The organism is Nocardia shimofusensis NBRC 100134 (assembly GCF_001613125.1).
GTDB classification, from domain to species: domain Bacteria; phylum Actinomycetota; class Actinomycetes; order Mycobacteriales; family Mycobacteriaceae; genus Nocardia; species Nocardia shimofusensis.
Window position 1 is genome coordinate 1 of sequence record NZ_BDBT01000022.1, and the last position, 57,671, is coordinate 57,671.

Consider the following 57,671-nt stretch of genomic DNA (forward strand, 5'->3'; position numbering starts at 1 on the left):
TGTCCGAGGTGCCCCCACCAGGGCTCGAACCTGGGACCTGCGGATTAAAAGTCCGTAGCTCTACCAACTGAGCTATAGGGGCGCGTGCGGCCAGTGTAGTGGGCAGGGTCCTCGTTCGGGAAACCGGGAGCGAGGGACCTCCGGGGGCGCGTGGGGCGAAGTGGCGGGCGCGGGTCTGCGTGCGGCCGCTCGGGTGAGAGGGAAAGCGTTGAGCCTCAGCTTTGTTCATTCAGGCATCGGCTGGATACTATCGAATCATGTTGCCTACCAATCAGTTTGGTTCTGCTTCGGTAGGCCGCCCGGAGGGAGTGTGAGCGTGGCGCTGGGGACCGACCGCCCCGGGTGGCCCGCGCGGCCGATGCGGTCCCGGAATCAGGCTTCGCGCCGTGGTGGCGCGGGGGCTGTGGCGAATTGTAAATACCCGCTGCGCAGACCTTTTGGATTGCGAAACATTAGCTGTATGCGAGTTGTGTCGAGTGGGCTATCGGACTCCCCGGTTTGCCGCGTGTCGCAACGCGATTGCAGGTACCGTGGCGCATTGATGAATTGCGGGCGAATCGCCGATTTCGGTGATACGTCTTCCGGTGGCGCGGTTCTCGGCGATGCGGTGCCGGTGAATCGCCGTCGCGAGGGGGTCGTCATCGCGTCCGGTGATCGGATTTCGACACGTCATTGCAGTGTCCGCACGCAGCAACGATTGCCGCAGGAGGCTGATCGGAGGCAGGTCCGGGACGTAGGTGGGCCCGGGTGCGCACCCCCTGCGGTGCACCCGGGCACGAAGAATTATACCAGCCGGTGTGTTATTCGTAATTCGTTCATTTTCATACCGAAAGTATGAATTGGACCGGAAAAACCGGCTCGAAGTATTCAATTATTCAACTAGTGCGCCAGGGGTCCGTTCCTACGGGGGGCTTCGAATGGCGGTGAGTAGCTTCGGAGGCGTTTCGAGCATGGCACGGCAGCAAGAGCGGGCCCGCCGGACACGGGCGGCGATAATCAGGTCCGCGGCCGTCGAATTCGGCAAGAGCGGCTATGCCGCGGCATCGCTGAACAGAATCCTGGAAGGGTCGCGCGCGACCAAGGGGGCGATGTACTTCCACTTCGACTCCAAGGAAGAACTGGCCAGGGCGGTACTGGAGACGGCGGTGGAGCGCTACCGCGCCACCGCCGAACGCTGGCTGGCCCGAACCGATCTGGGTCCGCTCGACGTGCTGCACGGCATGATCGACGAGCTGGCCCTGCGACTCGAGCACGACATCATCGTGCAGGCGGAGTACCGGCTGATCATCGAGCCCGACTTCTATCGTGACGTCCAGGCGGGCGGCGGGCGCATCCTCATCCGGGCGACGCACTCGCTGGCGCAGCGGGCCGTCGAGCACGGACAGCTGCGTGAGGACGCCGATCCGGATCGCTTCACCCGCACGCTGAGCGCGGCGCTGGCCGGCCAGCGCTATCTGATCGATCTGCCCGGCGCCGCGGCCGATCTGCGCGGCCGGTTCCAGGAGGCGCTGGAGGTCGTCGTCGAGTCGATGTCGACGCCGGAGTGGCGGGAGAAGTTCGCCGTCGACGGGTGGGCGGCGTCGGCTCGGCTGGAAGAGCTCGGTTTGGGCGTCTGACCAGCCGATTTGGAACTCTCGGCGATGCTGTCATAAGCTATGCGAGCTCCCAACGGAACACCGTTGAAAGCCGGTCCGGAGAAATCCGGGGCGAGCCCCCTTCGTCTAGCGGCCTAGGACGCCGCCCTTTCAAGGCGGTAGCGCGGGTTCGAATCCCGTAGGGGGTACGGTCTTCGGACTGTTGGTAGCACAGCAAGGCCCTGTGGCGCAGTTGGTTAGCGCGCCGCCCTGTCACGGCGGAGGTCGCGGGTTCGAGTCCCGTCAGGGTCGCAAGTAAGCGCCGGAGAAATCCGGCGCTTCGCGTATGGCATTCGGAACGGGTGCCTGCGGCCAGGTAGCTCAGTTGGTACGAGCGTCCGCCTGAAAAGCGGAAGGTCGCCGGTTCGATCCCGGCCCTGGCCACGTCCATCCCCCTGGCGCAAGTACTCGCCAGGGGGATTTTTCGTCTGCACAACCGGCCGGGGCCCGGAGATGGAATGCTGGAGGCATGGCTGAACGGTGGTACTACTGCTTGAAGCACCAGCGGGCCGAGCGGGGCAGGCAATGCTGGTTCCAGGATCGGATGGGTCCGTATCCGGATCAGGCCACGGCCGAGCGGGCTCTGGAGATCGCGCAGGCGCGCAACGAGCGCGAGGACGCTCGCGACCGGTCCTGGCGCGAGGGCGACTGACAAGCGCCGCTGCGCGACAACCGTTTTCGCCGGCCCGAGTCGCTGCCACCCGGTGTGCGGGCACGTTGCCGCAGGTCGGTGACTCGATCTCGGTCCGGCGTCCGCACGCGTCCCGGCCGCGGCCGCTCAGCTGCTCATCAGGCGGATCGAGTACGGTTTCTCGGTAATCGACTATCGCTCGTCCCGGTCCGGCCTGGGCCGGCGAGCTGGACAGGTGAGCAGGGAGGGCGACCCTTGAGGGTTACCGTTGTTGTGCCGACCTACAACGAGCGGGAGAATCTGCCGGTGGCGGTGGACCGGCTGACCGCGCTGGCGGTACCCGACCTGCATGTCCTCGTCGTGGACGACAACTCCCCGGACGGCACGGGGGAGGTCGCCGACAAGCTCGCCGTCGAACTGCCCGACGTGGTGGGCGTGCTGCACCGCACCGAGAAGGACGGCCTCGGCCGCGCCTACGTCGCGGGCATCACCCGGGCGCTGGAAGAAGGCGCCGACGTGGTCATCCAGATGGACGCCGATCTGTCGCATCCCGCCGAGGTCATTCCGGCGATGCTGGCGAAGCTGAGCGAATCCGATGCGGGCGTGGTGCTCGGATCCCGCTACGTGCCCGGCGGTTCCACCGCCGAGGAGTGGAAGTGGTACCGCAAGGCGCTCTCGGCCTGGGCCAACTTCTACGTCAACCTCATCCTGCGCCTGGGGGTGAAGGACGCCACCGCCGGTTTCAAGGCGTGGAAGGCCGACACCCTGCGCGCCATCGACGTCGCCTCCATCCGCAGCAACGGCTACTCGTTCCAGGTGGAGATGAACTACCGAACCGTCCGCAAGGGCATCGCCATCGCCGAGGTGCCGATCCGTTTCGAGGAGCGGACCCTGGGCGCCTCCAAGATGAGTCTGAAGGTGCAGCTGGAATCGGCGCTCATGCCGTGGAAGCTGCTGTTCGGCCGCTCGGTCTGACCGGCGCCGCCGCTGCGGACTAGCGCGGCGCGGCCTCGTCGGGTTCGGGCCAGTCGAGCAGGGTGTCGACGAACAGTCGCCGCACCCGTTCGGCCTGCGCGTCCAGCTCGGCGAGATCCCATTCGCGCACATCGATGGGTTCCAGGATCGCCACGTCCACCGTGCCCGCACGCGCGACCATCGAATTGCGCCTCGCGATCTCACCGGCGTTGCGGATCACCACCGGGATGATCGGCACGCCCGCCTGATGGGCGATGTGGAAGGCCCCTTTCTTGAACGGGCCGACCGCGGGGGAATAGGACCGGGTGCCCTCCGGTGACACGGCGATGGACAGCCCCTCGCGCAGGGTATGGACCACCGGCGCCAGCGCGGCCCTGGCCTTCTCGGTGCTGGACCGGTCGATGAAGGTCACCCCCACGAAGCGCATGAGTGGTCCGAAGACCGGATTCCGGGTGAGTTCCTTCTTGCCGATTCCGGTCACGCCGCCGTGCAGGACATGCGGGACGATGATCACGTCGAACTGGCTCTGGTGATTGAACAGGAACACCGCCGGTCGCGGTGAACGGGCGTTGCGGGCCCCGCTCACCCTGACCCGCACTCCGAGCGTGGCCAGTGTCGCCGCCGTGCCGAAGGCCATCAGCCCGTCGGCCATCGCCCGTCGCTTGCGGGTGTAGGACTTGGCCAGCACACCGGACAAGGCGCCGAGCAGCAGCGCGGCGAATCCGGCGACGGTCCGGACGTAGTCGACCAGCTGTGGATCACGCCTGCGCCGGAACGACACCACCGGCCAGTCGTGATCGCCGGCGGCCGCGCGCAGGATCCGATCGGGATTGATCACCACCGGGTGCGCGCTCTGCGCCAGCAGCGGCTGATCGGTGGTCGCGCCGCTGTAGGCGTAGCCGGCCTTCGGGTCGAGGCCGCGTTCGATCGCGAAGGCCCGCACAGCCTGGGCTTTGCCGTTGCGCCACAGCGTCTTGCCCGCGACATAGCCGGTGAGCGCGCCGTCGGCGTCGGTGTCCATGGCCGTGCACAGCACGTGTTCGATGTCGAGTTCGGCGGCGACCGGCGCGACTTGGCACTCGGTCAGCGCGCTCACCAGCACCACGGTGTGCCCCCGCGCCAGGTGCGCGTGGACGAGTTGCCATGCCTCGGGGAACAGGTGGCCGTAGACATCGCGCCGGAACAGCCGCACGCCCAGCTCGGCGAGCTCGTCCCGGCGGCGCCCGGCCAGTCGCGCCGAGGCCTGGTGCAGGAAGCGGCTGTAGCCGCCGTCGGTCAGTGTGGGCTGGAACCCGTCGAGCAGGATACGGGCGGCGGGGTCGCGGACGCCGCCGGGCCGGGTGCGGCGCAGCGCCGAGGGGGCGGCGAACCCGTCCAGTACAGCGGACAGGTCGAACACCGCGAGCACCTCGGGTCCGGCCGGTCCGGAGCGGATGCGCGCGAGCAGCCCGGTGAGGTCCTGGGGCGCCGCTGTGTCGCTCATCGTGTCACCGGGCCGAGCGTGTTGGACGGATCGAGGTTGGCTGCCAGTGAGATGCGGGAGCTGATCGCGCGCAGCTGGGTGGCGAACTCGGCGCGCCGCCGGGTCAGGTCGGTGCGGTCGGCGGCTGCTGTCGCCTCGGCGGGCTCGATCAGGTGGTAGTTGTCGGCGAGTTTGATCGCGCTGGAGAACAGCTCGGTGGACACCGACTCCGGGCTGTGCAGGCGCCGCTGCAGCAGCATCTGCTTGCCCACCGACACGCATTCGGCGATCAGTTCCTTGCGATCGATCGGCGCGGCGGCGTCCTTGTCCGCCAGGCGTTCGGCCACCACCAGCTGGGCGTCGAAGAACGAGCGCAGCACGCGGTGAGCCATCATGAAGCCCGATCCGCGCAGTCGCGCGACGATCTCGCTGCCCTGGGTCTCCCTGCCCCTGGCGTTCCATTCCGGGTCCACCAGCAGCATCTCCGCGGTGATCCGCTCGGAGAACTCGGCGCGGTCGGGGAAGAAGAACTCGAACTTGAGCAGATCGCGCAGCCGGAACGCCTCTTCCCAGCCCGCGCGCAGATTGTCGTCGGCGGCTTCGATCGCGGCCAGCACCGACAGCTCCATGATGGCGCGGTCGACGAACCAGTGCACCGCGCTGTTGCGATAGAACGCGGCTTCCAGATGCGCGCCACTCTCGATCGAATACACCGGCTCGATACCGCCGCGATAGACCGTCACCACCCTGGCCAGCGAGAGCTGCTCGAGCACGACGGCCAGCGAGGGTTCCTCGGTCAGTGCGGTGAGTTCGCCGGAGGGCAGTTCGCGGCGGCCGATGTAGGCGATGACCGGGGCGAGCAGCGCGCGGACCTCACCGAGGGTGAGTGCGCGCTGTTCGACGCCGAGCAGGGCCAGGGTGGCCAGCGCGTTCACCGTGATCGGGGTGACGTTGTTGATGCCGACGGCCACCTCGAAGGCCAGCAATTGCACGGCGCGGCGTTCCTTCTCGGCGATCTCCTCCTCGGCGGGCGCCGGGACAGGCGCCGCGCCGTCGGGGCCGTGCAGCGGAATGGTGACCGTCGCCTTGTGCATCGGGTCGCCGAGCGCGGCCAGGCGAGCGCGCGCCGAGAGCGGTTCGCCGAAGCGGACGTAGACGTGCCCGGCCGAGTGTTGTTGCGAGCGGATGTAGCGGGCCAGCCAGGTCAGGCCCTCGGGCTTCTTGCGCCCGCCCAGTTGTTCGGTGGCGATGGCGCCGAGCTCGTTGAGACGTTCGTAGGTGATCGAGACCGGCACCAGCATCACGTCGTCGACGCGGTCGGCCCGCACCGCGGCGGCCAGGTAGTTCAGCAGGCCGTAGCGCGGCGGGCGCAGCTTGCCGGTCCTGGTGCGCCCGCCCTCGAAGTACCACTCCAGGTTGAAGCGCTTGCTCAGCAGATAGGCGAAATACTCCTCGACGACCGCTTTGTAGACCTCGTCGTCGCCGAAGCTGCGGCGGATGAACACCGTGCCGGTGCGCCGGGCGATCGGCCCCATGGGCCAGAACCCCAGGTTGGCCCCGCCGATGACGTGATTGGGCGGGAAGTCGTTGCGCGCGAGCACGTCACCGAGCACGAACGCGTCGACGTAGGAGCGGTGCGAGGGGAGGAAGACCAGCGGATAGCTGCGGTTGAGCGTGCGCAGCCGGGCGAGGCCGGTGGCATCGGTGTCGACCTTCCAGGTGGAGGCGTGCACCGGGCGCATGGCCTGGGTGAACAGGTCCGACACCAGCCGCGACTGGGCGGCCACCAGTTCGTTGAGCCCCTTCTCCGCGCGGCGGTAGACATCCTGCGGGTCGGCGTCGATCCGATCGGCGATGAGTTCCAGGCGGCGCAGGAACTCCGGCGAGTCCAGGATCTCCTCCGCCACCAGCCGGGGCACCTTGTACCGGTCGCCGATCACGGTGCGTTCGGCGCGTTCCAGCGCCACCACCGCGGCGCGCACGATGGCGCGCGCGAAGGGCTCGGCGCTACCCGTGGTGTACAGGGCGGCCGCTTCGGGGTGGTTGGCGCGCAACTCGCTGAGCAGGGCGGGCGCACCGGTGAGGATGACGTGCCGATCGGGGGCCTTGCGTGAAAGCCTGCGCTGTACGAGCCGATTGGGCTTGCGCGGATTGGTCAGCATGGCCAGATCGCCGAAGCTCATGCGCCGCACGCCGTCGCGTTCCGGCGGCAGCCACAGCACCCGCACCGGGACCACCAGCGGATCGTCGCGGCGACCGACCAGCCGGGCGGCGACCGCGGCGGCGTCCAGATCGAGCTGGGTGATAGGGGCGTCGGTGCGGAATTCCTCCGCGATGCCGCCCTCGGCCAGCCAGGTGCCGATCAGTTCGCGCTCGACGCCGGAGGACGCGTCCACCAAGGCGACCACCGACCGTGGCGCCGGGCGTGGTGGCTGCGAAGCGGCGGGCTCGATCATGGGGCCTCCGTCTGGCTGTCGGCCCCGCCGCCCGGTGCGGCGGGGTCGCCGAAGTCACGGCACCCCATTGTCTCGCGTGCGGTGATCTTGCGCCCTGACTTCGCGACCCCGAGTTCGTCGAGGCGACGCCGGGCTCTCGAGCAGACCCACCACGCGAGACAGGTAATGCTAACCTTACTTCGCATCAAGTTAGGTCATCTTAATTCTGGAGGATCGTTGTCGACGACGGATGAGCGCTCTCGCGTTGAGTATGTAACCGATCCGGCGGCAGCGATGTCCCGATTGGCGAGTGCGGATCGTTTCGGCGAATACGTGATGTACGAGCGTCCCGGGCAGTGGGTTTTCGCCGCCGACCCGATCGGCAGCATCGAGCTCGACGCCACCGAGCTGCGGGTCGGCTGGGCGGGCGAGACCACGGTGACAGCCTGGGAGGGCTCGCCCGCCCGCGCCGTCGATCGCGCACTGGCCATGCTGCCCGCGCACTCCGCCCGTGCCTACGGCTGGATCGGATTCGAGTTCTGCGCCTGGGCGCTGCGGGCGACCGCGCACGTCGACGAGCGGACGTCGCTGGCGCATCTGATGATTCCGCGCGTCGAGGTGACCGTCGACGAGTCCGGCGTGCGGATCGTGGGCGCGACCCCCCAAGAGGCCGCCGACATCCACGATCTCATCGCGTCCGCGCAGGACACCGAACTGCCGCGCGCCCAGCCGGTCGACGTGCGCATCGACCCGACCGGATATCGGGACCGGGTCGCCGCGGCCGTCGCCGAGATCGGCGCGGGCAAGTACCAGAAGGTGATCCTGTCGCGAAAGGTGGATCTGCCCTTCACCGTCGACGTGCCGGCCACCTACCGCCTCGGCCGCGCCAACAACACCCCGGCACGCTCCTACCTGCTGCGCCTGGGCGGCCTGGAATCGGCCGGGTTCAGCCCGGAGCTGGTCGTCTCCGTCGACGACGACCGGGTGGTCACCACCGAGCCGCTGGCGGGCACCCGCGCCTTCGGCCGCGGCCACGCCGAGGACATGGCCGCGCGCGCCGATCTGGTCAGCGATCCGAAAGAGATCGTGGAGCACGCCATCTCGGTGCAGCTGTCCTTCGCCGAGATCAGCTCGGTCGCCGATCCGGGCACCCCGGCGGTGTCGGACTTCATGGCGGTGCGCGAGCGCGGTAGCGTGCAGCACCTGGCCTCCACGGTGCGCGGCACGCTTGCCGCCGATCGCTCCGGCTGGGACGCGCTCGAGGTGCTGTTCCCGTCGGTCACCGCGTCGGGCATCCCGAAGCGCGAAGGCGTGGATTCGGTCTTCCGGCTCGACGGCGCGCCGCGTGGGTTGTATTCCGGTGCGGTGGTGACGGTTTCGCCGACCGGTGCGCTGGAGGCGACCCTGGTGCTGCGCGCGGTCTACCAGACCGCCGAGGGCGCGTGGCTGCGCGCGGGCGCGGGCGTGGTGGGGCAGTCCACGCCGGAGCGGGAGTTCGAGGAGACCTGCGAGAAGCTCGGCAGTATCGCTCCCTACGTGGTCAAGGCCTGACCGACCGCCGGCGCAAACGCGCACGGGCGGCGCAGTTTCCGGTGCGCCGCCCGTCTCGCGTGGTGGCCGGCTCGCGGAGCGGCGGCCCTTCCCGGGAGGCCGGGCCGACGGGCGGAGCGGGGCCGGGGCGGAGCGGGGCCGGGCCGATCAGCTGTAGGTGGCCCGCAGAGCCTTCTTGTCGATCTTGCCGACCGCGGTGATCGGCAGGACATCGGTCTGCCGCAGCACATCGGGCAGCTTGTAGGTGGCCAGCCCGCGCTCGGTGAGGAAGGTCTTGATCTGCGGCAGGCTCGGCATCTCGCCGTCGACCACCAGCACCGCGCACACCTTCTCGCCCAGGGCCGCGTCGGGCAGGCCGACCGCGGCGGCGTGCCGGACCGCCGGATACGCCAGCAGGTGCTCCTCGAGCTCGTCACAGGAGATGTTCTCGCCGCCGCGATTGATGACGTCCTTGATCCGGCCGGAGACGATCAGGTGCCCGGATGCCAGGCGGCGCACCAGATCACCGCTGCGGTAGTAACCGTCGGGGGTGAAGGCGCGGGCATTGTGCTCGGGGGCCCGGTAGTAGCCGCGCAGGGTGTAGGGGCCGCGGGTCAGCAGTTCGCCCTCCTCGCCGGGGGCGACGTCGTTGCCCTCGCCGTCGACCACGCGCAGCTCGTCGGCGGGCGACATCGGCCTGCCCTGGGTGGTGCAGATCAGCTCGTCGGGGTCGTCGAGCCGGGTGTAGTTGAGCAGGCCCTCGGCCATGCCGAACACCTGCTGGAGCCGCGCGCCCAGCGCGGGCGTGACCTCCCTGGCGTTCACATCGGCCAGCCGCGCGCCGCCGACCTGCAGCAGGCGCAGCGAACTCAGGTCGGCGGATTCCCATTCCACCGCCGCGCAGTACAACTGGGCCAGCGGCGGCACCACGGCCGTCACCGTCACGCCGTGGCGCTCGATGGCGGCGAAGACGTTCTCCGGGCTCGGATCGCCGACGAAGCTCACCGAGGCGCCGACGCTCACACTGCCGAGGATGCCGGGGCAGGCGAGCGGGAAGTTGTGCGCCGCGGGCAGGGCCGCCAGATATACGTCGTCGGCGGTGAGTGCGCAGATCTCGGCGCTGGCGGTGGCGTTGTAGACGTAGTCGTCGTGGGTGCGCGCGATCAGCTTGGGCAGGCCGGTGGTGCCGCCGGAGACCAGCATCAACGCGATGCCGGAAGGATCGATCTCGGGCAGCGGATCGCCTTCGCGGGCAATGCTGTTCAGATCGGTGAACGGTCCGGGGTCGCCGAGCACCAGGACATGGCGCAGGCTCGGAACCCGCTCCCGCACGGTCTCGGCCAGCTCGCGGTAGTCGAAATCGCCGAAGGTGTCGGCGATGACATAACCCACCGCCTCCGACAGCGCGGTCAGGTGCTCGATCTCGGCCCTGCGGTGCGCGGGGAGGGTCAGCACCGGGATGGCGCCCGCGCGCAGCAGGCCGAACAGGATCGTCAGGAATTCCGGCACGTTCGGCAGCTGGACGACCACTCGGTCACCGGGCGTGATGCCCAGGGCGATCAGGCCGTGCGCGATCCGGTCGGCTTCGGCGTCCACCCAGGCGTAGTCGCGGGTGCCCTCGTCGGTGCGCAGAGCGATGCGCTCGGGGTGCTGCTTCGCGGTGGTACGCAGCAGGTCGCCGAGCGGAGTGCCGGTCCAGTAGCCCGCGGCCCGGTAGGCCTCGGCCGTCTCGGCGGGAAAGGGCACATAGCCGTCCCGATGGTCGGTGGTTGTCGTCACGATTCCTCGCTGGGTTCCGGTGGTGTCGGATGAGGTTAGGCAACCCTATCTCAACTCCGGGTGGCGACTGATCATCCGGGCTAGACTCTTCGCATGAGTCGCTGGGAAGCCGCGGATATCGCTGATCAGACCGGTCGGACCTTCGTCGTCACCGGTGCCAACGGCGGACTCGGCGCCGTCACCGCCCGGGTCTTGGCGGCCAAGGGCGCCCAGGTGATCATGGCCTGCCGTGATCTGGCCAAGGCCGAACGTGTCGCCGCCGATCTCGGGCCGCGCGCGGACGTCCGTTCGCTCGATCTGGCCGACCTGTCCTCGGTGCGCGCCTTCGCCGCCGGCGTCGAGCGGGTCGACGTGCTGATCAACAACGCCGGGGTGATGGCGGTGCCGAAGCGCCGCACCGCCGACGGCTTCGAAATGCAGGTCGGCACCAACCATCTCGGTCACTTCGCGCTCACCGGACTGCTGCTGGACAAGATCGCCGATCGGGTGGTCACCGTCTCCAGCGGCGCGCACGCTGTCGGCAAGATCGACCTGAACGACCTGAACTGGGAACGCAGGCGGTATCAGCGCTGGCTCGCCTACGGCCAGGCCAAGTTGGCGAACCTGATGTTCGCCTACGAGTTGCAGCGCAGGCTCACCGCGGCCGGGTCACCGATCCTCTCGGTGGCCGCCCACCCCGGCTACGCGGCGACGGATCTGCAGTCGCACACCGAATCGTTCATGGACTCGATCATGGCCGTGGGCAACCGGATGCTGGCCCAGAGTGCCGAGAGCGGCGCGCTGCCGCAGCTTTTCGCCGCCACCGAGCCCGTCGAGCCGGGTGCTTTCTACGGTCCCGACAAGTTCGGCGGTATGCGCGGCCATCCCGCTCGCTGCGGGTCGTCGAAGGCCTCCCGCGACGAGACGGTGGCGCGTGAACTGTTCGCACTGTCCGAGCGCCTCACCGGGGTCACCTACTCGATCTGAGTCCGAGCCCGCGTCGTTCCGAGTCGCGCCGGAACATTGTGAGGACCGTCACTTCTCGGGGTGTCACACTCCGGTGGTCTGCGACGTCGTCTGTGTGTGAGCCCCTCGGCGGGAGGCCGGGGCGAGACATCGAGGAGCAGATCATGGAACAGCGGTTCGACTATGCGGGACAGGCTCTCGGCGCGAAGTTCGTCAAGCGGATCAACAACGCGGGCATGGTCGTGGGCGAATCCACGCTGGCCCCGGCCACCCGCGAACTGGTGCTGCTGCGGGTCAGCCAGATCAACGGCTGCGGGTTCTGCGTCGACATGCATTACAAGGACGCCGTCCACGCCGGTGAGGATCCGCTGCGGCTGAACCTCGTCTCGGCCTGGCGCGAGGCCACCGCGTTCACCGAACCCGAGCGGGCCGCACTCGCGCTGGCCGAGGAGGGCACCCGGCTGGCCGACACACACCAGGGCGTGTCCGACGAGACCTGGGCGCAGGTGGAGAAGCACTACGACGCCGAGCAGATCGCGGCGCTGATCTCGCTGATCGCCCTGATCAACGCCTACAACCGGATGAACGTCATCAGCCGCACGCCCGCGGGCGGCTACGTCCCCGGCCAGTTCCACTGACCGTCCACGCGGGGGCGCGGCGGTGACCTCCGTCGCCCCCGCGTCACCGCGGCGTGGACCGCTGGTATGGTTTCTGTCGTGCAGCGCGCGTATTTCTGGTTTAGCAAGCCGGCCCCGGGTGGGTCGGTCTGCGGCAACCACCTGCGCTGACTATCCCACCCCGAGCCGGATGATGGACCGGCTCTACGGTGTTCATGATTTCCGTGGGTCGGCCTGGAGAAAAGGAAACGACCACGATGACCACAGCGGTAGACGTCGACGCACGCCATGCCGACCTCGATCACCAGCGCACCCTCGCGGTGAGCCCGTTGCGCTCGCCCGCCGAGGTGCGCATGGTCCACCGGATCACCGATGCCCACGCCGATACCGTGCGCGCGGGCCGCAAGGCCACCGTCGAGGTGCTCGATGGTGGTGACGATCGCCTGATGGTGATCGTCGGGCCGTGCTCGGTGCACGATCCCGCCGCCGCCCTGGACTACGCGCGCCGCCTGGCCGCCAAGGCCGACGAACTGGGCGAGGATCTGCACATCGTGATGCGGGTCTACTTCGAGAAGCCGCGCACCAGCCTGGGCTGGAAGGGGCTGATCAACGATCCGCACCTGGACGGCTCCTTCGACGTCAACACCGGCCTGGGCATCGGCCGCAAGCTGCTGGTCGACATCACCGCGCTCGGGCTGCCGGTGGCGTGCGAGTTCCTCGACCCGATCACCCCGCAGTACATCGCCGATCTGGTCTCCTACGGCGCGATCGGCGCGCGTACCGCGGCCAGCCAGGTGCACAGGCAGCTCAGCAGCGCGCTGTCCATGCCGGTCGGCATCAAGAACGGCACCGACGGTGATGTGCAGGTCGCGGTCGACGGTGTGCGCGCGGCCGCGGCCAGCCATGTGTTCCCCGGCACCGACCTCGACGGGCGCGCCGCGCTGATCCGCACCTCCGGCAACCCGGACTGCCACGTGATCCTGCGCGGCGGCAGCAACGGCACCAACTACGACTCGGCCTCCGTCGCCGACGCATGCCTGCGACTGGAGAAGGCGTCGCTGCCGCGGCGGGTCGTGGTGGACGCCAGCCACGGCAACAGCAACAAGGACCACAACAAGCAGGTCGACGTCGTCGCCGACCTCGCGGGCCGCATCGCCGCCGGCGAGCGCGAGGTTGTCGGTCTGATGTTGGAGAGCTTCCTGGTGGCGGGTCGTCAGGACCTCACCCTCGGGCATTCCGGCGAGCTCGCCTACGGCCAGTCGATCACCGATGCCTGCATCGACTGGGACACCACGGCACGGCAGCTGGACCTGCTGGCGGACGCGGTCCGGCGTCGGCGCGGGCTCTGATTCCGCCCGAAGTTTCGCGCATCCCCTGATACCGCCCTGTCCCGTCACCCGCGCGTGGGTTGTCGCGCGGGAAACGGGGCCAGGCGTTGTCTCGCCTGCCCCACTCTGAAACGCCTGTGGTACTTGACCTGGCCTTTTGTTTCGATACGGTTGTGCGGCATTCGCAAGAGATCGCTCCACTCGGCGCGCGATCCCGGGGGCCCCGACGGCTTGTTCGGTATTGGGTCCTGGTCGTGCGCTGCTCCTGAAATTCCGTCATTTCGAGAATTCCTTCGGAGAGTGAGGACAAGCGTGAATCTGCATGTCGTATCGGTTCGCTCAGCGAGCCACCGTGGTCGCCGAGGCGGCACCCGTCGTGGGTTCGGCGGCGTGGTCACCCTGGCGGCTTCGGCGCTGCTGCTGTTCGTGACGGCCCTCGCCGCCGCGATGGTCGGGCCGGGCGCGGGTCCGGCGGCCGCCATCGGCGAGAAGACCCTGTTCGTCGCCGAGAGCACCGCGGGCACGGTGGTGGCCGTCTCCGAGGACGGTGCTGTCGACCCCCTGGTCACCGGCCTGAGCTCCCCCTTCGACGTCGTGGTCGACGGCGATACTCTCTACATCTCCGAGTCCGGCGCGGGCCGGATCGTCACGGCGCCGACCAGCGGTGGAACGGCCACACCGCTGGTCATTCCCGGTCTGTCCGCGCCGAGCTACATCGCGATCTCCGGGGACACCCTGTTCATCGTCGACTCCGGCACCGTGTACGCGGTGCCGAAGGTCGGGGGCACGCCGGAGGTGCTGCTGGAAGACCTGGGCAACGCCGGCGGCATCGCGGTGTACAACGGCCAGGTGTACGTCACCATCAATTCCATGACGGGCAGTGTCGTCTCGGTGCCGGTCACCGGCGGCACGCCGACCACCGTCGTGAGCGGCTTGACCAACCCGCTGGCCATCGCGGCCGACAACGGCACCCTGTACATCACCAGCTCCGTCGGTCCGGTCTGGTCCGTGCCGGTCACGGGCGGCACGCCGACCGAGCTGGCCGAGCTGAACGTGGGTCTGGGCATCGCGGTCGACGGCGACACGCTCTACCTCACCGAGGACCAGAGCGGCACCGTGTACTCGCTGCCGGTCACCGGTGGAACGCTCACCGAGATCGCCACCGGCCTGAGCTCGCCCGCCGGTATCGACGTGGGTGTGGGTGGCTGCACGGGGTCGGTCTGCCTCGGCGGCAGCGCCTTCTGATCGAGTCGGGGAGCGCGCCACTCGAGCGGTGAGTGACGCTGTCCGAAGTGCATGAACGAGCCGGGCCCCGAATGTCACCGGTCGGGGTCCGGCTCGATGCGTGGCCGCTGCCCGGCCGAGGATCGCGACGACATCCGGCACGCTCGCCCGGCGTTCAGGCGCGGACGGCGCGGACCGCGAGCAGATCGCCGTGCGTCGTCACGGTGGTCGCGAAGCCGCTCTCGGCGAGCCGCCGGGTGAGCTCGCTCGCCTCGGGCTTCGGCCCGGATGACGCGGCGTCGTAGCCGTAGCAGAGGAAGAGTGCGCCGTCGGGGGCGAGCAGTTCGCGCACCACCGTCAGTTCGGCGGTCGGTCGCTTCTTCGTCCAGAAGGCGTTGACGTTGACCGCGAGGATCTTGTCGAACCCGGCCGGAGCGTCGAAATCGGCGCGTACGCGGTCGGGGTCGAGCCGCCCGAAGTCCTTCTGCCACAGGGTGATGCGCCCGGAATCGAGGTGCCGGGCATTGCGTCGCGCCGCGCGGTCGATCGCGGTGGCCGAGCGGTCGACGGCGAGTACGCGTCCGCGGGGGAGTTCTCGCGCGAGGTATTCGAGCGATGTGCCCGAGCCGGGCCCGATCTCGAGGACGAGGTCGGCGGGTCGCATGTCCATGACCTCGACGATCCACCGGAATCGTGCATCGCCCACCATCGCCTCCCACGAGTCGTGCTGTTCGGATGAGCACAGCATCTCAAATGAGCACAGCATCGCTGCCGCATCGCGAGCGGGGAAGAGAAACACCGGATCGGGCCGTGATCGACCCGATCCGGTGCGCGCGTCACGGGTAGGTCGAGCCGGTGAAGAAATCGCCGGTCGAGGAACCGAGGCCGGCGTCGGGGGTGGACGAACCCAGCCCCGCGTCGCCGGTGGAGGATCCGGTGAAGAAGTCGCCGGTACCCGCGATCAGATCGTGGGCCACGTCGCGGATCGCGCCCAGTACCGTTCCGGCCACCTCCGACGCGGCCGGATGCAGCAACAGGTCGAGATAGGCGCCCATGTGCGCCCCCTTTCATGCACCGCCGCCGGAACGGCGGTAGTGGTGTGAGGTGGAACACGAGGAGGCTAGCCGTCGCTCGGATAACACACAAGCATGCAGGTAGAGGCGCGAAAACAAATGTGAAATATAGCCTTTCGCTATCTGTTCGCAACTTTGGCGATCGCTCGGCTACTCTGCGAGCTATGCCTGCACGTCCTGCCACCGTCGAACGCCTGCGCCCGTTCGGCGCCACGATCTTCGCCGAGATGACCGAGCTCGCCATCGCGCACGACGCGGTGAATCTCGGGCAGGGCTTTCCCGATTCCGACGGTCCCGCGGGCATGTTGGAGGTCGCGCGCCGGGCCATCGCCGAGGGACTCAACCAGTACCCGCCGGGGCGAGGAATGCCGGTGTTGCGCCAGGCGATCGCCGACGATCGGCTGCGTCGTTACGGCACCGGGTACGACCCCGACACCGAGATCCTGGTGACCGTCGGCGCGACCGAGGCGATCAGCGCGACTCTGCTCGGTCTGGTCGAACCGGGTCAGGAGGTCGTGCTCATCGAGCCCTACTACGACTCCTATGCCGCCGCCGTGGCCTTGGCGGGCGCGCACCGCCGCACGGCCCGGCTCGTCGCCGACGGCGACCGGTTCGTTCTCGACCGGGACAGCCTGCGCGCCGCCGTCACCCCGGCCACCCGGGTGATCATGGTGAACTCGCCGCACAATCCGACCGGCGCGGTCCTGTCTCGCGAGGATCTGACCGCGATCGCCGAGATCGCCTGCGAGCGCGATCTTCTCGTGGTCGCCGACGAGGTGTACGAGCACCTGGTCTACGACGGCGCCGAGCACATCAGCGTGTCGACGCTGCCCGGCATGGCCGAGCGGACCGTGGTGATCTCGAGTGCCGCCAAGACCTTCAGCGTGACCGGCTGGAAGATCGGCTGGGTGTGCGCGCCCGCCTACCTCCTCGACGCGGTGCTCGCGGCCAAGCAGTTCCTGACCTTCGTCGGCGGCGGCCCGTTCCAGCCCGCCGTCGCCCATGCGCTGAACGAGGAACTCGACTGGGTGGCACGGCTGCGGGATTCGCTGTCGGACCGGCGTATCCGGCTCTCCGCCGCGCTGACCGAGAGCGGGTTCGGCGTGCAGGCCAGTGACGGCGGTTACTTCGTCTGCGCCGACGTCGCCCCGCTCGGGGAAACCGACGGGCAGGCCTTCTGCCGCGCGCTGCCCGCCACCCTCGGGGTCGCGGCGGTACCGGTCAGCGTGTTCGCCGACAACAAGGCACCCTGGAACAGCCTCGTTCGCTTCACCTTCTGCAAGCGTGACGAGACCCTGGACGAGGGCGTCCGGCGGCTACGCGGGAATCGCCCATGAACCCTGACACACCCTGTCACGTCTGCCTGCGACGATCGCCTCATGACGACGACGCAGTACTACACCGCCACCACTCTCGACGGCTTCCTCGCCGACGAGGACAACTCGCTGAGCTGGCTCTTCGCCGTGGACGACGGCGGTCGCGCGGCCCAGGAGATCGACGCTTTCACCGCGAACGTGGGCGCCATGTGTATGGGCGCGACCACCTACGAATGGCTCCTGGCCAACGAGCCCCCGCAGACCTGGTCCGACAACTACGGCGACCTGCCCTGCTGGATCTTCACCCACCGCGATCTGCCCGTCATTCCCGGCGCGAACCTGCGTTTCGTCTCCGGTGACGTCACCGCCGTGCACAAAGAGATGGCCGAGGCCGCGGGTGAGGGCACTATCTGGGTGATGGGCGGGGGAGATCTCGCCGGACAGTTCGCCGACGCGGGCCTGCTCGACGAGGTGATCGTGTCCGTCGCCCCGGTCACCCTCGGCTCGGGCGCGCCCCTGCTGCCCCGCCGCATCCTCTCCGACCGCCTGCACCTGACCGCCGCGTCCACCATGGGCCAATTCGCCGTGCTCACCTACCGATTGAGCGCCCCGGCCTGAGCGCGGCGGATCGAGGAGCTATCCCGGGGTGCGGCTCGCGGCCGGTTCGCGCGTCGAGGTGATCGCGGCGCGCAACAGTTCCAGGGTGCGGTCGGCGATCGTGGTGGCACGTTCGGCCGAGACGATCCCGTCGATGTAGGTGAAGTTCCAGAACAGCTTGCCGTGGCTGGTGTTGACGGTGCCGACGTAGTAGCCGCTCATCGAGATGCCGGCGATGAACTGCGCGCCCGAGAGCGTCCACTCCCCGGCCCGGGTGGGGAAGTCGTAGCGGCCGATATTGGACAGGCAGATGTTGCCGGGCCCGCGTCGTTCGGCGGTCTTCATCGCGCCCGCGCTGTCGGCCGGCGTTTTCGGGGTGATCGCGGCGAGCATGGCGACGAGGGCGAAGTGTTGCCCGGCCGACGTCCGTTCGCGCAGATCACGATTGGTCTGCGCGGCGGCCGACCAGATGTCGGGTTCGGGGGCGTAGCGCACGACGGTGGGCAGGGTGCAGACGTAGGCGCCTGCTTCGTCGGGGCGCACGGGCGGTTCGAGCTCGCCACGGAAGTCGACGGGGGAGCCGATGGTGAGCTTGCCTGCCCCGCCCTCGCCGATCTCCTCGCCGATGGCCTGCGCGAGCGCCCCGCACAGTGCGCCGTGCACGGAGACGCCCGCGGCGCGGCAAGTTTCGACCAGGCGCTCGACCTCGGGTGTGTCGAGTTCCCTGCGCAGCAGGCGGGTTCGGCGTTGCGTCGGCTCCACCTGGGCCTGTGCGGGCAGTCGGCGGGGGCGGGCGGCGAGCATGCGTACTTGCCCGGCCAGCGCGGTGCACACCGCTCGCGCCACGCCGAGCGTGCCCTGGTAGCGGCTGGGGAACCGGGTCTCGGGCGCGTCGACGGTGTGCAGCGGCTCCACGACCACGGGCGCGCCCTGCTGGGCGGTGGCGGCGTACTCGACCAGATCCCGCAGCATCGACAGGGCGGAGGTGCCGTCGGCGACGATATGGGATACCACGAGGACGACATCGTGGGAATTGCCGTGCGCTACACGCAGAACGCGCGCCAGGGGCGCGCCGGGCGCCGACGAGCGGGCCAGTTCGACGGTGTCGACCTCCTCGGCCCAGGTCTCGGCGGCGCCGGTGATCGAGCGCACCGGCAGCGCCGCGTCGGTGGGCTCGAAACCCGGTCCGGACTTCCCGTTCTCCACCACCGTGACCCGAAGCAGCGGATGGCGTTTCGCCAGCGCGTCCGCCCCGGCGCGCAGTGACGATTCGTCCAGCGCACCGTCGACCCGGACCCGGGCGATCACATCGAGCGGCGAGATCTGGTCCAGGATCCAGTACCACCGCTCCATCGGGCTCAGCGCCCGCCGCACGGCGGTCACCGATTCGATCCGGTCGTGGCGCCGGGCAGCGGGGTGATGGCGAAGCGCATGGGATCGGCGTTGATCTTCCTGACCATCGGCATCGGCAGATGACGCAGCACGGCGTCGCGCGCCAGGCAGGCCAGGGGGTTCGACCACTGCTCGGTCCGGCTCAGCCGCCGCGACCCCGACACCAGCTCCTTCGTCCTCGGTATCCGTGCCCGTTCGTAATCGCGCAGACCGGCCACCAGGTCCCCGTCGCCGAGCAGTCGCTCGCCCAGGTGCTGCGCCAGCACATAGGCGTCCTCGACGGAGGCTCCCGCGCCCTGGCTGAGGCTGGTCAGCATCGGGTGCGCGGCGTCGCCGAGCAGGGTCACCGGTCCTTCGCCCCAGTGCGCGGAGAACGGGCGATCCTGCGCGGGCACGGAGACGATCGTCTCTTCCGGCGTGGCCTCGACGGCCGCGCGCAGTTCCGGAGCCCAGCCGTCGAAAGCGGTCAGGATCGCCGCCTTTCCGCCGTTCCAGTTCCTGGCGTGCTCGGCGGGCATGTTCTTGGTCCCCCACCAGTAGGCGCGGCCGCCGCCGATGTCGATGAGGCCGAAACGCTGTCCGCGACCCCAGTAGTGGCCGCACCAACCGGGCGTCATGCGTTCGTGCGCGAAATCGACCACCGCCAGCCAGCACACGTAACCGTGCTCGGTGACCGGCTGCTCGCCGTGCAGGGCGGCGCGGATCGTGGAACGGATGCCGTCGGCGCCGATCAGCACATCGGCTTCGGCGGTGCGGCCGTCGGCGAAAGCGACCTCGACCCCGCCGCCGGGCAGCACGCGGTATCCGGTGGCGCGCGCGCCGTACTGCACGGCGGCGGCCGAGGCCCCGCGCAGGGTGTCGATCAGCTCGTTGCGGTGGATGCTGACGATCGGCGCGCCGAGTTCCTCGGTGATCTGCGCGAACGGCAGCGCCCGCAGCGGACCGCCGCTCGGCGTGAGCAGTTCGAATGCGCGCACCGGCTGCCCCACGGCGGTGATGTCCACGCCGAGCGCGGTCAGCACGGCGGTGGCATTGGCGGCGATGCCCAGCCCGGTGCCGGTGCGTCGCTGCTCAGGTGAGGCTTCGTAGACCGTCACGTCGATGCCGACGCGCTCGAGCGCGACCGCGGTGGTGAGTCCGCCGATGCCCGCGCCGAGCACCATCGCCTTGGTTCTGCTCATGTCGGTCGCTACCGCCTTCCGGTCGTCGCGGATTCCGCAGTGTGGAGAGTGGCGGCCAGGGTGGCCGCCACCGTCTCGACATTGGGTTCGATCATCATGCTGAGGTGGTCACCGGGGATGGTGACGATGGACAGTTCGCCGCGGACGTGGTCGGCCCACCCGTTGGATTCGCTGTCGAACATCGTTCCGGCGATCTGGTGGGCCATGTCCACGCCGGGCGGCAGCCCGTCGGTCGCGCGCATCAGGGTGACGTCGGCGTCGATCGGCTCGAGGCGGTAGTCCTGCACCGCGGCCACATTCGCGGCGAAGATGTCGTAGAGCCGCCGGATCGCCCGCGAGGAACCGCCCGCGGGCAGGATTCCCGCCGCGACGGATTCGGTCAGCATGGCATCGAAGAGTTCGTCGGTGCCGGTGATCGACTCGTCGAATTCGAACTCCGCCGCCTGCGCGTCCCGCGCGTACCAGAGCAGTTCCAGGAAGAACCACTTCATCAGCGCCGGTTCGGGCAGTCGCGGGCGGTGCCCCTCGCGCAGGGCGATGGTGTCGAGCAGGGTGACGCTCGCGAGGTCGGTCCTGGGCAGTTGCCCGGCCAGTTCCAGTGCGACGTACCCGCCGAACGACCAGCCGGCCACATGGCACGGCCCTTCCGGATGCACCCGGCGGATCGCCGCGAGATAGGACTGCGCGAGCTCCCGCATCGAGCGCAACGGCACGCTGCCGACATCGGCGCCCGCGGCCTGCAGTCCGTAGACCGGGCGGTCGCCGGGCAGGTGCCGGATCAGCGGGATGTAGCAGAGCACATTGCCGCCGATCGGGTGGATCAGGAACAGCGGGGTGCCGGAGCCGCCGGTGCGCAGCGGCACGATCGGGTCGAATCCGCGTCTGCTGCTGTCGTTTCGGACGATGGCGGCCAGCGCGGCCGCGGTGGGTGCCCGCAGGAAGGTGTCCAGGGCGATGTCGGCGTCCCAGCGCTTGTTCAGCGCCAGCACGACGCGCATCGCGCCGACCGAGGTACCGCCCAGGTCGAAGAAGCTCTGGTCGACGCCGATGTGCCGCACGCCCGCGTATTCGGCCATGACCTCGGCGATGGCCGCCTCGATCTCGTCGCGCGGCGCGAGCGATTCCTCCGGTTCGGGTGCGGTGTCGAGAGGCAGTTCGCGCAGGCGCGCGTCGTCGCGTTTGCCGCTGGGGGTGCGCGGCAGGTCGTCGAGCCAGACGAACCGGGCCGGAACCATGTGCGCGGGCAGCAGGATGCGCAAGTGCTCGGCCAGAGCCGTCGTCTCGGTGGCGAGTTCGTCGCCGACCAGGAACGCGGTCAGCGCGGCGTCGGTGCCGCCGAAGCGGCGGGCCACCACGGCGACCTCCTTGATACCGCCGTGCCGGGCGGCCCAGTCGCCGATGCGCAGCTCCACTTCCGCGGGCTCCACCCGGAATCCGCGGATCTTGACCTGGGTGTCGGCGCGGCCCCGGCAGATCAGTTCGCCCGACGGCAGCCGCACCCCGAGATCGCCGGTGCGGTAGACGATCCGGCCGCCGGGCCCGGCGGGGACGAAGCGCTGCGCGGTGAGCCCGCCGCGCCCCTCGTAGCCGTGGGCCGGCGTGTCGCCGCCTAGGTAGATCTCGCCCTCCACACCAGCGGGTACCGGACGCAGCCGGTGGTCGAGGACGTGGGCCTGCGCGCCGTCGATCGGGTGGCCGATCGGCGGCAGGTCCGGCCAGGTCCGCGGGTCGCCGGTCATCGTGTGGGCCACGGCCACATGGGTTTCGGTGGGCCCGTATTGGTTCTCCAGCACGATGCCGGGAACAGCCGCGAGGAACTGGCGGATCTCCGGCGTCAGCCGCAACTGCTCGCCCGAGGAGACCAGCACTTTCAGACCGACCGGGTAGCGCCCGGTCGTGACCGCCGTCTCGGAGAACGCCTGCAAGGCCACGAACGGCAGGTACATGCGCTCGATGCGCTCGTCGACGACGGTGTCGAGCAGGGCGCGCATATCGGCGCGGTGCTCGGCGTCGGCCGGCCGCAGCGTCGCCCCGGCCGTCAGCGTCGCGAAGATCTCCTGGAACGACACGTCGAAGCTCAGCGGCGCGTACTGCAGGGTGCTGCCGATGCCACGGCCGGTGACGGCGCGGTTCTGCCAGCCGACCAGGTTGGCCAGGCTGCGATGGGGCATGACCACGCCCTTCGGCTCCCCGGTGGACCCCGAGGTGAACAGCACATAGGCGGCGGCGGATTCGGCGACCACCGGCGCGATCCCCAGCGGTTCGATCCCGGGATCGGTGAGTTCGGCGGCGTCGAGCACCAGGTCCGGATCGGTCACGATGCCCGCGTAGCGGGCGTCGGCGAGCACCCGGGCCGGCGCGGCTCGTTCGATCATCATGCGCAACCGCTGTTCGGGGTAGCCGACGTCGAGCGGGACGCAGACCGCGCCGACCTTGGCGAGGGCGACCACGGTGGCGATGAGTTCGGGGCGGCGGTCCATGAGCACCGCGACCCGCGCCTGATACGGCAGCCCGAGAGCGAGCAGTGCCGCGGCGATGCGGTCGACCCGCTCGCCGAACTCGTCGTAGGTCCACACGCCCGAGGCGTCACGCACCGCGATCTGCTCCGGCTTGCGCGCGGCCTGTTCGGCGATCAGCTGCGCGAGGCCGCCGGTGCGAATCCGGTCCGCGCCCAGATCGATCGGCGCCTCCTCGTCCTCGATCAGACAGGTCAGCACGCGTACACAGGTGGTGACGAGGGCATCGCACTGGTCGACGGTGAGCGTGTGATCGCCGTCGGCGCGGACCAGGATGCGGCCGGTGCGCGGGTCGGTGGCGACGGTGAGCAGGGCCGCGAAATCGGTCTCCTCGAAGACCTCGACATCGCGCAACCGCACGCCGTCGACCGCCGCGAGGACGTCGAAGGTGTGGTAGTTGACGAAATTGAACGCGGTGTCGAAGATCGTCGTCCCACGGGCGCGTCCGTTGCCCGCGGCGGCGAGATCGCCGAGCATCGAGCGCAGCGGGTAGCGGCGGTGCGGGTGGCTCTCGCGTTCGCGGCGCGCGATCTGCTCGATCGCCCCTGACCAGGTCCGCGCCCGGTCGTCCAGACGCATGGGGACGGTGTTGAGGAAAAGTCCGGCGACCGCCTCGGCGTCGGCGCGACCGGGCCTGCCGTGGCCGATGACGCCGGTGGTGATGTCGTCTGCGCCGGTCAGCGCGCGCAGGGCCAGGCAGTGCGCGGTCAGGAACAGCGTCTTGAGGCCGATCTCGCGCTTCGCGGCGAAGCGCTCCACGGCGGTCTGCAATCCGCGCGGCAGCAGGTGCGTGACACGCGACCGGACCGGTGCGGTGTCACCGGGCATGTGCGGGCGCAGCGCGGGCAGGGCGGTCGGGGTCGCCCCGGCCAGGAACTCCTGCCAGTAGCGGGAGTGCGCCGGGTCGGCGTCGGCACGCTGCTCGGCCCTGGCGTACTCGGCCAGGATGTGCGCGGCGTCGGCGGGGCGGATCGGGGCGGGTAACGGCGATCCGCAGCGGCGCAGGTAGTCCTGGACGAGGCTGCGGATGACGGTGGCCACGCTCCAGCCGTCGAGGATCGCGTGGTGGAAGCTGAACACCAGGTCGATGCCCTCGGCGTCGGCGAACACCCGGATCTCGTAGAGCGGCTCGGCGGTCCGGCCGAGGGGGTAGGCGGCGTGCCTGCGCTGCTCGATGTAGTCGCCGATCTCGGCGGGTGCGGCACCGGTGACCACCGACCACCGGGCGGGCAGATCGCGGTGCACGATCTGCAGCGGCACCGAGAACCCGGTCAGGTCGAACGAGGAGCGCAACGCCGGTTGCGTGGCGACCACGGCATCCACCGCCGCGCCGAATTCCTCGGCACGCCAGCTCAAATCGAGCCGGTAGCGGAAGACGTCCTTGTAGAGGGTGGACTCGGCGCTCTCCGCGGCGTGGAACAGCATGCCCAGCTGTAGCGCGGTCACCGGGAAGGCGTCCTCGGCGGTGTGCAGGGCGGCGCGGTCGACCAGCGGGACGAGTTCGAACGCGCTCCGCACGCCGGGTTCGTGATCCGGCGTGGCGGTCACGTGGGTGGCGAGCTCGGCGATCGTGGGGCGGGTGAACAGCACGTCCACGTCCAGATACAGCCCGCGCCGCTCGACGGCGGTGCGCAGGGCCAGCGCGAGGATGGAATCGCCGCCGTGGGTGAAGAAGTTGTCGTGGACACCCAGCCGTGTGCCCAGCACCTGCTCGACGGCCTCGACCAGGGTCCGCTCCACCTCGGTTCGTGGTGCGTCGTCGCGGTCGGCGGTGCTCGTCTCGGCGGCGAGAGCGGCCAGGGCGCGGCGGTCGGCTTTGCCGTTGGAGGTCAACGGTATCGACGCGACCTCGACGAACCGGCTCGGCACCATGTAGGCCGGCAGCCGGTCGGCCAGGCGCGCGGCCACCGTGTCGGTGTCCGCCCCACCCGTCTCGTCGGCGGCGAAGAAGCCGACCAGAGTGGTGCCGTGGCGCGGTGCGGGCAGGTCGATCACCGCGGCGGCGCCGACACCGGGGAGGCCGAGCAGGGTGTTCTCGACCTCGCCGAGGGTGACCCGGTTGCCGCGGATCTTCACCTGGTCGTCGCGGCGGCCCAGATATTCCAGGGAGCCGTCGGCCAGCCTGCGCACGATGTCGCCGGTCCGGTAGCGGCGTCCGCCCGGCATGCGGTCGTCGGCGACGAAGGCCGCCTCGGTGAGCTCGGGGCGGCCGAGATAGCCGCGGGCCAGGCCGATTCCGGCGATGCCGAGCTCACCGGGCATGCCGGGCGGCACCCGGCGGCCGTGCTCGTCCAGGACGCTGAGCGCGATGTTCTGGATCGGCCACCCGATCGGCACCCGGGACACCTCCGCTTCGCCGACGGGCAGGTCGAAGGAGGACACATCGACGGTGGCCTCGGTGGGGCCGTAGAGATTCACCAGCTGCGGCGGGTTCTCGGTGCGGGCGAACGCGCGGGCGAAGCGGTTCACCAGCTCGGCGGGCAGCGCCTCGCCGCTGCAGAAGACCCGGCGCAACGAGCCGATCCGCCGCAGCGTTTCCGGGGCCGCCTCCAGTTCGGTGAGGAACGGGCCGAGCATGGAGGGCACGAAATGCATGACGGTGACGCCGTGGCGCTCGATCGCCTCGACGATCGTGCGCGGATCACGTTCGCCGCCCGGGGCGAGCAGGGCCACCCGTGCCCCGGTGATCGCCCACCACATCAGTTCCCACACCGAGACGTCGAAGGTGGCGGGCGTCTTCTGCAGGATCACGTCGGTGCGGTCCAGGGGATAGGCGCGCTGCATCCAGTCGAGCCGGTTGACGACCGCGCGGTGCTCCACCATCACGCCCTTGGGGCGGCCGGTCGACCCGGAGGTGAAGATGACGTAGGCCAGTCCGTCGGCGGCAGGCGCTGTGCCGGAGGTCGATTCGGCCTCGGCCGGTGGTGCCGCGAGTGCAGCGATCGGAATGCGGATCATGTCCGGCCCGAGCGCTTCGGCGGGCAGGTCGAGATCGGTGACGACGAAGCGCGCGCCGCTCTCGGCGAGAATGGTGGCGATGCGCTCGGCGGGGTGCTTCGGGTCGATCGGAACGTAGGCCCCGGCGGCGGACAGCACGCCGTAGATCGCGGCGAGCAGTTCGTGCGAGCGGGGCGCGATCACCGGGACCGGCTCCTCGGCGCGCACACCGGCGCGACGCAGGGCCGAGGCGACGGAATCGGCGGCGGCGGACAGCTCGGCGTAGGTGAGCGAGCCCTGCTCGCCGACGACGGCCACCGCGCCCGGATCCGAATCCACCTGTCCGGCGAAGAGATCCGCGATCGTCGTCTCGGGAATCGACACGACGGGACCGCATTCCACCTCGGCCAGCGCGGCGCTCTCGGCGTCGGACAGCCACGGCAGTTCGGAGATCCTGAGGTGTGGTTCGGCCAGTGCGGCACGCACCAACCGCCCGACCCGGCGCAGCGCGTCCGGCAACGGGAAGTCGGCGTCGAAGACGTCCTGGGATTCGAAGACGTGCAGGTCGACGGTGCCGTCGCGCTCGCTCTCGACCGCGACGATATTGATCGCGTCGGCCACCGTGCCCGCGCCGAAGACCTTCGAGCGCTCCATCAGCCGTTCGAGGTGGTCCGAGGACGGCATCCGGTTGTAGGAATAGGTCACGTCGAACAGGGTGGGCAGCGCGGCGTGACGTTCGGCCAGGCCGCGGGCGATGTCGCCATAGGCGAAGCGCTGGCGCTTCTTGAGGTGCCGGACCGAATCGGCCACCCGCGCGCCGAGTTCGCCCAGGGTCGGGTTCCCGGCGAGGGAGACCCGCAGCGGAATCATGTTGGCGAAGTGGCCCGCGGTGAACATCTCGGCCGGTTCCCGGTTGAGCATCGGCACGCCGAGCACGACCTCGTCGGTGCGGTGCACGCCCGCCAGGAACACGCTGATCGCGGCCGCGGTGAAGGAGAAGATGGAGACGCCGGTCTCGCGCAGCCCGGCCACGAGGCCGGGATCCAGTCGCAGCGTGGTCGATCCGCGGCGCACGGTGTCGAGAGTGGCCGTGCGGGGGCACAGTGCCGGTTCGACGCCGTCGAGGTAGTCGAGGAACCAGTCGCGGTCGGCGACCCATGCCTCGGAGTCGCGATAGGCGCTCGCGCGCTCGATGAACGCGCGATAGGACGGCATCGCGTACTCGGCCGACACGCCGGTGGGAGTGGCGCTTTCGTACTCGGCGATGATCTGGCCGAGCATCAGGTTCACCGCCCAGGCGTCACCGGCGACGTGATGCTTGTTGGCGTAGAGATAGAACGAGTCCGGACTGTCGACGAGGACGGCCATGCGCACCAGGGGCCCGTCGGCAGGCATCGCTCTCCGGTTGGCCTCGGCCATCCAGTCCTGGCACGCGCGATGCGGATCCGGCTCGCCGAGGAAGTCGAACACCTCCAGTGGCGGAACGATATTGCTGAAGAATTGCCGCAGCTCGCCGTCGGCGGTGATGATGCGGGTGCGCAGCGCGTCGTTGCGGCGCACCGCCAGCTCGGCGCAGCGCCGGATCCGGTCGGCGTCGAGTGCCCCGTCGATGTGCGACCAGCCCGACATCTGGGTCAGGGGAAGCGACGGATTGCGCGCCGCGACGGCCATGATGTCGCGCTGGTAAGCGGTGAGCGGCCAGTGTTCGCCGGGTAGCGGTCCATCGATTTCGACACGGTCGCTCATCAGCAGTCCCCCTTCGGTCCGGCGCCGCGCGCGCCGACCCCGGCATTGATCGAATTGCTTGTCGTGGAATGAGTTCGATGAATTGCCGACGGCGGGTCCGCCGGACGGGCGGACTGCGCGGCCGGGTTGCGGCAGGCCGTCGTTGTACATACCTTGGCAGCACTACTTGTAGGTAGCAACATCCAGGCGTGCCACCAGTGACCAGGGTCACGCCCCCCGGAGGCGCCATTCGGAAACGAGGTGGGCAGTGGCAACGACCGAGCGATCCTCGCGCGGCGTCGTACTGGTGACAGGAGCGTCGACAGGACTGGGCCGGGCGGCCGCGATCCGGTTGGCCGAGCAAGGTTTCCAGGTGATTGCCGGTGTCCGCAAGGATGCCGACGGTGCGGAATTGGCGGCCGCGTCGCCGCAGGCGCCGGTGACGCCCGTACGCCTGGATGTCACCTCCGAGGCCGAGATCGAGCGTGCGGTAGGCGTTGTCGCGCAGCGGTGCGGCGACGCCGGTCTGCGCGGTCTGGTCAACAATGCCGGTATCTGCGTCTGCGCGCCACTGGAGACGGTGACCTCGGCGCAGCTGCGGGAACAATTGGAGGTCAACGTGATCGGCGCGCTCGCGGTCACCCGTGCCTTCCTGCCGCTGTTGCGTACCGGGCCGAGCGGCGCGGGCCCGGTCGGGCGGATCGTCAATGTGAGTTCCGGTGTCGGCAGGCTGGCCTCGCCGTTCCTCGGCGCCTACGCCGCGGCGCAATTCGCGAAGGAAGGCATGTCGGATGCGTTGCGCCGGGAACTGGCCGCGCAGTCGATCAGCGTGTCGGTGATCGAGCCCGGCGCGATCATGACGCCCATCTGGGGAAAGATCTCCGAGGCCGCCGATCGGGTGCTGCCAGGTGTCGATCCGGCCGTCGCGGAGTTCTACCGGGAGCCGTTCGCCGCGTTCGTCCGGATGAACGACGGCCTGGCGCGGGACAGCCGGACCACGCCCGAGCAGTTCGCCCGCACCGTCGAGCGCGCACTCACCGACCGCAAGCCCAAGACCCGTTATCGCGTCGGCGTGGACGCCGTGGGCGGGTCGCTCGCCGCGCGACTGCTGCCGGATCGGGCGCTGGACGCCATGCTCCGCGCCATGCACCGGATGTCGCGACCGACGCCTGCCGCTACCGGGGAAGCGAGTTCGTGATGAACACGATCGAATTGTCCGCCGGACGGATCGACTACCTCGACTCGGGCGCGGGCCCCGCGGTGGTGTTCCTGCATGGTGCGATGAAGGACGCGGCGGTCTGGGATCAGGTCGTCGCGAAGCTGCCCAAGGGTTTTCGCTACCTGCGCCCGACCATGCCGCTCGGCAGTCACCGCACGCCGATGCGTCCGGACGCCGACCTGTCGGTGCCCGGTCTGGGCGCGCTGGTCGACGAGTTCTGCGCCGCCCTCGGCCTGGACACCGTGATCCTCGTCCAGAACCATTGGGGCGCGGCGCAGGTCATGCTCGCCGAGGGGCACGGCAAGCGACTGGCGCGGATCGTCGCCGTCGCCTGCGAGGCCTTCGACAACTACCCGCCCGGCGCGCCCGGTCGCGCGCTGGCCGCGGCCGCACGGATTCCCGGCGCGTTCGGTCTCGCGGGCTGGGCGCTGCGCAGGCGATCTGTCCGGCGGCTCATGGCGGGCAACGATGTGACCAGCCTGCACCCTGTCCCGGACGCGCTCGGGGAACGCTGGCAGACTCCGTTCGCGACCTCGGCCGAGGTGCGCCGCGACGTCCGCAAGATTCTCTCCGGCGACTACTCCCGTGCCGCGCTCGACCGCTGGTCGGCGGCGACCGCCGATTTCCCCGGCCCGGTGCTGGTGGTGTGGGCGGGCGAGGACAAGCTCATGCCCGCCGAGCACGGCGCCCGCCTCGCCGAGTCCTTTCCGAACGGGACGCTCGTCGAGATCGCCGACAGCGCCACCTGTGTCCCGCTGGACCAGCCCGACATCCTGGCCGCCGCGATCGGCCGCTTCCTCACCCGGTGACGCCCGGCCTGCGCAGAACCAGCCGGGCCTCGGGATCGGCCGGTGCGATGCTCGGGGCGGATACGGCCCGCCGAGAGCGACCGGTGTCGCCGAGGGACGCGCGGGCGGGGACGGCGGGCTCGCGAGCAGGTGTGTGGGTCAGGCCGGTAGCGGCCGGGTGCGGTCGGCGACCAGGAACGCCGCGACACCGGCCAGTGCGGCGCCCATGACATAGCGCTGGGCGCGCAACCACAGCGGACGGCGGGTGAGGAACCTCACCAGCCCACCCGCGACGAGCACGATCAGCGCGTTGACCGCCAGCGCCACGGTGATCTGCACCGCGCCAAGGCACAGACTCTGCAACCAGACGGGGCTGTGCCCGGGCTGCACGAACTGGGGGATCAGCGCCATGTACATGACCGCGATCTTCGGGTTCAGCAGATTGGTGACCAGCCCCATCGTGAACAGCTTGCGCGCCGGATCGGCGGGCAGTTCGGCAGGGGCGAACACCGAGACGCCGCCGGGTCGCAGCGCGTTCCAGGCCAGCCACAACAGATAGGCCGCACCCGCCACCTTCACCGCCGTGTACAGGCCGGGCACCACCGCGAAGACCGCCGTGATGCCCGCGGTCGCCGCCGCCAGATACACCGCGAAGCCCGCCGCGACCCCGCCGAGCGACACCAGGCCGGCCCGCTTGCCCTGCGCGACCGTGCGGGAGACCAGATACATCATGTTCGGCCCCGGGGTGAGGACCATCGCCAGCGCCGCCGCCGCGACACCGAGAACCGCCGCCGTCTCGATCATGATCACCATCCTCGCCCGCCCCGCTCGGTCGCGTCTCGGTCCAGTCGGGAGCCCCTGGCCCTGTGCCGCCGTGCCGCGGACCCCGCCCCGCAACGAACCCGCCCGGAACAAAACCGCCGCCCCGAACGCTGTACCGGCGAGAATGCGCCGTGGGGGTTGTCGGCGGGGTCGGGGACAATGGACGCAACCCCACGAGGGAAGCGCCCTGCCAGGGACGGGCAGCACCGGGCTGTGCGGGCAGACCCGCGCCGATGCGCCGAGACGAGGAGAGACTGTGACCGACGGTCCGCTGATCGTGCAGAGTGACAAGACGCTGCTGTTGGAGGTCGACCACGAGCTGGCCGACGCGGCGCGGCAGGCCATCGCGCCGTTCGCCGAGCTGGAACGCGCTCCCGAACACGTGCACACCTACCGGGTGACGCCGCTGGCGCTGTGGAACGCGCGCGCGGCCGGGCACGACGCCGAGCAGGTCGTCGACGCGCTGGTCAGCTTCTCCCGCTACGCGGTGCCCCAGCCGCTGCTGGTCGACATCGTCGACACCATGGCCCGCTACGGGCGCCTGCAGCTGGTCAAGCATCCCGCGCACGGACTCACCCTGGTCAGCCTGGACCGGGCGGTGCTCGAAGAGGTGCTCCGGCACAAGAAGATCGCCCCGATGCTCGGCGCGCGCATCGACGACGACACCGTGGCCGTGCATCCCTCCGAGCGCGGCCGGATCAAGCAGATGCTGCTCAAGATCGGCTGGCCCGCCGACGACCTGGCCGGGTACGTCGACGGCGAGGCGCATCCGATCGAGCTCGACTACGAGGGCGGGCACTGGCACCTGCGCGACTATCAGGAAATGGCCGCCGACTCGTTCTGGGCGGGCGGTTCCGGTGTGGTGGTGCTGCCCTGCGGCGCGGGCAAGACGATGGTCGGCGCGGCGGCGATGGCCAAGGCCAAGGCCACCACGCTGATCCTGGTGACCAACACCGTCGCGGGCAGGCAGTGGCGGCGCGAACTGCTGGCCCGTACGTCGCTGACCGAGGACGAGATCGGCGAGTACTCCGGCGAGCGCAAGGAGATCCGGCCCGTCACCATCGCCACGTATCAGGTGATCACCCGCCGCACCAAGGGCGAGTACAAGCACCTGGAACTGTTCGACAGCCGCGACTGGGGCCTGGTCATCTACGACGAGGTGCACCTGCTGCCCGCGCCGGTCTTCCGGATGACCGCCGACCTGCAGTCCCGGCGCAGGCTCGGCCTCACCGCGACGCTGGTGCGCGAGGACGGCCGCGAGGGCGACGTGTTCTCCCTCATCGGTCCCAAGCGCTACGACGCGCCGTGGAAGGACATCGAGGCGCAGGGCTGGATCGCCCCGGCCGAATGCGTCGAGGTGCGTGTCACCCTCACCGACGCCGAGCGGATGGCCTACGCCACGGCCGAGCCGGAGGAGCGCTACAAGCTGTGCTCGACCGCGCGCACCAAGGTCGCGGTGGTCGAATCCATCCTCGACAGGCATCCCGATTCACAGAAACTGGTGATCGGCGCCTACCTCGACCAGCTCGAGGAACTGGGGGCGGCGCTGGACGCACCGGTGATCCAGGGCTCGACCAGGACCAAGGAACGTGAGGCGCTCTTCGACGCCTTCCGGCGCGGGGAGATCCCGGTGCTCGTGGTGAGCAAGGTGGCCAATTTCTCCATCGACCTGCCCGAGGCCTCGGTGGCGGTGCAGGTGTCGGGCACCTTCGGGTCGAGGCAGGAGGAGGCCCAGCGCCTCGGTCGCCTGCTGCGACCCAAGCAGGACGGCGGGCAGGCGCACTTCTATTCGGTCGTCGCCCGCGACACCCTCGACGCCGAATACGCCGCGCACCGTCAGCGCTTTCTCGCCGAGCAGGGCTACGCCTACCGCATCACCGACGCCGACGATCTCCTCGGTCCGGCGATCGGGTGAGAGCGCCGGTCGGATCGGGGACGCGGCCGGATAAGTGGAGGCAAAACCTCCGCAACGTGTGCTAGGAAGAATACGTGCGAAGCTTCGAATTCGCGGTGGACCGGGGGCATGCACACGCGGTGAACGAAGTGCTCGCCGCCATGCGTCGCCGTCGCCTGCTCGCGATCGCCGCGGCGATCGCCGCGGCGATGGTGACCGCCCTGCTCATCCGGCTGGACCATCCGTGGTCCTATCTGCTTGCGGTGGCCTTCGCGCTGGGCACTCTCATCGCCCTGTGGGTGGCGCTGCGCGCGCCGCGCCGGTCGAGCATCGATCGTCTCTACGCCGCGGGGGAACTGGTGCCCGCGGTGGTCTCGCACATCCGTCCCCGCGCACTGGTGCTGTTGGCCCTGGTCGATGTCGCCGGGCCGGATGCGCCCGGCCCGCGCTACGCGTTGGTGACCAGGCGGGTCCGCGAGCTGCCCGGTCACCAGAAGCGTCCCGGTGAACGGGTGCCCGCGGTGGCGGTCCGCATCGAAGCGGCGCCGCGGCCGGTGGGGGAGCGCTGGCAATCGGTGAGCCCGATGCCGATCGCCTGGGGCACCACCGACGCCGCGGTGATCGAGCGTGCCCGCGCGGCCATCACCGAAGCGGAGTGGCGGCTGCTCGCGGACAATCTCGGGCTCGCCGACAAGGTCAAGCGGACCGCGGCCAAACGCTTGCTGCTCGACCACCGGCAGCTGCCCGATCTGGGCGGCTGAAGCCGCCGCCGGTCCTCGCACCCGCACACCCGGTGGTACGGCGATCGGGCGCTCCGACGACCGGGTCGGCACACCCGGCGGTCGGCGAGGGTGAACCGACGCCGAGGGAGTCCGGCGGGCGGCGCGGCGCGTCGAGTGATCGGGTGGGTGCGACGCGTTAGCGTGCACGGTGGATCCGGCTCGTCGGCCGGGCGGCGGCTCGTCGGAAAAGGGGTGGCAGCGGGTGCGATCGGCGATTCTGGGCGCGGCGGTGGTGACCGCGCTGCTCGCGGGTACGAGTCCGGCTGCGGCGCAACCCGATCCGTTCGCCGGAGCGCCGGGACTCGGCGACCCCTATTACCCGCTGGACGGCAACGGTGGCTACGACGTCCGGCACTACGACCTCGTCCTGGCCTACGACCCGCCGAGCAGGCGGCTGGACGGGACCGCCCGCATCGACGCGGTGACCACGCAGCCGTTGCGCGCGTTCAACCTCGACTACAGCGGACCGCCGGTCACCGGCGTGACGGTGAACCAGCTTCCGGCCACCTTCGATCGCCACGGTGAACACGAACTCACCGTCACCCCGGTGCTGCCTCTGCTGCCCGGCCTGCCGTTCACCGTGACCGTCCACTACGGCGGCGAGGCGGTGGAGACCGCGGGCGAGGGCTGGACGTTCACCCCGAACGGCGGCGCGTTCGCGGCGGGTGAGCCGCATTCGGCGACCACCTGGTACCCGCTCAACGACACCCCTCTGGACAAGGCGACCTTCGCGCTGCGCGCGACCGTCCCCGCCGACTGGGAGGTCGTCTCCATCGGCCGGCGCACCGGCAACGTGGTCGACGGGCCGTCGCGCACCGTCACCTGGGAAGCGCGGCACCCGGTGATCGGCTACCTCACCACCGTGGCCATCGACCGGTTCACCTTCCTCGAACAGCGACGCGCCGACGGCACCCCGCTGCTGAGCGCCTTCGCCCCGGCGGCCGGGAACAAGATCGAGCTGGAACGCCGGCTGCCGGAGATCCTCGACTTCACCGAACAGCTCTACGGTCCCTACCCCTTCGACACCGCGGGCGGTATCCACCTCGACACCGCCCTCCCGTTCTCGCTGGAGACCCAGACCCGCCCGCTCTACGCGCCCTGGACCGACCTGAACACCGTCGTGCACGAGATCGCCCATCAGTGGTGGGGCGATTACGTCACCCTCCGGAACTGGTCCGACATCTGCCTGCACGAATGCTTCGCCGGCTACACCGCCGACTACCTGTGGCCGGAGCGCGTCGAGGGATTCGACGTGGACGCGCAATACCGGAGGACCATCGCGCAGCGGCGCAACTCGCCGAAATTCTGGGAGATTCCGCTGCAGAATCCCGGCGAGGGCCGCGAATTCAGCTCGGTCTATTACCGCGGACCGCTGTTCCTGCACGCGTTGCGCAGGCTGATCGGCGACGAGGTCTTCTTCTCCGCCCTGCCGGAATTCCTGGCCCGCCACGCCTACGGCAATGCCGCCATGGCGGATTTCCGCGCTTTCATGCAATCGACGACAGCGACGGATCTGACCGGGTTCTTCGCCGCCTGGCTCGACGGGACGACCCCGCCGCCCCCGGAGTATCTGTATCCGGCGGATCTGCGGCCCTAGCGGCTCGCGTCGGAGAGGTCCCCGATGCGCTCGCGTGCGCGCTGCACGCGGCGTTCGGCCCGTTCGACCTGCCGTCGCGCGGCGTCGAGGTCGTCCTGTGCCGAGCGTTGCGCGGTGCGGGCGAACCGGCGCTGCTGCTCGGCATGGGCCAACTCCGCGCGCAGCCGCTCGATCTCCGCCGCACAGCGCAGCAGCGCCCGATCGGCGCGTTCGGCTTCGGCGTGGGCCGATGCCAGCGCCGCGCGCTCGGATTCCAGCGTCTCGACGAGATCGTCGAGTTCCCCACGGGCGCGGGCGAGTTCGCCTCGGACTCGGGTCTGCTGTCGGTTCCGGTCGGTGCTGTCGGCCTTCTTCGAGGTCCTCGCGCGCGGCTTGTTCTTCGTTTCCTTCCCGGCCCGTGCCGAGTCGTCCTCGACGTCCGTGCTGCGAGTTCGGCCGCCCCGTGTGCGGCTCGGGCGCTCGTTCGCCCCGCCGTCCACCGCGACCAGGTCCGGCCCCGCGGGTCCGAAGCCGGAGTAGGTCGCCGCGGTGGCCAGCGTCCCCGCGCGCACCCGCTCGGCGATGTCCGGATCGGCCAGCGCGGCGTTCAGGGTCTGGACCACCTCGCGGATCGCGTTCTCGGGCAGCCGTTTTCCCTGTTCGGCGGTCAGCTCGCTCGCTCGCCGGGCGAGTGCGGAGACCGCATGCCGACGTTGTGTGGTGAGCGCGCGCAATTGCTCGCCGGACAGTTCCCGCTGGGCTCGCCGCAGCGCCTCGCCGAGCGAGAGCAGGGCCGATACCTCGTCGGGCGATCGTCTGGCGAGCAGGTTCACCGCCCAGGCGGTGAGCGTGGGTTTGCGCAGGGCCCCGATGGCGGCGGCGAGCCTCTTGTCGCCGGCGCGGGTGGCGGCGGCGACCCGCTCGTTGCGGGCCGCGACGAAATCGGCCGGTACCCGGCCGTACAAGTCGACGGCGACCTCTTCCAGCGGCATACTTGCCAAGCGTAACGACCCGGCCCCGGTGAGCGACACTGTTCATGAATTGGACAGACGTCCACCTCGTGGGCGATTTCTGAAAGGCTTATGTCAGTGGAACTTTCCGGTTACCTCCTCCTCGGCCAGCTTCTTCCGCGCGTTATCGGCCTGTCCCTGCTGGGAATGCAGGGGCTCAGCCTCTGAGGTCTGCCCGCGCGCGCGAGGGCGGTGCCTGGACGACTCCGGCGCGCGCGCGGGTATCCTCACGTCGTTTACGAAAAGCGGCGTTCACGAAAATCACCGTGAACGACATTCGGTGAGAGAGGTTTTCACGTGAAGTTCCGGGGACCGAGGCTGCTGGCGCGCATCGTGCTCGCCCTCCTGGCGGCGGCCGCACTCGCGGTCGTGATGAGTGGCTGTTCGGCCATCGACGACGCGACGAAGTCCGATGTGGCCAAGACGAAGGTCGGCGACTGCATCAACATCACCGACAATTCGACGACCGCCACCGAAGGCGAGCCCGCCGACTGCTCCACCCCGCAGGCGGTCTACAAGGTGCATCAGAGCTTCGACGAACAAACCGAATGCGCCTCCAACGAGTACACCAGCTACACCGAACAGCTGCCGACCGGCGGCACCACGTTCCTGTGCCTGGCCCCGAACTTCGCGCAGGACGCCTGCTACAACGACGTCGGCACCTCGCCCTACAAGTGGGTGGACTGCGCCTCCCCGGACGCGACCTTCAAGGTCGTGCAGCGCATCGACGGCGAGACCGACGAACTGCTCTGCGACAGCGGCGAAGAGTTCATCGTCGTCTCCGATCCCAAGACGCTGTTCTGCCTCAGCACGCCCTGATCTTCACAGCACGGCCCCACGGGATGTCCGGCCCGCTCACTCCAGCAGCGCCACCGAGGCGATGCGATGCAAGGTGAAGTGCCTGACCACACCGGTCACCGGGTCGAGCGCGTCCAACTGGCCGTTGCCGACTTTCAACGGCTCCACGACCCGCTGCAACGCCATCCCCTGGGCATCGACGTAACCGATGTTCACCGGCCGCCGCGCCCGCGCCGCCAACTGCAGCAGCGCGAGTGTGGCGGCCGTGCTGGTTCTGGTGCCGTCCGAGCGCACCGCTTGCCCCGACCGCGCCCCCGCGGCCCGTTCGCCCGCCCGTAATTCGGCGACCAGCAGCGCGAGCTGTTCGGTGTTCGGCGGCATCGGCCGATAGGCCTGCCTGGCGTGGGGACGGGTGGGGATGCGCGCGCCGCGCGGGCGCAGGTCGACGATGCCGCCGGAGGAATCCTCGCCCGCCGGGGCGAAACCCGCGCCGCGCAATTGTTCGAGCACTTCACCCAGCGGCGCCTGTGAGATCGCCACCGTCGGGGCCACCGCCCGCAGCGCGAGCAGCCCGGCCACCGGGGCGGCCAGGACCTGCGCCAGCAGCGCGGGATCGTCGCTGCGCACGAAGGACTGCGCCATGCCCGCCCTGAGCTGTCCGTGCCTGCGCGCCACATCGTCGATCAAGTAGGTCAGGGCCTGCGGCACCGGGGTGCGGGAGCGGGTGGCGAACAGGCTGTGCAGCTCGGCGGCGGTCAGGCCGGCGTCGAGTGCGCGGCGCACCGAGCTCTCACCGATCCGGTACACCGTGGCCGCGCCCGCGGACTCGATGTCGGCCACCAGCGACATGCGCTGGGCCAGCTCTCCGACCAGCGGTCCGGGCGCGATCACCGTCAGATCGGCCTGTACCAGCACGTGATCCACCGGTTCGGGCAACGCGGTGTCCATCTCGGCCTCGGCGTCGGCGGCGGAGGTGACCGCCTCGTGCAACAGCGCCCTGGCCGCCGGGGCCACCGCGCCGCGTCCGAGCAGTCCGAGGGCAGCGGCCTCGTCGAGGGTGTTCGCCACGGCCTCGCGCCGGAACTGCCTGCGCCGCCGCGGTTGCCGCCAGGCCAGTACCCGGCCCAGATCGGCGGGATCCAGCGCGGTGCCGGAGGGTTGCTCGGCGAGCGCGCCGAGGATGGCGCGGCGGTCGCGCGGGGCGTGCGGGACGCGCAGTTCGGCCGACAGTGCCGCCAGCGGCTTGTCGTTGCTGTCGCGCATCCCGATCATCCACGGCATTCGGTCCAGATCCAGCCAGACCATGGCCAGCACCGTCCAGCGACGCGCGGGCGGACCGTCCAGCCAGGCGTCCGAGGCGGGGGTGGGCGCCCAGTAGTCGGCGGAGTCGGAGTCCGCATCCGGCGGCGGCTCGGGCAGGCCCTTCTCGATGAGCTTCGCGGCGGCGAGCACCTCCACCAGCAGCGCGGCCCGGTTCTCCTCGATGCCGGTCTGTTTGGCGATGCGGCGCAGCTCCCGCACCCCGAGCCCGCCCGCCCGCAGCGCTGGGGCGGGCGACCGGCTCAGCGCCGCGAGGATGTCCGCGCAATGGCGCAGCAGCTCACCGACTTCGCCCGCGGCCACGGCGGCGACCTCGGCAGGCGCGTGCTTGGCGGGCGTGGTGCGCGGCGGGGTCAGCACATTCGGGGCGGTGACCGGTTCCCGGCGCAGCATCTGTGCGACGGTGACCGGCAACTCCACGGTCTCGTCGTCGATCCGGTCGAGCAGGCGCAGCGCGATCAGCCGGGGCACCGGGCGGTCCGTCGGTGCGTCCGGGGCGGCGTCTCTGGTTCGCCCGCGCGGGCCGGTGGTGGCGAGTTTGTCCAGCAGCGCCCGCTCGGGTGCGCCCAGTTCGGCCAGGGCGGCCTCGATCTCGGGTTCGGTGAGCGCGTCGGAGAGTTCCACAGCGGCGCCCAGCGGCCACGGCAACGCCTCGGCGGCCGCGGGCACGAGACGCAAGGCGTCGCCGTCGAACCAGACCAGCGCCCGCCCGGTCAGCCGCTCCAGCGCGGCGTCCATCGCGGTCTTGGTCGCGCGGCCCTTCCATTGCGCGTGCAGTGCTCGGCGGGTCAGCGGCTCGGGGTCACCGGACTGCGCGCGGCAGGCCAGCAGATCGATGATCGCGAATTCCAGGGTGTCCAGATCCTCGGTGGCTCGAAGCACCGAAGCCCGCTGCTCGGCCCGCGCGGCCAGCACCGTCATCGACGAGGGCAGGGGGACCGCCAGATCGGGCCGGGCTTGCAGCAGCGCGACCAACTGGGCATCGCTGCGGGATGCCAGCCACCCCGCCAGGGAATCGGTCGTGCTCATCCTGACCACCCTACGACGCCGCCTGCGCCGCACCGGAGGCACGCCGGATTCGGTTCGTGCCAGAATGACCTTGTGGTGAACAAATCGAAGAAGCCCTATGTGGACAATGGTTGGCCCGAGGTGGCGGACGGAGACCATGCGGTCACCGAACTGACCACCAGCCGGGCAGGCAATCTCTCGCCCTACGGGGAGGACACGGAATTCCCGTTGCCCGCGGAGGCATTGCCGTACCGGCACCCGTACACGGTGATCAACCGCTGATCCGGGACGTGCCGCAGAACGGGACAAGGCCCCCGCCTCGATGAGGTGGGGGCCTTGTTCGTCGCGTATCGGGGAACGTGCGCCTCGAGGAACTCAGGAGGGCAGCAGACCCTTGTTCGCCTCGAAGAAGTTGACCACGTGCGGGTCCAGCTGCACATTGCTGGACTTGGCGGCGTTGAAGAAGTCGAGCGCGGGCTGCGGAATCTGCACGCCCTGCTGCTGCACGGTCGCGATCGCGCGATCGACGGCCTGGAACAGGTCCTGGTTCGGATCGGCCTGGGCCTGCGGAGCCGCCTGAGCGGGGTTCCAGCCGAAGGACTCGGGGGCGGTCGGGGCCTCGCGCATGGTCGGCGCGCTGCTCAGGCCGAGCTTGGCCGAGCAGGAGGGCCAGGCACCCCAGCCCTGGGAGGCGAGCACCTTCTCGGCGACCACGATCTGCTCTTCACGGGTGGCCTGGTTCGCGCTGGCGGCGAACTCTCCGCCGCCGTGCGCCTTCCAGGTGCTCGGCGAGAACTGCAGGCCGCCTTGGTAACCGTTGCCGGTGTTGATGCCCCAGTTGCCGCCGGCCTCGCACTGAGCGAGGCGATCCCAGTCGGAGTCGGGAGCCGCGCTGGCGTTTCCGGCGAGGGCAGCACTCGCGGTGCCGAAGATCGCGCCGGTGACGGCGACCTTGGCAACAGTGCGCCCGGTGGAGGTCGGCTTGCGATGGCGTCCACTCATATCGGGTGTCTTCCTCTCGTACGCACCTGCGAGGATTCGCTCGGGTTCGGACTGAGAGGTCGTCCGTCCCGCCCTCACCCCTGAGGCGGTCGGGTGTCCGGTACCCGCGGGGCGAGGTTCGGTGCGGCGGGCCGGTGGCGCCGGGACTGCCCGGCTGGGATAGACCGTACGACGGTTCCCGGGAAAAATCACTATTTGGTAACCGGCGTGTGGAAGGCGGTCTCGGCCCTGTCTCGAGTGCGTGTGCAGACGTACGCGCAGCTAGAGGGTGGTCGGGCGGGCGGGCGCGTCGCCGAGACCACGCCGTGATCTCACCGTTATGTGATGAGGATCACACCTAGGTGGGTAACGCTGGGCGCGCGGGGTAATCGATCTCGCGCCGTCAGCGCGCGCGCCTGCCCGACCACAGCGCGTATATCACCGCGAGCAGGAAACCGGCCGGCGCGAGCATCGCGGCGAGGTACAGCCACAGCGCCGGCTCGCCGTCGGAGACCAGGGAGCTGACGAAGATGGCGATGATCGCGAGCAAGCCGGCGGTGAACAGCGTGAGCGCCAGCTTCAGCAACCACTCGGCCGATCGGGCCGAGCCTGATCGGGACGAGCCGGGGCGGGGAGAGTTGGTCACCGCTGCACCGTAAAACTGATGTGCTCGGCGTATGGTCACCGGGGTAGAATCTGGGCAATCGCGTCCTGCACCACTGTGGGGCGCGTTCTTGTGCACGGACCATCGGGGTCCGGGTGTCGAAACGATGAACGGGTGAGCGCAGTGCCGACCGGCCGGGTGAAGTGGTACGACGTCGAGAAGGGCTTCGGCTTCCTGTCCCAGGACGAGGGGGAGGACGTCTACGTCCGCTCCTCGGCGCTGCCCGAAGGCGTCGAAGGACTCAAGCCGGGGCAGCGCGTCGAATTCGGCATGGCGGCAGGTCGCCGAGGGCCGCAAGCGCTGAGCCTCAAGTTGATCGACGCCCCGCCTTCGCTGCGCCAGAGCCAGGGCGCCGAGCGCGGCGGCCGCAAGGAACCCGCGGGCCCGCGCCGTGCGCCCGACGAGCTGCACGGCCTGGTCGAGGACATGATCACCCTGCTCGAGACCAAGGTGCAGCCCGACCTGCGCAAGGGGCGCTACCCCGACCGCAAGACCGCCAAGACCATCTCCGATGTCGTCCGTGCGGTCGCGCGCGAACTCGATCACTGACGTCTGCGCTGTGCCGGAGGCCCTCCCGAGTGGCGGGGCCTCCGGCACAGTCGTCACTGCCGAGCTGCCGTAGGCGTCACTGCTGCTCGTCACCGCCGAGCGTGCCGGTCCGGATGGACCAGGAGGCATGCGGCACGGTCGTCTCCCGGCCGGTCTCGTCGATCGCGGGGACGGGAAGCTGGATCTCCACGCCGATCAGGCGCAGCCCCGGCGCGGGCTGGGAGTCGATGGTCAGCGCGAGAGTGCCCGGTGCGTAGTCGGAGTGGTAGATCTCCTGGGTGAGGATCTCGTTGTCGCCGGGCAACGCGTAGACCAGCAGCCCCTGCCAGGGCGCGTCGGCGATCTCCGACGGCAGCGACAGTTGCAGCGGGTAGCCCGGCGGCGTCTCCAGATCGACGACCCGGTTCTGCCTGCAGTCGGACATGTCCAGCCGGTCCTCGCCGATCAGGCGCAGATCGCAGTACTGGTACGGCGCCACCGTGACCGCGGTGCCGTAGGCGTAGGCGGTGATCTCCGGATCGTGCTGGGGTGCGTCGCGCACCGCGATGGTCACCACCCCGGCGACCACGGCGACCAGCGCCAGCAGTCCCACTCCGACCAGCGCGGCGATCAGACGCCCGCGCCCGCGGCTTGCTCCGCTCACCGCGCCGCCCGCTCTCCACGCCGGTCGGTCACCGCTGGATCATTCGCTGCCGGATCGTTCAAGTCAGCGTTCTCCCGTCACTTGTGTTTCGGCTCTTGCCGGGTCTGTCGTCGCGGTGGCGCGACGGTGGCGTGCACTTCCTGTTCGGCGTGCTGGGGCCGGTTGCCCCCGAGGCCGGGCAGCATGCTGTGACCCTGGTAGCTCAGGAAGGTCTGAACCAGCCCGAGCACGAGTATTCCCGACACCACCGCGAAGCCGATCCAGTACTCGGTCGGCAGCAGCACCCCGGCCGCGCCACCGATCACCCAGCTCAACTGCAGCGCTGTCTCCGAGCGCCCGAATCCGGACGCGATGGACTCCGGCGGCAGATCGTCCTGGATGGAGGCGTCCAGCGACACCTTCGCCAGCGCGCTGGCCGCCGAGGCCACCAGCGCGGCCAGCACCGCGCCGAGCAGGTTGTCGGCGAAGACCGCGAACAGTGCGATCCCGGTGCAGGCGGCGGTGCAGCCGACCACGATCACCGAGGGCCGTCCCAGCGCGAGGCGCGCGCCGGTGGCGTTGCCGGCGAAGTTGCCGATGCCCGCGGCCGCGCCCACCGCGCCGAGCATCAGCGCCTGCTGCAACGGACGGTGCTCGGTGGCTTTGGCGACGAAGGCGACATAGAAGGTGAGGAAGCCGGTGAGCACCCGGATGGAGCTGTTGCCCCACAGCCCGGAGACCACCGCGCGGCCCAGCGGCTGCCTGCGTTTGCGCGCGGGCACGGCGGATTCGGTGCCCGGGCGCAACACCTCGGTGCGCGCGTCGTCGCCGTGGTAGCCGAAGGTGGCGGGCACTTCGCCCTCGGTGATCTCTACCCAGCGCGGGATGCGCAGGCTCAGATAGGCGCCGCCGATCGCGATGAGGATTGCCAGGATCAGCGCCCCGGTGGACCCCGCGAGGGCGGCGATCGCCGCGGCCACCGCGCCCGCGCCGATGGTGCCGCCGACCAGGCCGAAGACGGTCAACCGGGAGTTGGTGCGGACCAGGTCTATCTCCGGTGGCAGCACTCTCGGCGTGACCGCGCTCTTGAGCACCGCGAACGATTTGGAGCCGATCATCATGCCCAGCGCCAGCGGATACAGCGCCCAGGAGTCGAACTGCAACACCAGGACCACCGCCAGCACGGCGCGCACCCCGAAGGAGGTGGCCAGCGCCAGCCTGCGCCCGCGCTGCAACCGATCCAGCAGCGGGCCGATGAGCGGGGCGATCACCGCGAACGGCGCGATGGTGATCAGCAGATACAGCGCGACCTTGGATTTGCTCTCGGCGGTCGCGCTGGCGAAGAACAAGGTGTTGGCCAGCGAGACCGCGATGGCGGCGTCGAGGGCGAAGTTCGCCATGGTGGCGTAGGTCAGGGCGGTCAGGCCGGACTTGTCGGCGCCGTCGGCCTTGGCCGCGCGCTGGAAGGTGGCGATGCCCTTCTCGGTCAGCTGCCTGCCGCGCATGGCGGCCACCCTGGTGACGGTCAGCTTGCGCGGGACCGGCGGCTCACCGGGGGCGCCGCTGAGCTCGGGATCGGTGTGCTGTCCGGTCAGCGGCTTGGTGGGCGGGCCGGGTGCGGTGGGTGCGGTGGGTGGTGTGACCGGCGGCCTGGAACCGGCTGCCGTGCCACGCTTTTCCAGCGGGCCCAGCGGCGGGCGGCTGGGTGGGTGACGTTCGGGATCGAGCGGGGGCAGCGGTCTGCGCCGTCGCGTGGGCGCGTTCGGCGGCGGGTACCGGTCGTACCCGGGATGCCGTTCGATCGGCGGTGGTTCGTCTGCGTTCCACTGACCGCCGTCCCACGGACCACGCTCGGGACCGTGTGGATCGCGGGAGGTAGTCACCCCCCAATTCTGGCCCACCGTGTCGCGGGCGGTTCACTCGCGCTCGCGGTCAGGGCCCGTGGGACCGGTCATTCCGGGACGAAACGGACTTCGAACACGGTCGGCCAGTACTTGCCGGTGACCAGGAACCGATCGGTGCCCGGCAACGCGGCGATACCGTTGGCGACCTGGGCATCGGCGCGTTCGGCGCGGGTGAGCAACCCGCCCAGGTCCGCCACCGCGAGCACCGCCCCGGTCTCCGGGGCGATGCGCAGCACCCGGTTACTCGGATAGTCGTTGGCGTAGACGAAACCATCTGGCGCACAATCCAATTCGTTGAGATGCGCGTCCTTCCTGTCCCGCAGGCGCAGCGTGCCGAGCACGTCGAAGGTGATCGGATCCCGGAAGGTCAGCGTGTCGCTGCCGTCGCTCATCACCAGCGTGCCGCCCCGGGCGCACAGGCCCCAGCCCTCGCCGTCGTACCGGACCTCGCGCAGCACGCGCAGCGTGCCGGGGTCGCGGGCGAAGGCCACGCCGTCCCGCCAGGTGAGTTGCCACAGGATCGCTCCGGTGTGGGCGATGCCCTCCCCGAAATAGGCCTCGGCCAGGTCTGCCCTGGCGAGCTCGGCCCCGGTGGACAGATCGGTGGCCCGCACACCCGAACGGCCGGTCAGGCCGGTGCTCTCGTAGAGCACGCCGCCGACGACTTCGAGGCCCTGGGTGAAGGCGTCGCGGTCGTGCGGCCGGGTCCCGACGACCTCGACACGCAGCCGCGGCGCGGGGTCCACCGGCTGCCCACATCCGGCCGCGACGAGCGCGCCGACCAGCACACCGGCGGCCGACGCACGCAGAGTGCGTTCCATACGGCAAAATGTAGGCCGTGAGCGCTGTTTCTGTTTCCGAGCCCGACGTGCGTCCCGTCCTGGTCGATGCCGCCGACCTGGCTCGCCGTGCGCTCGTGGAGTTGGAACCGAACGGGGTCGGCACCCATCTCGGCGTCACCGCCGAGGGGGATTCCGCCGCCACACACCGCTTCGAGTCCACTCTCCCCGGCTATCGCGGCTGGCAGTGGGCGGTGGTGGTGGCCGCGCCCCCGGACGCCGAGCACGCCACGGTCAGCGAGTCCGCGCTGTTGCCCGGCCCCGAGGCCCTCGTCGCGCCCGATTTCATCCCGTGGGAGCAGCGCATCCGCCCGGGCGACCTCGCCCCCGGCGACCTGCTGGCGCCGCCCGCCGACGACCCGCGCCTGGTTCCCGGCTACGTCGCCACCGGCGACCCGGAGATCGACGAGCTGGCCCGCGAGGTCGGCCTCGGCCGCACCAAGGTGCTCAGCCTGGAAGGTCGCGCCGAGGCAGCCGAACGCTGGTACGCCCTGCACGGCCCCGACACCGACATGGCCAAGGCCGCCCCCGGCACCTGCGGCACCTGCGGCTTCTACCTCCCGCTGTCCGGCGCCCTGCGTGCCGCCTTCGGCGTGTGCGGTAATGCGATGGGCGCGGACGGCATGGTCGTGCACGCCGAATACGGCTGTGGCGCGCACTCCGACGTCGAACTGCCCACCGGCAGCGGTTCGCCCCGGCACGAGGCCTATGACGACGCGGCCGTGGATATCGTCCCCGCCGGCGAGCTGCGCAGGTCCGAGCCCGCCGCCGACGCCGCTTCGGCGAGGGCGACCGATTCGTCCGACGAGACCGCAACGACCGACGAGGCTGTCGTGTCCGACGGGGCTGTCGTGTCCGACGAGGCTGTCGTGTCCGACGGGGCAGTCGTGTCCGACGGGACTGCTGTGTCCGACGGGGCTGCTGTGTCCGACGGGGCCGTTGTATCCGATCACACTGCTGCGTCCGGTCGGGACGAGGCGGTGGCCGAGGTCGGCGCCGAGCAGCCGGCCGACGAGGGTGCCGGGTCCGCGACGGTTGTCGTCGAGACGGAGCCGGGTGCGGCGTCCGATGCGGAGGGGGACGCCGAGAGGGGTTCCGGCACCGCGGATGCCGATGCGCCGGAGGCCGGGGAGACCGGCTCCGCGTCCGCGATGGCGGATGGTGCGCAGGTCGGTGAGTCCGACTCGGACTCGCCGGAGTCGTCATCGGCGCCGAACTGAGCGATCCGGCCGATCCCTTCGGGACGGCGGCGTTACGCGCGGGCATTCTCGCGGCCTGGCGGGATTCCCCGACGCGCCTGCGCGAGGATGCCGCCACCGAGGCGGACCTGGTGCGCGCGGGCTACCGGGATCGGCTGCTGACCGAACTGGCGCAGAACGCCGCCGACGCCGCGCGCAGGGCCGGTGTGCCCGGCAGGCTGGCCGTCCTCGTCGTCGGGGACACGCTGCACATCGCCAATACCGGTGCGCCGCTCGATCTTCCCGGCGTGCACGCCCTGACCGCGCTGCGCGCGTCCGGCAAATCGGAGTCCGGCCAGAGCGTCGGCCGATTCGGCGTGGGCTTCACCGCCGTGCGATCGGTCAGCGACGAGATCGAGTTGCGGTCCCGCGCGGGCGGCCTGCGTTTCTCCCTGACGGACACGCGCACCGCACTCACCGAGACGGCCGTGCCCGAGACCGTCACGGCGCCACCGGTCCTGCGCCTGGCCTGGCCCGCGCCGCAGGCGCCCGCCGACGGCTGGGACACCGAGATCGTGCTCCTGCTGCGCCCCGGCGTGGACCCGTCGGGTCTGTGCGCGGCCATGCGGGCCGAAGCCGTAGACCTCCTGCTCGAACTGCCCGCCCTGCGCGAGATCCGCATCGGCGAGGATGTGTTCACCGCCGAAGTGACCCCGGTCGGCTCGGGCCTCGAAGAAGTCCGGGTGCGGACACCGGACGGCTCCCGCACGTGGTGGCAGTACCGCACTCGCAGATCGCGTTGGCTGCTGCCGGTCCGCGACGGCCGTCCTGTCCCGGTCGCCGAGGATGTGCTGCGCGCCCCGACCCGCTCCGACGAGGAGCTGTCCCTACCCGCCCTCCTTGTCGCCGACCTCCCCATGCAGCCCGACCGCCGCCGCGCTCTGCCCGGAGCCCGGGTGTCCGCATTGGCCGAGGGCTACGCGGATTTCGCCCGCGCCCTGCCCGAAAGCGCCCGCCTGGCTCTGGTGCCCGCTCCCGGATTCGCCCGCAGCGAGATCGACGGCGTGCTGCGCGAAGCCCTGCTGCACGAACTGCGCACGCATCCCTGGTTGCCGGTACTCGGCCCGGAGGAACCCGGCACCACCGGCATCGCCCTCGGGACCCCGGGCGCCGAGCCTGCCGACCCGGACGCTCTCCCCGGCAGTCCGGGCGCCTTCCTCGCCGACTCGGCTTCGGCATCAGGCCGCCCGGGTGCCGTACCCGGCGGACCAGGCGTCGCCACCGGCGATCGAAGCGCGGTACTCGCCGACCGGCGCGCAGCAGTGGCGCTGCCTGCGCGGGCGAGTGTCTTCCCCGGGCTGACGCCGGAACTCGCGGTCCTGCTCGACGAGTTGATCGGCCCGCTGGTGCCGCCGGAGTTGTCGGGGCCCGCGCACGCGGAGGCGCTGGCGGTACTCGATGTGCACCGGCTGGGTCTGGCACGCGTCGCGGAATCGACGTCGGGCCTGCATCGGCCACCTGCGTGGTGGCGTGCGCTGTACGCGGCGCTGGAGCCGTTCGTGGTCGATCCGGTCGCGGCGGAGGCGTTGGGCGCGTTGGCGGTTCCGCTCTCCGACGACCGGGTGGTGACGGGGCCGCGGACCGTGGTGCTCGACGACGGGCTCGGGGTGGCCGTGGCGCTGCCGTGGGCCCGGCTGGTGCATCCGCAGGCCGCGCATCCGTTGCTGGCGCGGCTGGGGGCGCGTACGGCGACGGCCGCGGAGTTGCTCGCCGACCCCGCGTTGCGGGCACATCTGGACGATGATCCCGGCGACCCGGACATCGTCGATGCCGTCTTGCGGCTGGTTCCGCGCGCCGCGCCGCAGTCCCTGCCCGCCTGGCTCGGTCTGCTCGAATTACCCGACAGCACCGGTGAACCGCGGCCCGCCGACGAACTGCTGCTGCCCGGCGCGCCCCTGGGTGACCTGCTGGTGGCCGATTCGCCGTTCGGGGTGGTCGCCGCCGAGACGGTGGACGAGTACGGCGCGGAGGCGTTGCGGGCGATCGGGGTCGGCTGGAACTTCGGACTGGTCAGCGAAACCGATCCGACCGGTCCCGATCATCACCTCGACGACGAGGATCGCTGGTGGGCCGGTTTGGAGTCCGACCCCGAGCAACTCGTCGCGGTGCGCGATCTCGATCTCGTCGACGACGCCGCCTGGCCGCGCGCGCTGCGCCTGCTGACCACCGACCCGCGCACCGCCGACCTGTTCACCGATCCGCGGGGCTACACCCCCTGGTGGCTGCGCGAGCACGCCCGCTTCGACGGTATCCCGCTGGGCCACCACAGATTCCCCGGCGACCCGGAATTCGTCGGTCTGCTACCGGATTTCCCGGCAGCGGACGTCGACCCCGCCCGGCTGAGCCTGCTACGCACCGTCCTGGCCGATCCCGCCGTCATCGACCCCGATCTCGCCCACGCTCTGCTCGACGCGTTGGCCGACCCGCAGCGACGTCCCGACCCCGCCGTGGTCGCGGGCGCGCACCGCCGCCTGGCCGCCGCCGTCGCGGAGGGCAGGCTCGACGTCGCCGATCTGGACCTGCCCGAACGGGTGCGTGTGCTCTCCGGCGCGGCGGTGGACGCCCGCGAGGCGATGGTGCTCGATCTGCCCTGGTTCGGACTCGCCGTCTCCCCGCAGCGGCTGGTCGCCGGATCCGCCGAGCACGCCGAAGCGCTGGCGAGCCTGCTGGACCTGCCGCTGGTCTCCGAAGCGGTGTCGGCCGAGGTGCTCGGCGACGGCAGGCACACCACCTGGTCGGCGGAACCGCTCGCCGTGGTGCTGGCCGACCTGTTCGTCACCCCGCAAGCAGGCGGCGATCTGGTCCTGCACACCGACCTCCGGGTCCGCCTGGACGGCGCGGTGCGCGGGACGGTCGCGGTGCCGTGGTGGCGCGAGGGCGCCACCACCCACGTGCTGGCCCCCGAACCGATCGGCTGAGCGCCGGATCAGGAGCCGGAGGCGTGGTCCGGGTGCGGGACGGCGTACCCGGTGATCATCTCGGTGATCAGATCCAGTTGGGTGCGCACCGCCGCGCTGTCGTTGTCCACCAGCCAGCGCAGCACCAGCCCGTCGATCATGTTGAGCGTGAACCGGCTCAGCGTCTGCACCGGGACCGACCATTCGGTGCCGGTCGCCTCGCGGGCGTGATCGAGGACGTCGGCGACGGTGGAGTCGTTGAAGGTGTACTGCTCGCGGGCGATCGCCAGTTTCGCCGGCGTCGACTCGCCTTCGCGTAATGCGTAGGTCGTGGTCTCGTAGGTGAGCAGCTGACGCTCGGGCGTCGCCTCGATGTTGAGCCACATGAGTTCCAGGCCGGCGCGCACCAATTGTTGAAGTGCTTCTATTCCGGTTCCGGCGTCTTGCCATACCGCTTCGTCGGCATCCACGGAATCGCGTAATTCCATGGACAGCGCTTTGGCCAGTTCGGTCATCAGCGCGTCTTTGTTTTCGAAACAGTAGTGCACCACTCCGAGCGAAACACCGGCTGCCTGAGCGACATCGCGCGTGGTCACGCCCGCGACGCCCTTCTTCTCGGCCAAGCCGATAGCCGCCTCGACAAGGTGGGCCCGTCGTTCTTCGACGCTCAATCGGGAGGACACTCCAGGGAGTTAAGCCGTCCGGACTCGCCCAGTCAATTCTCTGTTACCGGTGGCTTCACTGGACGTTTGTCCAGTTGTGTGGTTCGCTGCGACCTGGAGAAAGGGAGGATCGATGCGCAAGGCTGTCACCGGAACTCGCCCGGCGGGAATGGATCGTCGAACTCTGCTGGCCCGCACCGGCATCACGACGGCCGCGCTCGCGGTCGCGGGATCGGTCTCCTCCGGCCGCGCCGCCACGGCATCGGCCGCCCCCACTGCCGGATACCGGGTCGGCGCCGGTATCTCCGACCTCACCGGCCCGGCCGCCGAGTGCGGCATGATGGGCTACTCCCAGCTCGGTCAGGACACCGCGGGCATCCATTTGCGCCCCAGGGCGCGCGCCTACGTGTTCGAGGCGGGCGGCGAGCGCGTGGTATTCGCGGTCGCCGAGAACGGCATGATCTTCCAGTCGGTACATCGTGGCGTGTTGCTCGAACTCGCCCGCCGCTACGGCGATCTCTACACCGAGCGCAACGTCCTGCTCACCTCTACCCACTCGCACGCCTGCTGCGGCGGTTCCAGCCACGACTACGCCTACAACTTGTCGATCCTGGGCTTCCAGCAGCAGGTCTACGACGCCGAGGTGAACGGCATCGTGGAGGCCGTCGCCGCCGCGCACGACGACCTCGGCCCGGCCACGCTGGCACTCGGGCGGGCCGAACTGCACGACGCGAGCGTGAACCGTTCCCGCATCGCCTTCGACCGGAATCCGGCCGCCGACACTGAGCACTTCCCCGGCGCCATCGATCCGGCCGTCACCGCGCTGGCGATCGACAAGGGCGGCAGGCGGGTCGGCGCGATCACCTGGTTCGCCACCCACAACACCTCGATGACCAACGAGAACCGGCTGATCAGCTCGGACAACAAGGGCTACGCCTCGTTCGCGCACGAGCACCTCGACCACGGCGTCCGCTATCTCGACGGACGACCGGATTTCATCGCCGCCTTCGCCCAGACCAACGCGGGCGACATGTCGCCCAACCTGAATCTGAACCCGGGCTCGGGACCGACCGAGAACGAGTTCGACAACACCCGCATCATCGGCGAGCGTCAGTACACGGCATCGACATCCGCGCTGGCGGCCGCGCGGCCGATCAGCGGTCCGGTCGGCGCCCTGCTGTGCTATATCGACCTGGCCGACACCGCGGTGGACGGTCGGTTCACTCCCGACGGGCAGCCTCGCCGCACCGCGACCGCCGCCGCGGGCGTCTCGCTGATCGCCGGCAGCGTCGAGGACGGCCCCGGCCTGCCCGGCAGTCCCGTCCCGGAGGGCGTGCGCAATCCGATGATCGACGCGCTCGGCGATCCCGGGCAGCCCGTACCCTCCTGGCTCGCGGACGCGCAGGCGCCCAAGGTGATCGCCGCGCCGCTGGGCTTGTTGCCGCCGGTGCCGTGGGTGCCCAGCGTGGTGCCGATCCAGCTGATGCGGATCGGAGAGCTGTATCTGGCGGCGGCGGGCGGCGAGTTCACCATCGTCGCCGGTCTGCGGGTGCGCCGCGCGGTCGCCGCGGCGCTCGGGGTCGACCCGGAGCAGGTGTTGATGCAGGGCTACGCGAACGCCTACCACCAGTACGTGACCACGCCCGAGGAGTACGACGCCCAGCAGTACGAGGGCGGCTCCACCCTCTACGGCCGCTACACCCTGCCCGCCTACCTGCAGGAATTCACGCGGCTGGCAACGGCATTCGCGGCGGGCGCGGGAATCGATCGCGGCCCCGCACCGCGCGAGGTGTCCGGGCCGCAGCCGAACTTCGTGCCCGCGCCCGGCCCGGACGCCGCCCCGGCGGGCCGCGCGTTCGGCGACGTGCTCGTCCAGCCCGCCGGGTCGTACGCGCCGGGCGCGCAGGCTGCGGTCGAATTCGTCTCGGCGCACCCCAAACACAATCCGCGCCGCAACGGCACCTTCCTCGAGATCCAGCGCCGCGACGGCGACCGCTGGGTGCGGGTCGCCAACGAGGGGGAGTGGGCGGTGCGCTTCTACTGGAGCAAACGCGGCGCGGCCGAATCGGTCGCCCGTTTCACCTGGGACATCCCCGCCGATGCCCGCGCGGGCCGATACCGCTTCGTGCACTTCGCCGACCAGCTCACCACCGGTGGTGCGCTGCGTCCGTTCACCGGCACCAGCGAGGAGTTCACCATCGGCTGAGCCGAGCCGGAACTCAGAGCCCGGTCTGCGCGCCCTTGTCGCCGCGACGGGCCCCACGCCGCTGGACCAGGAAGATCACCAGCGCCAGCCCGCCGACGAGCACCCCCATCGCACAGACGGGGCGGACCGACTCCCAGCGTTCCCCACCCGCCCACACGACGATCGAGGCGAGCACCCACAACGCGATGCCGACGGCGAGCACGGGTCGGGGATCGGTCAGGCGCGCCGGGATCTGCGGTACTTCGGGGGTCACCGCCCCAGGGTAGCGGGGCGAACACGCGCAGCGTCCAGGACGCTTCCCGTATCGTTTGGCGGGTGACGACGCCTTCGGATGTGAGAGCCCTGGCCGGCGAGTTGTCGCTGGCGGTGGTCCGGCTCACGCGACATCTCCGCGGCCGCCGCGCCGATTCACCGGTTTCGCTGACCCAACTGTCCGCACTCGCGGCCCTGCGCCGCGACGGGGCGATGACGCCGGGCATGCTGGCCGCCAGGGAACGTGTCCAACCGCCCTCGATGACCAGGGTGATCGCTTCGCTGTCGGATATGAAGCTGGTGGAGCGACAGCCGCATCCGACCGATGGGCGTCAGATCATCGTCTCGCTGTCCGATGCGGGCCTGGCGGTGCTCGCCGACGAGGCCAGCGCCCGTGAGGCCTGGATGACCGAGCAACTGTCCACGCTGTCGGAGGCTCAGCTCGATGTGCTGAGCGAGGCCGTCGCGATCATCAAGCAGATCGTCGCTGAATCCGAATAAGGGGCCGAATCCGAATAAGGGCCGAATCCGAGACCTCCGGCCCGCCGTGCTCAGCGCCCTCCGAAAGCCTGGTCGGTGTCGACGATTTCGCGTCCCAGCGGGAACAGCGACAGCGGGATGAACTTCAGATTCGCCCACCCGAACGGGATGCCGATGATCGAGACGAACAGCGGGATGCTGGTGAGGAGGTGCCCGATCGCCAGCCACCAGCCGGCGACGACGAACCAGATGATGTTGCCGATCAGCGAGCCCGCGCCCGCGCCGGGCTTCTCCACCGTCGTACGCCCGAACGGCCACAGCACATAGACCGCGATGCGGAACGAGGCGATCCCGAACGGGATGGTGACGATCAGGACGCAACAGATGATGCCGGCGACGATGTAGCCCAGCGCCATCCAGAATCCCGCGAAGATCAACCACAGGATGTTGAGCACCAACTGAATCGGCTTCACGCACACCAGCATGCCAGCTTCCGGCGCGGCACGCCGTAGGCCCAGGTCGCCGTGGTCGTGTGGCCGCCGCCGCGGTGCCCCGCGCGGTCCGGCAGGATGGGCGGGTGGCCCAAGTGATCGACGTGGACGACCCGGCCGACCCGCGGGTCGACGATTTCCGAGACCTGTCGAACGCCGACCGCCGCCCCGACCTGCCCGGTCGCAAGGGGCTGGTGATCGCCGAGGGCGTGGTCGTCGTGCAGCGCATGCTGAATTCGCGGTTCACCCCGAGCGCCCTGCTCGGCGTCGGACGGCGTCTGGACGAGCTCGCCGACGATCTCGCCCGCGTCGACGTGCCCTGCTACCGGACCGACGCGCACACGATGGCCCAGATCGTCGGCTTCCACCTCAACCGGGGCGTGCTCGCCGTCGCCCCGCGCCCCGCGGAACCGAGCGTGCCCGAGGTGCTGGCCGGGGCGCGCACGGTCGCGGTGCTCGAGGGCGTCAACGATCACGAGAACCTGGGCTCGATGTTCCGCAATGCCGCCGGGCTCGGCGTCGACGCCATCCTGTTCGGGGAGCGCTGCTCGGACCCGCTCTACCGGCGCTCGGTGCGGGTGTCGATGGGGCATGTGCTGCGGGTGCCGTTCGCTCGGCTGTCCGCCTGGCCGCAGGATCTGGAAACGTTGCGCGCGGCCGGTTTCCAGCTCATCGCCCTGACCCCGAACCCGGCCGCGGCGAACCTGGCCACCGCCATGACCGGTGAGCGGGTGGCCCTGCTGCTCGGCGCGGAAGGCCCCGGCCTCACCGAGGAGACCATGCGGGCCTGCGACGTCCGGGCCCGCATTCCGATGACGCCGGGCACCGATTCGCTCAATGTCGCCACCGCCGCCGCGATGGCCTTCTACGAACGGGTCCGCAACTCGTGAGGGGGGACAACGTGGTCGATCATTCGCCCGACGATCCGTACCGGTCCGTGCCGCCGGTGCGCGACCCCACGCCGTGGGCGGCCGGGATCACCGTCGCCGTGCTCGTCGCCCTCCTCGCGACGGTGGCGGTCTACGCCTTCGGCTCGGCACTGGGCGAGGTGCATCCGCTGCTGGCGTTGCTCATCAATGTCGTGGCGGTCGGCGGCGCTGCGCCCACGGCCTGGCGGTGGCGGCACACGCCGGTCACCCGGTGGGTGCTGCTCGGCTGCGCGGCGGGCGTGGCACTCGGCTGGTTCGGGCTGATACTTGCCGGACTCGCCGCCCTGTGAAGGCTGTGCACGGCTGTCCAGTGGGCTGAACAGGCCACGCCGGTCCGGCCTGCGTGTCGGAGTAGCGCCGATACGGGCGTGTCGGTGCTGATCGCCGACCCGTGGCGGGGCGAGCGCGACGGCTCAGTCGGTCCGGGTGGCCTCGCGCAGCCAGCCGAGCAGGCCGCGCCGTTCCTTCTCCTGCGGCGCCGATCCGATCGACTCGGCCTCCGGCTCACGTCGTCGTGCGTCCGCGGGTACCTGGCCACGCGGCCCGATCGTCTGCTCGCGCGCCGCCCCGACAGCGCGGGCTCGGGTAGCGAGGACGCGGCCACGCGGGCCCAGCGCTCGGTCCCGCGGATCGGGAGCGGGCTCGGGCGACTCGACAGGCGGATCCTTGGGGCTCAGCGTGAATCCGCACACCGCGATGTCGCGGGGGAGCAGCGCGTCTGCGACCAGCGGGGCGCGGTACTGGAAACCGAGCCATTCGCTGTTGGCCTCGTCGGCGAAATCCGGCGGGTCGAAGGGCAGGCACTGCGGGTCGGGGAGTTCGTCCGCGCGCCAGAGGACGGGGCGTTCACCGGCCCAGAACGGGCGCTCCCACACCAGCGGCAGGCCCGCGTCGGCCAGGATCTTCATCCGGGAGGAGGAGAACCCGCGGCGGAATTCGCCGCGCTCCCAGTGCGCGAAGCTGCCCCAGCCCATGCTCGCGTCGAACGACACCAGGTAGGTGTGCTCGGAGGCGAGCGGGCGGATGAGCAGTTCCGGCAGTGTCGTCGGGTCGGGCAGGCGGACCTGCCGGGAGCAGACCACGGTCAGGCCGGGATAGCAGCCGATGTAGATCTCGTCGTCGTCCGGGCCCGCGCAGCCTGCCAGTGTGCCGACCATCTTCGGCACGATCTCGTAGTCCTCGAACAACTGCTTGGCCAGCGCTTGTGCCGCTCCCGGGTCGGGATCGCGGTGTTCCCGCAGGACGGCCGCCGGATCATCGGCGTCGACGTACCAGATCGTCGAGGCTGTGGACACCATCTACCGGCACCTCCCGAGTGCTGAGCGAGTCGCTCCGCTAACTACCCGCTACCGTACGTTCCATCCGGCGATCGGGTGAATCGGATGGTGAAAATGTACTTCCAGCAGGTCGATACGGGGCCGAACCGGGTAGGCGTCGGTGTGTCCCCAGGGGTCAGTGGCCGGAGCTGCGCACTCCCAGCAACACATCTTCCCAGGACGGCATCGGCGCTTTGCCGCGCTTGGTCCTGGCCGGCTTGGCCGCCGCCTTGGCGTCCTTCTCCTCGGGCGTGGCCTCGGCCGCGGGCGGCGTGACCGTGGGGGCCTTGGGGGTGGCCGCCTTGGCCGGAGCCTCGGCGGTCGGCGCGGGGGCGGCGATCTCGGCGGCCGGAGCGGCCTCGGGTGCGGTGGCGCCGTGCGATCCGCCGGTCGCGGGGGCGGCCGGGACCGGCGGTGTCACCGGCGCGGCCGGAACGGCAGTGGCCGGAATGGCCGGGGGCACCACGCCGCCGCCGGCTACCGCGCGCTTCTCGAAGTATTCCTCGACCACCGGCGCGGCCTGCTTGGCAGGGCGGGCGGGCGGCGCGGCGACATCGCGACGCGGCTCGAGTGCCGGATCCTGCGGTGTGGTCACGTCGATCTCGGGCTCGGACGGCAGGATCGTCGCCAGTCCACGCAGCGCGCGGCCGAAGTCGGGATCGATCAGATCCGAGGCCGGATCGTCGAGCGGGGACACCGAGCCGCCGTGCGCGTCCGGCTGGTAGCGCCAGTGCGCGGCGATCTCGGAACGTCCGTTCTGCCACTGCAACTGGGCGACCCAGAAGCCCTTCTCGTCCTTCCAGGCGTCCCACTCGGCGTTCTCCAGCGTGTGCCCGCGCTCGGTGAAGGCCGCGGTCACCACCTCGATGAGAGTCGCCACGGCGGGGCCGTCGGCGCGCACCGGGTGCGCCTTCTGGGCCAGTTCGGCCGCGCGGGCGCGCTCCAGCAACACCGGGTAGGCGAAGCGCTCCACGCGACTGGCGGGCATCCCGGATTCGGCGGTCACCTGCTCCACGGACGCACCGGCACGGATACGGGCCTGAATATCGCGAGGACGCATAGACGCTTCCATTTCGATTTCGATCTGGCCGAACCGGGCAAGGTCGCCGCGCGCGGCGGCTCGGAGCTTGTCGTCCGCGGGAAGGCGGAACTTCTGACCGGATTCGGTGTCGACACACACGATGTGCGTGGAGTCGGGCGTCACCCCGATCACACGAAGTTCACGCACCGCTACCTCCTTATCGCGCCGACTCGCGACACCGCCCACTGGTTCGCAACAGTAGTGCACACAACAGTGTCCTGGGGCAAGACACGCGGGCGGAAAATTCGGCGAAGTGGCGAAGAAGGCGCTAATGTTTGTGGATTTCGCAGCCGGGTGTCGCACGCCGAAATCCTCGAAAAACCTTGCAGCGCCGGACCGCTGGTGCGATCCGGCGCTGCGGGAGGCGGCGTGTCTGTCCCTGTCCTCGTCCGGTGAAAACCAGACGAGGACAGCGGGTGGGTTCAGAGCTGTCCGACGACCCAGTCGATGCTGCGGGTCAGCTGCGCGATGTCCTCGGGGTCGATGGCCGGGAACATGCCGACGCGCAACTGGTTGCGGCCCAGCTTGCGGTAGGGCTCGGTGTCGACGATGCCGTTGGCGCGCAGGATCTTCGCCACCTGGGCGGCGTCCACGCTGTCGGCGAAGTCGATGGTGCCCACGACCTGCGAGCGGTGCGCCGGGTCCACCACGTACGGGGTGGCGTATTCGCTGGCCTCGGCCCAGCTGTACAGGCGCGAGGAGGAATCGGCGGTGCGCTTGACCGCCCAGTCCAGGCCGCCGTTGCCGTTGAGCCACTCGATCTGGTCGGCGAACAGCAGCAGGGTGGCCAGCGCCGGGGTGTTGTAGGTCTGATCCTTGCTGCTGTTGTCGATGGCGACCGGCAGCGACAGGAATTCGGGGGTCCAGCGGCCGCTGGCCTTGATCTCCTCGACGCGGGCCAGCGCGGCGGGGCTCATCAGCGCGATCCACAGGCCGCCGTCGGCGGCGAAGCACTTCTGCGGCGCGAAGTAGTACACGTCGGCGTCGGCGATGTTCACCGGCAGTCCGCCCGCGCCCGAGGTGGCGTCGATGGCGATCAGCGCGTGCTCGGAGCCCGCGGGCCGCTGCACCGGGATCGAGACGCCGGTGGAGGTCTCGTTGTGCGCCCAGCCGATGAGATCGGCCGAGGGGTCGGAGACCGGCTCGGGGGCGCTGCCCGGCTCGGCCTCGACCACGATCGGGTCGCCGATGAACGGGTTGCCCTTCGCGACGGAGGCGAACTTGCTGGAGAACTCGCCGTTGGTCAGGTGCAGCGAGCGCTCACGGATGAGACCGAACGCGGCGGCGTCCCAGAAGGCGGTGGTGCCGCCGTTGCCGAGCACCACCTCGTAGCCGTCGGGCAGCGCGAACAGTTCACGCAGACCGGAGCGCACGCGGGCGACCACGTCCTTGACCGGCTTCTGCCGATGCGAGGTTCCGAACACCGAGGCGCCCACCCGCACGAGGGACTCGAGCTGCTCCGGGCGAACCTTGGAAGGGCCGCAGCCGAAGCGTCCGTCGGCGGGCTTGAGGTCGTCGGGGATGGTGGGGAACGCAGAGGTCATGGCCACCAGGGTAAAGCGTGTCCGACCTGCCCGATCACAGCGGGTGGGGGTCGGCGTGGCGGGGACGGGCCGGGGTCGGGTCGAGCGTGTGACCGGTGTCGCACGAACTGTCCGGCGGCTAACGTATCGGCTCATGAGCAAGGCTGCAGCGAACTCCCGGTGGCGGCCACGCGACGGCCGTCCGCGCCACCGCCGTTCGGCCGGTCTCACCGCCGAGGCGCGGCGTGAACTCCTGCTGCGCGGCACTCCCGGCACGGCGATCGTGCTGGGAATCCGGCCGGTGCGGCGGCGCTCGGCGTGGCCATTCACCGGGCGGGGCGCGCCCCGGATGACCGCCCGGCGACCGGGCAGCGACGATCGCGAACGGGTATTACGGGTGCGCGTTCGCCTCGACGGTGAACTGCCCTACGAGACGACCGTGCGCCAGCCCGTGACCCGCGCGGACCTGGCGTCCATGCGCCCCGGTGACACCGTGCTGTGCCGGGTCGATCCCGGTGACCCC

General features: G+C 70.3%; 47 protein-coding genes and 4 tRNA genes (1 of these 51 running past the window's edge). 28 read left to right on the plus strand and 23 right to left on the minus strand.

Annotation, left to right across the window (positions count from 1 at the left end; genetic code table 11):
- Nucleotides 1-9: 9 nt before the first annotated feature.
- A tRNA-Lys gene (locus tag NS3_RS19895) sits at nt 10-82 on the minus strand.
- 868 nt (nt 83-950) lie between these two features.
- Here NS3_RS19895 and NS3_RS19900 point away from each other — a divergent pair.
- The 6 genes from NS3_RS19900 (at nt 951) to NS3_RS19925 (ending at nt 3,240) form a co-directional block, all read left to right on the plus strand.
- Entirely contained in the window at nt 951-1,616 is a 666-nt protein-coding gene (locus tag NS3_RS19900) for a TetR family transcriptional regulator (RefSeq protein WP_067861985.1), read from the plus strand.
- Nucleotides 1,617-1,710: 94 nt separating this feature from the next.
- Nucleotides 1,711-1,783: transfer RNA gene (locus NS3_RS19905), tRNA-Glu, on the plus strand.
- A gap of 29 nt (nt 1,784-1,812) precedes the next feature.
- Nucleotides 1,813-1,886: transfer RNA gene (locus tag NS3_RS19910), tRNA-Asp, on the plus strand.
- Between the two features lie 58 nt (nt 1,887-1,944).
- Nucleotides 1,945-2,018, plus strand: a tRNA-Phe gene (locus NS3_RS19915).
- 85 nt (nt 2,019-2,103) lie between these two features.
- Nucleotides 2,104-2,286, plus strand: coding sequence for a hypothetical protein (locus NS3_RS19920; RefSeq protein ID WP_067861990.1), 183 nt, complete (start codon nt 2,104-2,106; stop codon nt 2,284-2,286).
- A 234-nt stretch (nt 2,287-2,520) separates the two neighbouring features.
- Nucleotides 2,521-3,240, plus strand: a complete 720-nt coding sequence (locus NS3_RS19925) for a polyprenol monophosphomannose synthase (RefSeq protein ID WP_281205994.1) — start codon at nt 2,521-2,523, stop codon at nt 3,238-3,240.
- Between the two features lie 19 nt (nt 3,241-3,259).
- Here NS3_RS19925 and NS3_RS19930 read toward each other — a convergent pair whose 3' ends face one another.
- Together NS3_RS19930 and NS3_RS19935 are read right to left on the minus strand one after the other, a co-directional pair.
- A complete protein-coding gene (locus NS3_RS19930; protein ID WP_067861996.1) occupies nt 3,260-4,723 on the minus strand; it encodes a 1-acylglycerol-3-phosphate O-acyltransferase in 1,464 nt (487 codons plus the stop codon).
- On the minus strand, nt 4,720-7,158 hold the full coding sequence (locus tag NS3_RS19935; protein ID WP_067862000.1) for a glycerol-3-phosphate 1-O-acyltransferase: 2,439 nt from the start codon (nt 7,156-7,158) through the stop codon (nt 4,720-4,722). Before NS3_RS19935 ends, NS3_RS19930 begins: the two co-directional genes overlap by 4 nt.
- A gap of 216 nt (nt 7,159-7,374) precedes the next feature.
- Here NS3_RS19935 and nbtS point away from each other — a divergent pair, with 216 nt between their 5' ends.
- Complete coding sequence (gene nbtS, locus NS3_RS19940; protein WP_067862002.1) at nt 7,375-8,688, plus strand: nocobactin biosynthesis salicylate synthase NbtS; 1,314 nt, start codon at nt 7,375-7,377, stop codon at nt 8,686-8,688.
- Between the two features lie 147 nt (nt 8,689-8,835).
- Here nbtS and NS3_RS19945 read toward each other — a convergent pair whose 3' ends face one another.
- Nucleotides 8,836-10,446 carry a (2,3-dihydroxybenzoyl)adenylate synthase gene (locus NS3_RS19945; RefSeq protein WP_067862005.1) on the minus strand — a complete coding sequence of 537 codons (1,611 nt, stop codon included), beginning with the start codon at nt 10,444-10,446 and terminating at the stop codon, nt 8,836-8,838.
- Nucleotides 10,447-10,539: 93 nt separating this feature from the next.
- On the opposite strand from NS3_RS19945, the gene NS3_RS19950 reads away from it, so the two are divergent.
- From NS3_RS19950 to NS3_RS19965, 4 genes are all read left to right on the plus strand, one after another.
- A complete protein-coding gene (locus NS3_RS19950; protein ID WP_067862009.1) occupies nt 10,540-11,412 on the plus strand; it encodes an oxidoreductase in 873 nt (290 codons plus the stop codon).
- Between the two features lie 143 nt (nt 11,413-11,555).
- Nucleotides 11,556-12,029 carry a carboxymuconolactone decarboxylase family protein gene (locus tag NS3_RS19955; protein ID WP_067862012.1) on the plus strand — a complete coding sequence of 158 codons (474 nt, stop codon included), beginning with the start codon at nt 11,556-11,558 and terminating at the stop codon, nt 12,027-12,029.
- 236 nt (nt 12,030-12,265) lie between these two features.
- Nucleotides 12,266-13,357, plus strand: coding sequence for a 3-deoxy-7-phosphoheptulonate synthase (locus NS3_RS19960; RefSeq protein WP_067862013.1), 1,092 nt, complete (start codon nt 12,266-12,268; stop codon nt 13,355-13,357).
- 369 nt (nt 13,358-13,726) lie between these two features.
- Nucleotides 13,727-14,581: an NHL repeat-containing protein gene (locus NS3_RS19965; protein WP_067862015.1), complete on the plus strand. Its 855-nt coding sequence runs from the start codon at nt 13,727-13,729 to the stop codon at nt 14,579-14,581.
- Nucleotides 14,582-14,735: 154 nt separating this feature from the next.
- Here the strand turns inward: NS3_RS19965 and NS3_RS19970 are convergent, their stop codons facing one another.
- Nucleotides 14,736-15,269 (minus strand): SAM-dependent methyltransferase, encoded by a 534-nt coding sequence (locus NS3_RS19970; protein WP_067862017.1) that lies wholly within the window; start codon nt 15,267-15,269, stop codon nt 14,736-14,738.
- A 127-nt stretch (nt 15,270-15,396) separates the two neighbouring features.
- Entirely contained in the window at nt 15,397-15,615 is a 219-nt protein-coding gene (locus NS3_RS19975; protein WP_067862019.1) for a hypothetical protein, read from the minus strand.
- Between the two features lie 182 nt (nt 15,616-15,797).
- Here NS3_RS19975 and NS3_RS19980 point away from each other — a divergent pair, with 182 nt between their 5' ends.
- On the plus strand, nt 15,798-16,970 hold the full coding sequence (locus NS3_RS19980) for a pyridoxal phosphate-dependent aminotransferase (RefSeq protein WP_067862021.1): 1,173 nt from the start codon (nt 15,798-15,800) through the stop codon (nt 16,968-16,970).
- Nucleotides 16,971-17,012: 42 nt separating this feature from the next.
- On the plus strand, nt 17,013-17,567 hold the full coding sequence (locus NS3_RS19985) for a dihydrofolate reductase family protein (protein ID WP_067862023.1): 555 nt from the start codon (nt 17,013-17,015) through the stop codon (nt 17,565-17,567).
- 18 nt (nt 17,568-17,585) lie between these two features.
- Here the strand turns inward: NS3_RS19985 and NS3_RS29205 are convergent, their stop codons facing one another.
- From NS3_RS29205 to NS3_RS20000, 3 genes are read right to left on the minus strand one after another with little or no spacing between them, the layout of a single operon-like run.
- Nucleotides 17,586-18,929, minus strand: coding sequence for a phthiocerol/phthiodiolone dimycocerosyl transferase family protein (locus tag NS3_RS29205; RefSeq protein WP_067862026.1), 1,344 nt, complete (start codon nt 18,927-18,929; stop codon nt 17,586-17,588).
- Nucleotides 18,926-20,119 (minus strand): FAD-dependent oxidoreductase, encoded by a 1,194-nt coding sequence (locus tag NS3_RS19995; RefSeq protein WP_067862028.1) that lies wholly within the window; start codon nt 20,117-20,119, stop codon nt 18,926-18,928. The genes NS3_RS29205 and NS3_RS19995 overlap by 4 nt, the downstream gene beginning before the upstream one ends.
- Nucleotides 20,120-20,127: 8 nt before the next feature.
- Nucleotides 20,128-27,318: a non-ribosomal peptide synthetase gene (locus NS3_RS20000; RefSeq protein WP_067862087.1), complete on the minus strand. Its 7,191-nt coding sequence runs from the start codon at nt 27,316-27,318 to the stop codon at nt 20,128-20,130.
- A gap of 247 nt (nt 27,319-27,565) precedes the next feature.
- On the opposite strand from NS3_RS20000, the gene NS3_RS20005 reads away from it, so the two are divergent.
- Nucleotides 27,566-28,495, plus strand: coding sequence for an SDR family oxidoreductase (locus NS3_RS20005; RefSeq protein WP_067862030.1), 930 nt, complete (start codon nt 27,566-27,568; stop codon nt 28,493-28,495).
- On the plus strand, nt 28,495-29,325 hold the full coding sequence (locus NS3_RS20010) for an alpha/beta fold hydrolase (RefSeq protein WP_067862032.1): 831 nt from the start codon (nt 28,495-28,497) through the stop codon (nt 29,323-29,325). The genes NS3_RS20005 and NS3_RS20010 overlap by 1 nt, the downstream gene beginning before the upstream one ends.
- 138 nt (nt 29,326-29,463) lie before the next feature.
- Here NS3_RS20010 and NS3_RS20015 read toward each other — a convergent pair whose 3' ends face one another.
- Nucleotides 29,464-30,108, minus strand: coding sequence for a LysE family translocator (locus NS3_RS20015; protein WP_067862088.1), 645 nt, complete (start codon nt 30,106-30,108; stop codon nt 29,464-29,466).
- 274 nt (nt 30,109-30,382) lie between these two features.
- Between NS3_RS20015 and NS3_RS20020 the strand changes: the two genes are divergently transcribed.
- The 3 genes from NS3_RS20020 to NS3_RS20030 all read left to right on the plus strand — a co-directional run bounded on the left by NS3_RS20020 (nt 30,383) and on the right by NS3_RS20030 (nt 34,399).
- Nucleotides 30,383-32,041 carry a DNA repair helicase XPB gene (locus tag NS3_RS20020; protein ID WP_067862034.1) on the plus strand — a complete coding sequence of 553 codons (1,659 nt, stop codon included), beginning with the start codon at nt 30,383-30,385 and terminating at the stop codon, nt 32,039-32,041.
- Nucleotides 32,042-32,115: 74 nt separating this feature from the next.
- A complete protein-coding gene (locus NS3_RS20025) occupies nt 32,116-32,781 on the plus strand; it encodes a DUF3239 domain-containing protein (RefSeq protein WP_067862036.1) in 666 nt (221 codons plus the stop codon).
- Between the two features lie 223 nt (nt 32,782-33,004).
- Nucleotides 33,005-34,399: a M1 family metallopeptidase gene (locus tag NS3_RS20030; RefSeq protein WP_067862038.1), complete on the plus strand. Its 1,395-nt coding sequence runs from the start codon at nt 33,005-33,007 to the stop codon at nt 34,397-34,399.
- Here NS3_RS20030 and NS3_RS20035 read toward each other — a convergent pair.
- Entirely contained in the window at nt 34,396-35,370 is a 975-nt protein-coding gene (locus NS3_RS20035; RefSeq protein ID WP_067862040.1) for a coiled-coil domain-containing protein, read from the minus strand. The two genes, NS3_RS20030 and NS3_RS20035, sit on opposite strands and share 4 nt — an antisense overlap.
- 315 nt (nt 35,371-35,685) lie before the next feature.
- Between NS3_RS20035 and NS3_RS20040 the strand changes: the two genes are divergently transcribed.
- Complete coding sequence (locus NS3_RS20040) at nt 35,686-36,207, plus strand: LppU/SCO3897 family protein (RefSeq protein ID WP_067862042.1); 522 nt, start codon at nt 35,686-35,688, stop codon at nt 36,205-36,207.
- Between the two features lie 36 nt (nt 36,208-36,243).
- Here the strand turns inward: NS3_RS20040 and NS3_RS20045 are convergent, their stop codons facing one another.
- Nucleotides 36,244-38,535, minus strand: coding sequence for a helicase-associated domain-containing protein (locus tag NS3_RS20045; RefSeq protein ID WP_067862044.1), 2,292 nt, complete (start codon nt 38,533-38,535; stop codon nt 36,244-36,246).
- A 72-nt stretch (nt 38,536-38,607) separates the two neighbouring features.
- On the opposite strand from NS3_RS20045, the gene NS3_RS20050 reads away from it, so the two are divergent.
- Nucleotides 38,608-38,796, plus strand: coding sequence for a hypothetical protein (locus NS3_RS20050; protein ID WP_067862046.1), 189 nt, complete (start codon nt 38,608-38,610; stop codon nt 38,794-38,796).
- 93 nt (nt 38,797-38,889) lie between these two features.
- Here NS3_RS20050 and NS3_RS20055 read toward each other — a convergent pair whose 3' ends face one another.
- Nucleotides 38,890-39,516, minus strand: coding sequence for a transglycosylase family protein (locus tag NS3_RS20055; protein WP_067862048.1), 627 nt, complete (start codon nt 39,514-39,516; stop codon nt 38,890-38,892).
- A 382-nt stretch (nt 39,517-39,898) separates the two neighbouring features.
- The gene (locus tag NS3_RS20060) at nt 39,899-40,141 is read right to left on the minus strand and encodes a hypothetical protein (RefSeq protein WP_067862050.1); all 243 of its coding nucleotides are present in this window, start codon (nt 40,139-40,141) and stop codon (nt 39,899-39,901) included.
- A gap of 141 nt (nt 40,142-40,282) precedes the next feature.
- On the opposite strand from NS3_RS20060, the gene NS3_RS20065 reads away from it, so the two are divergent.
- Nucleotides 40,283-40,708, plus strand: coding sequence for a cold-shock protein (locus NS3_RS20065; RefSeq protein WP_067862052.1), 426 nt, complete (start codon nt 40,283-40,285; stop codon nt 40,706-40,708).
- Between the two features lie 76 nt (nt 40,709-40,784).
- Here the strand turns inward: NS3_RS20065 and NS3_RS20070 are convergent, their stop codons facing one another.
- From NS3_RS20070 to NS3_RS20080, 3 genes are all read right to left on the minus strand, one after another.
- Nucleotides 40,785-41,351 (minus strand): DUF2771 domain-containing protein, encoded by a 567-nt coding sequence (locus NS3_RS20070; protein ID WP_067862054.1) that lies wholly within the window; start codon nt 41,349-41,351, stop codon nt 40,785-40,787.
- Nucleotides 41,352-41,428: 77 nt separating this feature from the next.
- Nucleotides 41,429-43,213, minus strand: a complete 1,785-nt coding sequence (locus NS3_RS20075; RefSeq protein ID WP_067862055.1) for an MFS transporter — start codon at nt 43,211-43,213, stop codon at nt 41,429-41,431.
- 68 nt (nt 43,214-43,281) lie between these two features.
- Nucleotides 43,282-44,055 carry a glutaminyl-peptide cyclotransferase gene (locus NS3_RS20080; protein ID WP_067862057.1) on the minus strand — a complete coding sequence of 258 codons (774 nt, stop codon included), beginning with the start codon at nt 44,053-44,055 and terminating at the stop codon, nt 43,282-43,284.
- A gap of 17 nt (nt 44,056-44,072) precedes the next feature.
- Here NS3_RS20080 and NS3_RS30460 point away from each other — a divergent pair, with 17 nt between their 5' ends.
- Nucleotides 44,073-45,293 (plus strand): DUF3027 domain-containing protein, encoded by a 1,221-nt coding sequence (locus NS3_RS30460; RefSeq protein WP_084495760.1) that lies wholly within the window; start codon nt 44,073-44,075, stop codon nt 45,291-45,293.
- Between the two features lie 44 nt (nt 45,294-45,337).
- Nucleotides 45,338-48,229 (plus strand): sacsin N-terminal ATP-binding-like domain-containing protein, encoded by a 2,892-nt coding sequence (locus NS3_RS20090; RefSeq protein ID WP_084495761.1) that lies wholly within the window; start codon nt 45,338-45,340, stop codon nt 48,227-48,229.
- Between the two features lie 8 nt (nt 48,230-48,237).
- On the opposite strand, the gene NS3_RS20095 is transcribed toward NS3_RS20090, so the two are convergent.
- On the minus strand, nt 48,238-48,879 hold the full coding sequence (locus tag NS3_RS20095) for a TetR/AcrR family transcriptional regulator (RefSeq protein ID WP_245649708.1): 642 nt from the start codon (nt 48,877-48,879) through the stop codon (nt 48,238-48,240).
- Nucleotides 48,880-49,003: 124 nt separating this feature from the next.
- Here NS3_RS20095 and NS3_RS20100 point away from each other — a divergent pair, with 124 nt between their 5' ends.
- Nucleotides 49,004-51,076: a neutral/alkaline ceramidase gene (locus NS3_RS20100; protein ID WP_084495762.1), complete on the plus strand. Its 2,073-nt coding sequence runs from the start codon at nt 49,004-49,006 to the stop codon at nt 51,074-51,076.
- Nucleotides 51,077-51,089: 13 nt separating this feature from the next.
- Here NS3_RS20100 and NS3_RS20105 read toward each other — a convergent pair whose 3' ends face one another.
- Nucleotides 51,090-51,329 carry a DUF2530 domain-containing protein gene (locus NS3_RS20105; RefSeq protein ID WP_067862063.1) on the minus strand — a complete coding sequence of 80 codons (240 nt, stop codon included), beginning with the start codon at nt 51,327-51,329 and terminating at the stop codon, nt 51,090-51,092.
- 62 nt (nt 51,330-51,391) lie between these two features.
- On the opposite strand from NS3_RS20105, the gene NS3_RS20110 reads away from it, so the two are divergent.
- On the plus strand, nt 51,392-51,829 hold the full coding sequence (locus tag NS3_RS20110; protein WP_067862065.1) for a MarR family winged helix-turn-helix transcriptional regulator: 438 nt from the start codon (nt 51,392-51,394) through the stop codon (nt 51,827-51,829).
- 50 nt (nt 51,830-51,879) lie between these two features.
- On the opposite strand, the gene NS3_RS20115 is transcribed toward NS3_RS20110, so the two are convergent.
- A complete protein-coding gene (locus NS3_RS20115; protein WP_373865327.1) occupies nt 51,880-52,293 on the minus strand; it encodes a YccF domain-containing protein in 414 nt (137 codons plus the stop codon).
- A 92-nt stretch (nt 52,294-52,385) separates the two neighbouring features.
- Between NS3_RS20115 and NS3_RS20120 the strand changes: the two genes are divergently transcribed.
- Both NS3_RS20120 and NS3_RS20125 read left to right on the plus strand, forming a co-directional pair.
- Complete coding sequence (locus NS3_RS20120; protein WP_067862094.1) at nt 52,386-53,189, plus strand: TrmH family RNA methyltransferase; 804 nt, start codon at nt 52,386-52,388, stop codon at nt 53,187-53,189.
- An 11-nt stretch (nt 53,190-53,200) separates the two neighbouring features.
- The gene (locus tag NS3_RS20125; protein WP_245649709.1) at nt 53,201-53,518 is read left to right on the plus strand and encodes a DUF2537 domain-containing protein; all 318 of its coding nucleotides are present in this window, start codon (nt 53,201-53,203) and stop codon (nt 53,516-53,518) included.
- Between the two features lie 123 nt (nt 53,519-53,641).
- Here the strand turns inward: NS3_RS20125 and NS3_RS20130 are convergent, their stop codons facing one another.
- From NS3_RS20130 to serC, 3 genes are all read right to left on the minus strand, one after another.
- Nucleotides 53,642-54,526: a DUF6928 family protein gene (locus tag NS3_RS20130; RefSeq protein WP_245649710.1), complete on the minus strand. Its 885-nt coding sequence runs from the start codon at nt 54,524-54,526 to the stop codon at nt 53,642-53,644.
- Nucleotides 54,527-54,680: 154 nt separating this feature from the next.
- Nucleotides 54,681-55,772, minus strand: a complete 1,092-nt coding sequence (gene sepH / locus NS3_RS20135; protein ID WP_084495763.1) for a septation protein SepH — start codon at nt 55,770-55,772, stop codon at nt 54,681-54,683.
- Between the two features lie 275 nt (nt 55,773-56,047).
- Entirely contained in the window at nt 56,048-57,169 is a 1,122-nt protein-coding gene (serC, locus tag NS3_RS20140) for a phosphoserine transaminase (RefSeq protein WP_067862069.1), read from the minus strand.
- Nucleotides 57,170-57,302: 133 nt separating this feature from the next.
- Here serC and NS3_RS20145 point away from each other — a divergent pair, with 133 nt between their 5' ends.
- Nucleotides 57,303-57,671, plus strand: partial view of a hypothetical protein gene (locus NS3_RS20145; protein WP_067862071.1) — the 5' portion only. It continues 336 nt past the right edge of the window; 369 of the gene's 705 nt are visible here — the first part of the coding sequence; its start codon is at nt 57,303-57,305; its stop codon lies off the right edge, out of view.

Bases quoted from the DNA above. Each gene is read 5' to 3' on its own strand.
- NS3_RS19900 (WP_067861985.1), top strand. From the start codon at position 951: ATGGCACGGCAGCAAGAGCGGGCCCGCCGGACACGGGCGGCGATAATC.
- NS3_RS19920 (WP_067861990.1), top strand. From the start codon at position 2,104: ATGGCTGAACGGTGGTACTACTGCTTGAAGCACCAGCGGGCCGAGCGG.
- NS3_RS19930 (WP_067861996.1), bottom strand. From the start codon at position 4,723: ATGAGCGACACAGCGGCGCCCCAGGACCTCACCGGGCTGCTCGCGCGC.
- NS3_RS19935 (WP_067862000.1), bottom strand. From the start codon at position 7,158: ATGATCGAGCCCGCCGCTTCGCAGCCACCACGCCCGGCGCCACGGTCG.
- NS3_RS19950 (WP_067862009.1), top strand. From the start codon at position 10,540: ATGAGTCGCTGGGAAGCCGCGGATATCGCTGATCAGACCGGTCGGACC.
- NS3_RS19955 (WP_067862012.1), top strand. From the start codon at position 11,556: ATGGAACAGCGGTTCGACTATGCGGGACAGGCTCTCGGCGCGAAGTTC.
- NS3_RS19960 (WP_067862013.1), top strand. From the start codon at position 12,266: ATGACCACAGCGGTAGACGTCGACGCACGCCATGCCGACCTCGATCAC.
- NS3_RS19970 (WP_067862017.1), bottom strand. From the start codon at position 15,269: ATGGTGGGCGATGCACGATTCCGGTGGATCGTCGAGGTCATGGACATG.
- NS3_RS19975 (WP_067862019.1), bottom strand. From the start codon at position 15,615: ATGGGCGCCTATCTCGACCTGTTGCTGCATCCGGCCGCGTCGGAGGTG.
- NS3_RS19980 (WP_067862021.1), top strand. From the start codon at position 15,798: ATGCCTGCACGTCCTGCCACCGTCGAACGCCTGCGCCCGTTCGGCGCC.
- NS3_RS19985 (WP_067862023.1), top strand. From the start codon at position 17,013: ATGACGACGACGCAGTACTACACCGCCACCACTCTCGACGGCTTCCTC.
- NS3_RS19995 (WP_067862028.1), bottom strand. From the start codon at position 20,119: ATGAGCAGAACCAAGGCGATGGTGCTCGGCGCGGGCATCGGCGGACTC.
- NS3_RS20000 (WP_067862087.1), bottom strand. From the start codon at position 27,318: ATGAGCGACCGTGTCGAAATCGATGGACCGCTACCCGGCGAACACTGG.
- NS3_RS20010 (WP_067862032.1), top strand. From the start codon at position 28,495: ATGAACACGATCGAATTGTCCGCCGGACGGATCGACTACCTCGACTCG.
- NS3_RS20015 (WP_067862088.1), bottom strand. From the start codon at position 30,108: ATGATCGAGACGGCGGCGGTTCTCGGTGTCGCGGCGGCGGCGCTGGCG.
- NS3_RS20035 (WP_067862040.1), bottom strand. From the start codon at position 35,370: ATGCCGCTGGAAGAGGTCGCCGTCGACTTGTACGGCCGGGTACCGGCC.
- NS3_RS20045 (WP_067862044.1), bottom strand. From the start codon at position 38,535: ATGAGCACGACCGATTCCCTGGCGGGGTGGCTGGCATCCCGCAGCGAT.
- NS3_RS20055 (WP_067862048.1), bottom strand. From the start codon at position 39,516: ATGAGTGGACGCCATCGCAAGCCGACCTCCACCGGGCGCACTGTTGCC.
- NS3_RS20080 (WP_067862057.1), bottom strand. From the start codon at position 44,055: ATGGAACGCACTCTGCGTGCGTCGGCCGCCGGTGTGCTGGTCGGCGCG.
- NS3_RS20100 (WP_084495762.1), top strand. From the start codon at position 49,004: ATGCGCAAGGCTGTCACCGGAACTCGCCCGGCGGGAATGGATCGTCGA.
- NS3_RS20115 (WP_373865327.1), bottom strand. From the start codon at position 52,293: ATGCTGGTGTGCGTGAAGCCGATTCAGTTGGTGCTCAACATCCTGTGG.
- NS3_RS20130 (WP_245649710.1), bottom strand. From the start codon at position 54,526: ATGGTGTCCACAGCCTCGACGATCTGGTACGTCGACGCCGATGATCCG.
- serC (WP_067862069.1), bottom strand. From the start codon at position 57,169: ATGACCTCTGCGTTCCCCACCATCCCCGACGACCTCAAGCCCGCCGAC.